Origin of the sequence: Streptomyces sp. NPDC006487 (genome assembly GCF_042870555.1) — a bacterium.
Classification (GTDB): domain Bacteria; phylum Actinomycetota; class Actinomycetes; order Streptomycetales; family Streptomycetaceae; genus Streptomyces.
Genome location: NZ_JBIAHN010000032.1, coordinates 1 through 52,274 on the forward strand (window position 1 = coordinate 1; position 52,274 = coordinate 52,274).

Below are 52,274 nucleotides of genomic sequence, written 5' to 3' on the forward strand. Positions count from 1 at the left end.
ATGCGGACCTCGGAGGCCGACAGCTTCTTGGCGTCGGCGGCGACGTTCTCCTTCGCGGGAGCGTCGTCCTTCTTCGCGTCGGAGCCGTAGCCGCAGGCGGTGAGCAGCAGGGGGAGCGCAGCAGTCAGGGCGATGGCACGCAGGGTGGTGAGCGGTCTTGCGGCAGACACGGAGGTGTCCTTTCACGGGTGGCGGTCGGGGAGGTACGGAGGGAAGTACGGAGACGGGACTCTGGGGACGAAGCGGTACGGAGACGTCGACGGGGAGCCGTCGGCACGCGTGGCGGTCGCACCCGGCCGGGCGGCGGGATCGCTGTCGCTCGAACATGCGGGTGGTGATGTCGGCCGAGGGGCCGAGCCTGCCGACGGTGAGGGGCTGCTCAGTGCCTCAGCGGTGCTCCGCCAGGGGTACCGGGCCCTGCGGCCGGTGTCAGGAAGGCTGACAGATGGCGCTGGACGTACGGACCAGGTCGATGTGCCGGCGGGAGGTCAGGGGCGGGATCCGGCCGGCGCGCTGCAGTGTCCGCACGGCTGCCTCACCCCCTGATTCCTAGTTTTCCCACCTGGTTGGTAGGCATATTGGCAGACAGGGAGACGCGCCCCAAGAGCATGACCATATGCTGGACGGTTGGATCTCGGGATGTGAGAAACCGCAGGTGGGGGAGGGGTGGTGGTTAGGAATTGGTCCAGGCGTCAGGGGCGCGGGACAGGGCTGAGACGTCGGGGGGCAGGTCGGACGACGCGACGTCCGCGAGCGTCACGCCGTCGAGGATCTCGCGCACGTTGGCCCGCAGGGCGATCCAGAGGGGGAGGAGAGCCTGGGCGGGGCCGGTGTACGCCAGGTCGGGGGGGCGGACCCCGCGCACCGAGACGAGCGGTCCGTCCACGACGCGGATCACATCCGCGATGCTGATGGACGCGGCGGGTTTGGCCAGCCAGTATCCGCCGTTGCCACCACGCTGGCTCAGCACGAGCCCGCCCCGGCGCATGTCGTTCAGAATGCCCTCGAGGAACTTGTGCGGGATGTCCTGGGCGTCGGCGATGGCCTCGGCCTTGAGTGGCCCATCATCTTGCGACGCGGCAAGCTGCAGTGCGGCACGTACCGCGTAGTCCGCCCTGGCTGAGATCCGCATGGAGCCATTATCCCGCATGCCCGGGTCCCGCGTCCGCCGCGGGTGCGCGGCCTGCCGCGGGGTGGGTACGGGCACCCGCCCCGCGGCCGGGGATCCGCACCCCGCAGGGGTGCCCCGTGTCAGTGGAAGGCCGCCGCCACCGCACGGTGGGAGCCGTTGAGGTAGTGCTCGCCGATGGAGCGCAGACGGTGCGCGGCAGGATGGTGGGCCGTCAGGACGCGGGCGTTGCGCCAGAAGCGGTCCAGGCCGGGGGCATCGGCGAGTTCCAGCACCCGCGCCGTGACGTGCAGGGCGGCCTTCGACGTCACCGTCTCGGCCGTGGCGACCAGAGCGGCGATGCCCGCGGGTTCCTCGTCACCGAGCTGCGCGCCCCGGTCCAGGGCCTGGGCCATCACCTCGGTCGCACGGTCGACCACGGCGGTGGCCGTCTGGGCGGCTGAGGCGAGTTCCCCGTACGTCAGGAAGAGGTCCGGATCCGCACCGGGCAGTCGTCGGTATGCGTGACCGCCCCTGCTGAGGTCGCGTGCTTCGGTGAGGGCGCCCTCGACGATGCCGAGGCCGACGTGGCACTGGGCCAGCCGGAGCGCCGGATCGGCGAGCGCGGTGAACGGAGCGGTCGGCTCCTCGTCGTACGGGCGGCGTCCCAGCACCTGGCCGGGCGTGACGGTGACCCGGTCGAAGGCCACCTCGCCGGCGCCGACCACGCGCTGCCCGAGGCGGTCGTGGGCGGGTTCGATGCTCATGCGCGGAACGCCGGATGGGATCCGCACGACCAGCACGTCACCGGTCACCGCGCAGACGGCGTCGACCACGATCTGGTCGGCGACGGACACCGCCGTATCCACGAAACGGCGCCCGCTGAGCACGTAGCCGGTGTTGCGGGGCTGCAACGTGAGGTCCGGCCCGCCGGTGTCTTCGTCGGGTGTCGCGGTGCGGATGGCGCCCGTCCACAGCCACTGCTCGCGAACCGACTGCTCTTCGAGGGCGGTCGCGTGGTCGAGGCTCGCGTAGAAGCGTCCGCTCCATGCGTGCACGTAGTGGCGGGCGAGTACGTCGCCGACGGAGCTGTCCGCCGTGGAGAGCTTCCGGATGACGGTGCATCCGGTGCGCCAGTCCGCTCCCCGGCCCGGCCCGGGCGGGGTGAGGCCGGCCGGGAGGCCGGCCTCGCGGAGCCGGGCCACCTCGTCGGTCGGCGGCCTGCCCGCCCGGTCGCGGAAGATGGCGTCCGCGGCGAGGTCGTCCGCCACGTCGTGGGCGGTGCGCAGGAATTGCGCCCGGCGCTGCTCGTCGGCGGACCGGCGGCCGAGGGTGCTCGGTGTCGTCGGCACGGGAGTCACCGACAGGCCCGGGCGTCGCCGCATGGCGCTGGGGCTGGGCGGACGTCGGTGCCATGGGGGGTGGCGGTGGTCATGTCGGATACTCCGGAACGTCGTTGGGGGTGTCGGCCGGTTGCTCGCTGGGTGGCGCGGGAGGCGCTCGTGCCGGGCTTCACCGAATCCCCACCTTTCCCATCGGATTGATAGGGATACTTGCCCGAAGTGGCCTTCCCGGCAAGTGCGTGACCGCATGGCGGACAGTCCCGTCTCTCCATGAGAGATGACATGGGGTCGGGAGACCCTCGGGAGGCCTGATTCCCTATAGGATCGGTAGGGAAGTGTTGACGCGGTCCCGTCGGGCACTCCACGATGTGTTCATGTCCCCGTCGCAGCCGTTGCTCGTACGCCGCAGGCACGTTGACTTCCATCTCGTCGCCAGCGCCGTCTGCCGACCCGTCTGAGGTTCTCCGACAGGGCATTTCCACGTCGCGCGGAGGTGTTCCGGCCGCCGCTTCTCTCCGCGTGCCTTCCTCTCCGACGGGCAGCGGTTCGTCTGGCGCCGGCCCCTCCGGGTCTCCCTGCCGAGTCGCTGCGGGTGCGCCGCGTGTACGGCATGCCCGCCCTCTCCGCCGGAACCGTCATGGATCCGCCATGGGCTCGCCGTGGATCCGCCAGGCCCGGTCGTGGCCGAACACCCGGCATCCGCACTTCACTCCGAGCAGCCGAAGGGGCTCATCGTGACCGCCGCACTTCCCGAACCCGCCACCCGTCGTTCCCCTGCACCCCGACTGCAGCTGGTCGGTGACCACCCTGCCGTCGTGCCCGCCCACGCAACGCACGGGGGCCGCGTCGGGTACCTCGTGTTCCTGCCGGCGAACGTGGACCCGGTGGCTCTGATGAGAGCGCACGGCGTGCGCCCGGAGGTCCATCCCTTCGAACTCGGGGCCTCGCATGCTCCCGATGTGAAACCGGCCCCCCAGCCCGGGCCCGTCCACTCCGACGACGCCATCCGGGTCGATCGGGAACGCCGACTGGTCGAGGTCGACGGGCGCGAACTGGATCTGACCTACCTGGAGTTCGACCTGCTCTCCCACTTCGTGGCCCACCCGCACACGGTTCACACCCGGGATGCGCTCATCTCGGGCATCTGGGGGTACGGGCACGTCGGCGACGGCCGCACCGTCGACGTCCATGTGGCCCGGCTGCGCCGCAAGCTCGGCCCCGCCTACCGGGGCCGCATCTCCACGGTGCGGCGCGTGGGCTACAAATACGTGCCCGACCACCAGTAGCCTCCGGAGCCGGTCCGTGAACCGGACCGGCGGACTCCGGGCGGCAAGGAAGCGGTGTCTAGGCTGAAAGAGACGGCCCTAGCCGGCCTTGAGGGTGCCGCCGTCGATGACGTGGTCGGCGCCGTGGATGTTGGCGGCGCGTTCGGACAGGAGGAAGGCGACCAGGTCGGCGACCTCTTCGGGTGTGGTGACGCGTCCCGATGCGAGGCCGAACTGCCCGGGAATGTTCGCGAGCAGGTCGCTGTGGCTGACTCCGTAGGCGTCGGCCACCTTGCCGCCGAAACCGTTCGGGTCGGTCCACAGCGGGCTCGAGACGAAGCCGGGGGAGACCGTGTTGACGCGCACGCCGCGTGACGCGAGTTCCTCGCTGAGCCGCTTGCTGAGCTGGTTCAGTGCCGCCTTGGCCTCGGCGTAGCCGACCGGTGAGCCGGCGGGTACACGGGCGTTGATCGACGAGATGTTGACGATCGCGCCCCGGCGCTCCAGGATGCTCGGCAGCGCCGCCCGGGTCGTCCAGACCGCGCTGAACAGGTTGAGGTCGAAGACGGCCTGCCATTGATCGTCGTCCACGTCGAGGAAGCCGCCCAGGGGCAGTGCGTCCGGATCGCCCGCGCCGACGTTGTTGACCAGGAAGTCGATCCCGCCGACCGCGTCGATGGCCTCCCCGACCACCCTCGTCGCCCCTTCGCGCGTGCTCAGGTCGACGGACACGGTGGCGGCGGCGGCCTTCTCCAGTTCGGGCGTGATGGTGCGTGCGGCGCCCACCACCCGCACGCCTTCTGCCGCCAGGGCCTGGCTGATGGCGAGGCCGATGCCTCGGCCCGCACCGGTGACGAGGGCGGTCTTCCCGCTGATTCCGAGGTCCATGACTCCACTTTCTTGTGGCTACAGGCTTTTGAGCCACAGGTCTTTTGAACTACAGGTTTTTTGAACTACAGGTCAAAAACTAGGGCGTAAAAAAGGCCCCGGCAGGGGCCTCGTGGGTCAGAGACCCGCCAGAGCCGTGTCGATGACCCCGTACAGGGTCGGTCGGTCGAAGGTCTTGGTCATGACGCGCAGCCCCATGATGGTGCTCAGGAGGAACTGCGCCTGCGTCCTGGCGTCGACTTCGGGGGCGACGTCACCGTCGCGGCGGCCCTGCTCGATGCGGTCGGTGAGGAGCTGGATGGTGCGCTGCCCCATGCGGTGGACCGCCTGGGTCGCCTCCTCGTCCCGCCCGCCGAGTTCCAGTGCGGTGTTGGTGCCGAAGCAGCCGCGCCTGACCGGCCCGTCCAGGTCCGTGTCCACGAGGAGGGTCAGGTAGTCGCGGATGCATTCCTTGGTCGTGCTCGGCCGGGCGAGGAACTCCTCGGTCATTTCCGAGCCGGCGCGACCGTAGAGCTCGAGGGCCTTGCCGAACAGCTCGCGCTTGGATCCGAAGGCGTGGTACAGGCTGCCCTTGGCCACCCCGGTGGCCTCGGCGAGGTCCGCGGGGGAGGTGCCGGCGTAGCCGTTGGTCCAGAACGCCTCCATCGCCTGTGCGATGACCGCGTCCGGTTCGAAGTTCTTCGGCCTGCCCATGACGCCACGCTATCGATTGTTGACCTCAAGGTCAACAATGCTGCCCGGCCTCGTGGTCCAGGCATACAATCCGAGCTTCCGGACCGAAGGAGTCACCTCCCGTGATCGTGATAGCCCACCTCAGCGACGTCCACCTCGACGGCGGGGAGCGGGCCGCCGAGCGGACCCGCGTCGTCATGGAGTACCTGGAGGGGCTCCCGTACGCGCTCGACGCGGTCCTGGTGAGCGGGGACATCGCCGATCACGCGCGCCCGGAGGAGTACGAGGAGGCGCGCAAGGCCCTCGGCTCCCGCCATCCGCTGGTCGTCTGTCCCGGGAACCACGACGACCGGGCCGCCTTCCGGCGCGGTCTGCTGGGGGAGGAACGCCCCTCCGGGGCTCCGGTCGACCAAGTATTGCGGGGCGACGGCTTCGTCCTCGCGGTGTGCGATTCGTCCGTCCCCGGTGAACACCGCGGGTACCTGGAGGAGTCGACGATCGGTTGGCTGGACGGGGTGCTCACCGACACTCCGCGCGAAGTGCCCGTACTGGTCGCCTTCCACCATCCGCCCGTTCCGCTGCACATCCCGTACGTGGACGGCCTCCGGCAGTTCGGCGAGGAGCGGCTGGCGGCGCTGGCCGAGCGGCACCCGCACCTGACGGCGTTCCTGTGCGGGCACGCCCACGCCGGCGCGGCGACCACTTTCGCGGGGCGGCCGCTGCTCGCGGCTCCCGGCGTGGTGTCCACGACCCGGCTCCCGTGGGAGGCGGCGTCCGGGGAGAGCGAGTACGTCCACACGGACGAGCCGCCGGCCGTCGCCTTCCACGTGATCGGCGAGGACGGGCGGCTGACGACCCACTACAGGGTGGTCGTGGCCCGCCGGTAGCCGGAGCCGTCGCGGGTGCGGGTGAGGTGCCCGGCGATGACCAGGTAGCGCCGCAGAGCCGCGCAGTCCTCGTGGACGGTGAGCAGCAGGTCGTTCACCTCCGGCTCCGTGTACGCGCGGTCGGCCGCGAAGAGGGTCTCGGTGAGGTGGGCGAGCAGTTGCTCACGGCGGGCCGCCTTGCGCGGGATGGCCGTGAGACGGCCGCCGGCGGTGAAGAGGTCGGCGACGCCGCGCCGGGTGCGCGTGCTGGTTTCTGCGGTGCTTTGGGACATGCCATGGAGCTTCACCCGGCCGGTCGCCCCGGGGCAACGGATTTTCCGCACGCGCGAAGTCATCACGCGCGAAGTCGCACGCGTGAAAAGTGACGGTCGTTCATCTTACTGAGTGGTAGCCCCTGCCAGTACCCTCCCCGTGACCGGTTCCTGCCCCCCACGGAGGAGCACGTATGCGACGTCCCACCACGCGCACGAGAGCTCGCACGAGAACTGCCGTCGCCACCGCACTGATCGCCCTCGGAGCGGCCCTGCTGACCCCGGCCGCCCCGGTCGCCTCGGCGGCCGACGCGCCGGTGCCACTCCCGATCGCCGACTACGCCGACTATTGCGGCGGGCAGTGCGCGGACATCCTGCCGCCCGGCCAGAGCGGCAACGCCACCCTCGCGCAGATCCTCGCCCACAAGGCGTTCGGCACGCTGCCCGCCCACACCTCCGACCAACTGGCGCGCTACGACTCCCTGGTGGCCGGCTATCCCGGTCTCACCGACGCCAAGGTCAACGAGTTCTTCAACGACGCCTCCTTCGGCGTCCCGGCCGACCAGGTCGAGTCCACGAGCAGCCCGCGCTCCGACGTCACCATCACCCGGGACAAGAAGAGCGGCGTCCCCCACATCAAGGGCACCACCCGCTACGGGACTTCCTTCGGCGCCGGCTACGCGGCCGCACAGGACCGGCTCTGGCAGATGGACCTCTTCCGGCACGTCGGCCGGGGCGATCTCACCCCCTTCGCGGGCGGAGCCCTCGCCAACCAGGGCCTGGAGCAGCAGTTCTGGCCGCAGGCCCCGTACACCGAATCGGATTTCCAGGCCCAGGTGGACCGGATCCGGACCGTGGAGGGCGAGCGCGGGCGACTCGCGATGGAGGACGCCCAGGCCTACGTCGACGGAATCAACGCCTATCGCGTGCAGTCCAAGAACGGCCGCTACTTCCCCGGCGAGTACGTGCTGACCGGGCACATCAATTCGATCACCAACGCCGGTGAGATCCAGCCCTTCAAGCTCACCGACCTGATCGCCCTCGCCTCCGTCGTGGGCGGACTGTTCGGCGGCGGGGGAGGCGGCGAAGTACAGGCCGCGCTCTCCCTGTTGTCCGCGCAGCAGAAGTACGGCCTGGAGGAGGGCACCCGGGTCTGGGAGTCCTTCCGTGAGCGCGAGGACCCGGAGGCCGTGCTCACCGTCCACGACGGGACGAGCTTCCCCTACGCCCAGAAGCCCGCCGACCCGCAGGGCGCGGCCCTGCCCGACGCCGGCTCGGTCACCGCCGAGCAGCTCGTCTACGACCGTACGGGCTCGGCCGCGACCGCCGCCGCGGCGAACCCGCCCAGGCCGGTGAAGCAGAGCATGTCCAACGCCCTGCTCGTCTCCGGAGCGAAGACCGCGAGCGGCCACCCGGTCGCCGTCTTCGGCCCGCAGACCGGCTACCTCGCGCCCCAACTCCTCATGCTCCAGGAGCTCCAGGGGCCGGGCATCAGCGCGCGCGGCGCCTCCTTCGCGGGCGTCAGCATGTACGTACAGCTCGGTCGGGGCCAGGACTACGCCTGGAGTGCCACCTCGGCCGGCCAGGACATCACCGACACCTTCGCCGTCGAACTGTGCGAGCCCGGCGGGGGCGCCCCCACCAGGGCGAGCGCCTCGTACGTCTACCGCGGGGCCTGCACGCCCATGGAGAAGCTGGAACACACCAACGCCTGGAAGTCCTCCGTCGCGGACTCCACCCCCAACGGTTCCTACCGGATGCAGGTGTGGCGCACCCATTACGGCATCGTCACGCACCGCGCGACCGTCGCGGGCAAGCCCGTGGCCTACACCGCGCTGCGCTCCACGTACCGCCACGAAGCCGATTCGATCATCGGCTTCCAGATGTTCAACGACCCCTCCTACGTGAAGGACGCCCGCACCTTCCAGGAGGCGGCCCAGCACATCGGCTACGCCTTCAACTGGTTCTACGCCGACTCGCGCGAAGCGGCCTACTACAACAGCGGGTCGAACCCGGTGCGTCCGGCGGGCGTCGACGCGGCGCTTCCCATCCAGGGCAAGCAGATCTACGAATGGCAGGACTTCGACCCGGCGGCCAACACCGCGGCCTACACTCCGCCGTCCGAGCATCCACAGTCCATCGGCCAGGACTACTACGTCAGTTGGAACAACAAGCAGGCCAAGGGGTACGCCGCGGCCGGATTCGGGATGGGCTCCGTGCACCGCGGCGACCTCCTCGACCAGCGCGTCAAACCACTCGTCGCGGCGGGTGGCGTGACCCGGGCCAAACTCACCCAGGCCATGGCAGACGCGGCCGTCACCGACCTGCGTGCCGAGAACCTGCTGCCCGAGCTGCTGGCCGTGCTGCGCGGCGCGCCCGTCACGGATCCGGCCGTCGCGGCCGCGATCGACAAGCTCACCGCGTGGCAGGCCGCGGGTGCCGAGCGCAAGGAGACCGCGCGCGGGTCGAAGACGTACGCGCACGCGGACGCCGTACGGATCATGGACGCCTGGTGGCCGCTCCTCGTCGAGGCCGAGTTCAAGCCCGGCCTCGGGGCGCCGCTCTACGATGCCCTGCGCGCCTCGCTGACCATCGACGAGGCGCCCAACGCGGGTCACGGGCCCACGGGTTCGCACGCCGGATCGGCCTTCCAGTACGGCTGGTGGAGCTACGTGGACAAGGACCTGCGTACGGTCCTCGGCCGCCCGGTGTCCGGACCGCTGGCCCGCGCCTACTGCGGGGGCGGCTCGCTCTCCGGGTGCCGGGACGCCGTGACGGCGACGCTCAAGCAGGCCGCCGCCGCCGCCCCCGCCGCCGTGTATCCGGCGGACGGGATCTGCGCCGCGGGCAACCAGTGGTGCGCGGACGCGATCGTGCAGCGTCCGGTGGGCGGCCTGGCCCACCCGCAGATCAACTGGCAGAACCGGCCCACCTATCAGCAGGTGGTGGAGTTCCCCGCCCACCGCTGAGGCCCCTTCGTGCGGGAAGTGCACGAAGGCCCGACGGTCCCGGAGTGATCCGGGACCGTCGGGCCTCCTCGCACTCGTCCCGGCGGTGGGGCCCGCCGACGAGTTGGCGCGGGGCGGTCGGGAGACCGGCGCGCGGGACGTACCGGCAGGTCACGCGCCGCGGGGCTGCTCGCGCCGCTTGACCGCACGCAGGACCACGAACTTCGGCTCGCTCGAAGCGACTTCGCTGTTGCCGAAGAGGCGGCGCAGGTGGGTGTGGTAACCCATGTGGCGGTTGGCCACCACCCACAGCTCACCGCCCGGCCGCAGCACCTTGCGCGACTGCGCGAACATCCGCAGTGCCGTCGCGTCGGTCGTTGCCTGGTGGGAGTGGAAGGGCGGATTGCAGAGCACCAGGTCCACCGAACCGGGCGGCAGCATCGAGACCCCGTCCCCGACGATGAACTCGGCGCGGTCCAGGCGTCCTTGGATATTGGCGCGGTACGTGGCCTCGGCCGAGGCCACCGCCTGGTACGACTCGTCCGTGAAGACGACCTCGGCCTCCGGGTCGGCGACGGCGACGGCAGTGCCGACGATGCCGTTGCCGCAGCCCAGGTCGACGACGCGGGCCCCGTCCGTGTTGGTCGGAATGCTCTGCAGGAAGAAGCGGGTGCCGACGTCGAGGCGGTCCGCGCAGAAGATCCCGGCGTGGTTGACCACGGTCAGGCCGGAGCCCGACCCGGCGTCCTGGTCGACGGTGTACGTCACCGGCCACGGACCGTCGGTCCGGGGATGCGCGGCTCCGGGGTTCCCCGGCGTGCAGAAGATCAGCCGGGCCTTCTTCTCGGCCAGCGAGGTCTTCGTCGGGCCGAGGATCTTCTCGAAGAGCCGCAGCGTGGAGGTGTGGATCTCCTTCACCATGCCGGTGCCGACGACCACGGTGCCCGCGTGCACGTGCGGGGCCAGGCGGTAGAGCATGTCCTCCAGCAGCGCCAGGCTCTTGGGCACCCGCACCAGGAGCACGTCGATCCGCTCCGGCGGCGCGTCCTGCGTCGTCAGGAGGGTCACGGTGCTCTTGGCGGTGCCGATGCCGTTGCGGTCCAGGTTGGCCGCGGTGGCGGAGCGGGTCAGGCTGGAGTCGGTGATCTGGGTGGGGTGGTGCGCGGCCAGCGCCGTCGTCAGCGCCCCCCAGCGGTCACCGATCACGGTGATCTGCCCGGCGCCGGCCAGATCCACCGGGCCGCGTTCACCCGTACCGGATTCGAGGTGGCGGAGCAGGTACTCGTCGGCGGCGTCCCATGCGAAGAGCCGGTCGCGCGGGTCCTCGGGGAAGCGGGCGAGCTCGTAGGAGCCGAAGGGCGTGGTCAGACGGTTCATATTGCCCCCAGGCTAACCGAGGGACCGCCCCGGTCCCGCACGGGCGGGGCCGGGAGAGTGGGCGGCGGGGCACGCGCCCCGCCGCAGGCCCACCCGCGACCCGGTTGCGGACCGGGTCCCGGACCGGGTCCGTACCCCCTCCGCGACCAGTCCTCCTCGTCCTCCCCGCTGCCGCTACTCCGGGAAGTCCCCGGCCATCGCGGCGGCGATCCGCAGGTACGCGGCCGCCTCGGCGGCCCGGCCCTGGCGCTCCAGGGTCCGCCCGAGCATCAGCTGTGCGTAGTCCTCCACGGGCCAGCGGTCCAGGACGGCACGGAGCTCGCGCTCGGCCTTGGAGAGCTGCGCGGAGTGGTAGTAGGCGCGGGCCAGCAGCAGCCGCGGAGCCAGCAGCTCGGGGGCCTCGGCCGCCACGCCGTGCAGGACGCGGGCGGCGTTCGCGTACTCCTTCGCCTCGAAGAAGAGCAGGCCGCGGTCCCAGCGCTCGGCGGCGGTCCCGTGCTCCAGGTAGCCCTGCTGCCCGTCGATCGCGCCCATGACGTCCATCGGATCCCTTCCGCCGTACAGGTGCCGTGCCCTGTTCTGCCCATCGCACTGTCCGGCTGCTCAACACGTGGATCCGTACGCACATTCCCATGACCTCGGGGGCGGCGCCGGGACTAAGTTGTGCGGTATGAGCAATCTCGATCGCCAGCCCGCTCTCTCCACCTGCGGCGGCCGCGGCTTCGTCGTCGCCGAGCCCGTACGCGAGCTCCTGAGCCCGCGCACCGTCAAACTCGGCGAGTCCACCGAGGTCCGCCGGCTTCTGCCGAACCTGGGCCGCCGCATGGTCGGCGCCTGGTGCTTCGTCGACCACTACGGCCCCGACGACATCGCCGACGAGCCCGGCATGGCGGTGGCACCGCACCCCCACTCGGGCCTCCAGACGGTCAGCTGGCTCCACGAGGGCGAGGTGCTGCACCGCGACAGCGTCGGCAGCCTGGCGACGATCCGCCCGCGCGAGCTCGGCCTGATGACCTCCGGCCGGGGCATCAGCCACTCCGAGGAGAGCCCGCGCCCGCACGCCCGCTTCCTGCACGGCGCGCAGCTGTGGGTGGCCCTCCCGGACGCGCACCGCGACGTGGACCCGCACTTCCAGCACCACGCGGACCTCCCGCAGGTCACCGCCCCGGGCCTGATGGCAACGGTCATCCTGGGCACCCTGGACTCGGCGACCTCGCCCGGAACCGCGTACAGCCCGATCGTCGGCGCGGACCTGACCCTGGCGGCGGGCACGGAGGCCAGGCTCCCGCTGAACCCGGACTTCGAGTACGCGGTCCTGTCGATGTCGGGCGAAGCCCACGTCGACGGCGTCCCGGTCCTCCCGGGCGCCATGCTCTACCTCGGCTGCGGCCGCACGGACCTCCCCCTGCGCGCGGTCTCGGACGCCGGCCTGATGCTGCTGGGCGGCGAGCCGTTCGAGGAGGAGATCGTGATGTTCTGGAACTGGATCGGACGGTCACACGATGATATCGCGCAGGCCCGTGAAGACTGGATGAACGGGTCCCGGTTTGGCGAAGTGAAGGGCTACGACGGCCCTCCGATTCCGTCTCCCGAACTCCCGCCGACGCACCTGAAAGCCAGGGGAAGAGTGCGTTGACCTGCTGGTCTGTGTGGGGCGAGGGTCGGGTGCTGTGCTCGATCCCGGCCCTCCGGTCTTGACTTCGCAGGGGAGGCCGCCGGACATGGTGCGAGAGCCTTCGGCGCCGACGGTCGAGTCTCATGTCTTGCAGGCTGTTACCGAGTTTGGTCGAACGAATGCTGACCTTTTGCTGACTCCAATGACGGGTAGTCAGATCTAGCCGCTGGCTGGTCGAGTCCTCTTGCCTCCGAAGGGCGGGGGTAGCCGCCGCTGCACCGTCGGCTCCTGCGATCGTGCCGTCGGACCCGGCCGGGGAGTTCGATCCGTGGATGAAGTGTGCGTGGCGGATCTTGTGCGCAAGTGACAACGTTCGCGCCCTGGTTGCCGTAGTGGGGAACTGCCATGAGAGTTGGCCCTGCTCAACTCGTCGCCGTACGAGCAGTACTCGACCCTCATGAACCACGACGGCCCCGGCAACCCGACGCTGAGGTGGAGCATTGTCATTCAGCGACGTCTCTCGGTCACTCACGGCAGCTGCAGCAGTTTGGGGTGAGGAGGTCTTTGGGCGTCGGCGGGACGCCGGGGCCTGGTGATTGTCGCAAGCCCCTCGTCGTTACTGCGATGAGCTGCACGGGTGCCGCTCTCCGATCCTCATCCCTCGAAGAGCATCTCTTCCACTGCGGTCGGCGCCGTTGCCTCCTGCTGTGCGCGCTCGAACTCGAGCTGCCATGCTCGCGCCTCGGCGTAAGCGACGTGGACCATGCTGCCTGGACACAGCACCAGTGCCCGGGGTTCGATCTTGTGGTCCTTGATGGATCCGTACCCGATCCGTTTGGTAGGCAGCAAGGCGTGCGGAACGGAGCAAGAGGGGCATGGGGCCTTCGGAAGGGTCGCCATGCCACCAGGATGGCCTAATGAGCCCCGGCGCGGCAGGGAGCGCGCGAGTGCGCACTGTGGCACGTCGGCAAGTTGGCATCCACTACGGGGCGAGCTACGGCTTTCCTCGTCGGCGTTGCTGCGCCCGTGCCTGGTGCTCGGCCTGGCGGTCCCGCTCGGTACGCGCTTCTGCCAAACGAGGTCGGAGGTCGGGTTATGCAGGACGAGGAGCTCGAGACCGGCCACGCCGCAGTGTTCCCGGGCTTCCTCTAGGAGCGGCCCGGGGATGACGTCAATTGCCGGCATGACGTGCACGTTGGCCTTTAGGCGGCGGCTGAGTTCGATGTCACGCCTGATTTGGCCTTCGTTTGCGAACTCGGTGGCGCTGACTTTCGCCTCGCCCTGCAAGGGCCTTCCCCCGCGGCGGACTGAGCACCAAAATCCACCTCGCCTGAGACGGGCAAGGTCGGCCGCTCGCCTTCACGATCACCGGCGGGAATGTGAACGACTGCACCCAGTTCGAGCCGGTCATGGCCCGCATCCGCATCCGCATCTTCGTGGTAGCTCGTCCTACCAGCTGCCATGCTCACCCCTTGACCGGACATGGCCGCTCTATGCGTAGGCATCTGCTGCCAAGGGCACCCAAGGCATCTATCCGGCACTCACGAGCCGTCACCACCGCAGCGTGGCCGTCCGCGGGGCTACCCAGAGGCTTGGGTTGCGGCAGGTGTAACGGGCCTCGCCACTCGGACACCGCCGTGAAGCCACCCGGCACCACTGCGGTCCTGACGCAGGAATTAGGGGCCCCCGTGGGATCACTCACCCCTGGCCCGGGGTGCGAAGCAGCAGGCCCGGGGAGGACGCTGGAAGGGCAGGGGGCGCTGCCGGAGGAGGAGATCCATCATGGCGCTGCAGCTCGAGTCGGCACGTTTCAGAGGGGATCCGGTCCTGGAGAGGATTCGCGCGGCGGACACGACCGCATACCTCAAATATGGCCAGTCGGGTGAGCACATCAAAGCCGTCCAGTTCGCGCTCATCGACCTGGGCAATCCGAGCTACGCGCTCCCGAGCGGGGCCACCGGTTTTTTCGGCACGGAGACCTCCAATGCCGTCAAGAAGTTCAAGCAGGATGAGGCACTCACGCCCGCCGACCCGGTAGTGGGCGTCGGGACCATCGCCAGGCTCGACGGGAAGTGGGCCCTGCCGAACGCGGACCGGGATGAGTGGCTCTCCTGGAGCACCCGCCCGATCCCCGAGTTCAACTTCTCACCAACAGCGTGTTCATCGGCGAGCCCCTCCGGCTGGTCTGGCACAGCTTCGAGGCGCCGATATGGCGCCCCGTCAGCATGTACAACACGGACCTGCGGCGCCACTGGCTGAACAACCTGTTCCTCACCCCCAGCACCCCGCTGGCCCACCCGACGTTCGTCCCGACACCCACCAGCTACGGGCAGCATTACTTCGAGCTCTTCGAGCCGCACTTCCTTGTGGACCAGAACCGCGTGATCACCCTCTTCGGGCCGACCATGCTAGAGACCTCGGCCCTGGTCAATCTCGAAATGAAGCGCGTCTGGGACGCCTGGCCCCCAGACCCCGTGAAGCTGACGTTGGGAGCCGCCCGCGCCTGACCGCGCCTCTGGGTATGCGGCGAAGAGGCCGTCGCACGCTGCATTCTTCGGCTATCACCTCTGGTCCGCGAACCGACCGGATGATCATCTATCGGACAGTCCTTGGTCGGGCAGGCGCGAGGCGAGGATCATTCCGCTCGCGTACTGGAGCAAGGCGCAGGCGATCCGGGAGTCCTCCAGCAGCCGTTCAGGGTCGCGCCCGTCAAGGGGCACGCGGGTCTTGCCCTTGCCCCAGTACGGGTTCATGTCGTCGATCAGCAGCTGTCCGCGGGGCCTCAGTACGGTGATGACGCCGTCGAACAGGGAGGCCTTCAACCCACCGGGGACGTCCAGGAAGATCAGGTCGAACTCGCCCAGGGAGGGGACGACCTCCTTGGCGTCGCCGACCACCAGCGTCACCCAGTCGGGCCAGCCCGCGCCTGCGGCGAGGCCGGACTTCTGCGGGTCGATCTCGACGCTGGCGACCTCGACGTCGGTGCGGGAGCGCAGCCCGTGCACGATCCACGCGAGGCCGACGCCGACTCCCGTGCCGAGTTCGAGGATCCGCCCGCCGGTGGGGACCGCCGCTGCCAGGACAGACATTAGCGCGCCCACCTCGGGGCAGCAGGATTTATTGAACCCGATCTGCCGGGCCCGCGCGTAGCCGGCGCCGACCGCAGGCGGCACCTGCAGGGCGGTTCGCGCGCCCAGGCTCCGCTTCATGTCCTCGACCTCGGCAGCCGATATCTCGTGGTCGAACGTCAGGCTGACCCAGGACCGCGTGTCCGAAGTCCCCCTGTTGGCCGTCAGCTCCATGGCATGCCTCCTCGGTCGGGATGCCCGCCCCCGATCCGGACGCCCACTGCGTGTTTGGCAAGTGCCCGCTCCGCCGCGCGCCCTTCGGCGCGCACGCCCGTTCAGGTGGCTTTCCGGCGCACCAAGTGGTAGCGGCGAGAAGTGCGGGCATAAATGATGCTCGCACGGCAGGTTTTGTCCCGCAATTTCATCCCGTATTCGAACACCGGAGTCGGTCGCTCCTACCCCTCCGGAGAAGGGCGCCGAGCCATGGGAAATCCCAGCAATCCCGGGAACCGCAAGTCGGAATCCCGCGTGATCCTCGAATTCGACCGCGAGGTGACCGACAAGGAAGTCGAGGAGATGCAGGCCAAGCACAATGCGACCTCCGCGTTCCTCGAGGCCGCGGGCGGCCACCACCACCACGACGACGATGACGACACTCCCGATGTCGTGGACGCCGGGGAGGTCGACGAGCCCGAGTAGTGCACCCGCTCGTGCCGCCCCGAGGAACGGTGCGGCACGAGCAGCCGCGGCGAACCATCACCGAGCGACACGAGAACGGCGCGTAGGTGCGCCAGGACGGCACAGACGGAGAGGCGAGAGATGGACTTGAACGCATTCGACACGGCACTGTCCCGCAAGCCGTTTGGGGACAGCCCATATGTGCGGGAGCAGATGCACCTCGCGTTCAAACGCCGACTCGAGGGCCTCGGCGCGTCGACTCCGGCCGCCCGCCACCTGCTGACCGCACTGCAACGGGCTCGGCCCCAAACCGAATACCGCGCCCTGGGTGATCCGCTCCTGCGCCAGGCCGTCCAACAGCTGCTGGCTCAAGAGGTCGCCGGTCCCGGGCGGAACTCGCTGTCCCCGGAGCTGTGCGCCCAGGTGATCGAGGCCGTCGCGCAGCACGTGGAAACAGGCGCCGCCCACGGACCGCTGCAGGGCGATTCCGCCGGCGCGCAGTGGCTCGGCGATCCGACCGACACGCCCTGGATCTATTCCCCCGGCCCGGATGGCGGCTTGCTCGGGCAGACATTCGACCGCTTCGTCGAGCAGCAGTTCGCCGCCGGGCTGCACCGACCCGATGAGAGCGACCTCGAACGGCTGCGCCAGGGTTACCGGCTCCTCGGCGAACTCCTGCCGCTGACCTCCCGCAGTGCCCTGAGCCACACTCACCTGATCGGGATCACCTCCGGGACGGACGCGTGGAAGGGCAAGGCGTCGAGCTCGCAGTTCACCATGGTCGGCATCGTCTTCCTGAACCGAAAGCTCCTCCAGAACCCCTGGTGGGTGGCCGAGCACCTGTTCCACGAGGCCCTTCACCAGAAGCTGTACGATTTCCGTCACGCCCACTCCATGCTGGTCCGCGACCTCGACGACTCCCCGCACGCGCCCACCGAGGTCCGCCGCGTCGTGTCGCTGTGGAACGTACCGGGCCTCGACGGGAGCAACCGCTGGAACGCCCACCGCACCATGGCGGCCTTCCACGTCTACGTCCACTTGGCTCTGTTGTGCTCCCTCGCGGAGCAGCACGCTCCTCGGCTACGGGACGTCTACGGTCCGCTGGACGCGCCGAGTCCCATGACCCCGAGCCGGAAGGCCTTCGAACGGGCCCGTTACCTGGCCGAGAGTCTGCGGGCGGAGTGCTGGGACGAACTCGGACTCGCTGGCCAGCGCATGGTCGACTGGCTCAACGCTGTCCTGGACGCCATGGACCAGGCTCCTCCCCCGCCCGGCTCGTTCCTCCACCTCATCCTCGACCGATACCTCAAGGAAGCCCGCCGGCTTCGCAAGGCACCGGTCTCCGACGATCTGGCGACCACTTTGGCGGCTCTCGGACGGTCCGAAGCCGAGACCTTCCGCGAGGTCCTGTCCGCCGTCGGTGCCGAGGACCACCTCCACACCGTCACGACTGAACCGGCGCCACGCCCTGCCCAGGAGCACGAGACCGGCAACCACGCGGCCTTCGCACACCAGCGCCACCACATCGCCGACACCCTCCTGCGGCTCGCCCCGAACGGCTACAGCCTCGACTCCCTGTGCCGGACCCCCGGACCGTCCGCGGACGAGATGGTGCGCGTCATGGTGGAGGCCTCCAGCCGGGAGCTGGCAGCCACCTCCACCCGACCTGACCACCAGGCACCCCGCGCCGTTGATCCAGGGCGTGTCTGAAATTTCCCGCCGGGCGCACGCGCTCCGGAGCGTGGGGCATCTGTGCCGGTGCAGACCTCAAGCCTGCGGAACGTGCTCACCCAGGCATGCCCAGGTGAGCTGGGCGACGACACCTGTCACGGGGAACGGTCCCGAGCTGGGCAGGGCCGCTTCGCCGCTCTGAAAGGCCTTCACGGCGGTGAGGGTGGCCGAGTCGAAGGTTCCCGGGGTGAAGGTGCCAGGGGCCAGGAGATCCAGGCGCGCGGGATTGAACATCCTCTGTACGACGGCGACATCGGGGTCGTTGGGCCCGTCCCCGAACTGTCGCTTGGGGCGGTTGCCGGGGATGGGAAGGAAGAGCACTGCCGGATCGCTGGCCGGGGGCTCCTCGGAAACGGCCGCATTCCGGAAAAGGCCGCGGTCGACCGCGTTGCGCTTGTCCAGGCCCGAGCCGGTCATGTTGCACTCCCGCGCGGCGTTGAGCCACTTCCTGGCGCCGATGGCCGCACGGAGCTTCTGGAACTTGGGCGGGCGCAGGGCGTTCGGGCCGAGGCCCCAGGCCATGCTGAGGATGGCGAGCTGGGCGTCGGCCGGCCAGTCGTCGAATCCCGGGAAGATGGTGAGCAGAACGGTCTCGTTCTGCTTCAGTCGCTTCGTCACGAGGGCGTCGATCGAGGGCTCGCTGAGATGCAGCGTCGTGGCCGTACTGCCGCCCTTGACCTTGGTCCACTCGGCGGTGATCTCGGCGTCGCTCGCCTTCGTGTTGTTGCTGTCGCGGAGCAACGGCGCACCGAGGGAAGCGAGATCCAGGGCATCCGCCACGGGGTCGATCTTGTTGCCGATGGCGATGGTCACGTTGCCGAGACTGTCCAGATACATGTGCTTGACCCGCCCCTCCAGCCGCGTGGAGAAAGCGGGGAAGTTGTCGCGCACCGAGGTATGCATGATGCTCAGTCCTTCGTCCTGTGCGTATCGGAATCCCCTGGTCACCGATCATCGGGCTCCCCACTGTCGGATGTGCCCATCGGATTCCTCACCAGTCGACCGGAGAGCATGCGGCAGCTTCGCGACTGACCTCTCCTTCTCCGCGTCCGTCAGCCGAAATCCGAGCGGATCACGCTGATCAGCCCCTAGGCGGAGGTCCGCTCGGCAGCCGGATCGCGGGGAGCTTCGAGGGACTCGCGGGCAACTCCTCGCGCCGGTCGGTGGGCTCTCGCCGCTACGGGGCGGTGGTGTACAGGAACTCCGGTCCGTACCTCTTGCCGCTGCCATCGGGTAGGGGCTTGGCCATGAGCTTCCACGCCGGGCCTTTCAGGGTGAACATCTGACCCACGGCATCCATCAGCAGCTCCGCCGCCTCGGCCGCTACGGCCGATTTCCAGGCCCGCTCCAGGAGGCGGAGCAGTTCGCTGTAGTTGCGATTGAACGTGGCGAGGCGTGCCTTGGTATCGGGATCGGGTTCGGACGCGCTGCCCGCTGCCCAGCCGCCCGGGGGCACTGTGCCCATGGGGAGGACCTGCGGCATCGGGATTACGTCGCCCGTGAATTCCCATCGGTCGGGATAGTCGGGGTTCCGCTTCAGCTTGCGCTCGTGGAAGAGCTCCCGGAAGACGTAGAAGTGTGCCAGCTCGCCGAGTTCTCCGGGGTGAGGATTCTCCGGTGATGCGGACGTACCCTCTCCCTGTTCCTTGATGACCTCGATGGCCGACTTGACGTCCGCGAACGAGTTGAGGGCATAGATGCTGTTGCCTGCCCCATGGTCCTTCATGTCCATGACCAGTTGCCGGGCGCCGGTGATCAGCCCCTTGTGCTTCCTGAACGCGTCCAGGATCGCGGTGTAGAAGGCCCCGATGGAGGTGTGAGTCCTGGCCGCCGAGAGTGTGACGGGGTGGTCGGGTTCCTCGATCCGGGAGTACATGTCCAGGCTCTGTTTCGTCAGCCCGCTCAGCGAGACGGTCAGCTCGGGCCGTACACCGCCCGGCAACGGACCGGGATACTTCGGCACGATCGCCGCGTCGGCCAGCCGGGGGACTCCGCCGATGGTGGTGAGCAGATTGCAGGCGAGGCCCAGGTGGGACATTTCGTCGAAGACGATCTCACGTATCGCGCGGGACACGGGCTCGTCCGGATCGGGGTTCTTGATCGACCACAGACCGCACAAGTAGGGCGGAAGCGTGGCGAGCTCCAGCATGATGGCCTGCTGCAAGGCCTCCTTCAACCACTCGGCGTCATGGTGTTCCGAAGGTTCGTCCATCAATTCGACGATCCTGTTGCTTCGGTAGTCGGCAAGCGTGGTCACGGAAATCCCCTTTCCGTATCCCTTCAATCCGGTGGCGCGCCGGACTGCTCATCCGGTGTCCGGAGGACCGGCATCCGGCTCCTCGGCATCGGGCACCCTCATGCGGCGCAGCAGTTCGGCGACTTCCGTCTCCTTCTCCGCCTCCGTCAGTCGGGGGTCGCTGCGAATCATGTCGATCTTGCTTTGTCGGAAGGCCCGCTCGGCGGCGGGATCCCGAGGGGCTTTGCGGGATTCGCGGGCGAACTCCTCGCGCCGGTCCGCGGTCGGTCCCGGAGGCTGCTGTGCGTCCGGTGGGACGCGGGGTTCGGGGCCGGACATCGGGGGTCAGCTCTTGACTGCGAAGTTGTAGTTCGGGTCGAGGAATTCGACGTGGAAGCCGATGTTGTCGGTGCGGACGTAGCTCTGGTAGAAGGCGAGCAGTCCCCAAGGACCCCAGTTGCCCGCACTGTCGCGCGTGCAGGTGGAGGTGGCGAGGGCGCCCAGAGGTTTGGTGCCGGAGTAGCTGGGCTGGAACGTCTCCACGATGGGCGCCCACGTTCCGTTGAAGACGGGGGCTATCTGCTGGGCCAGCGTGGCGGCGTAGTCGAACTGGTAGATGAGGTCGTAGCGGCCGCGGACGGCGTTGTACAGGTACACCTCGTTGCGCCACGTCCCGGGAGTGACCTGCACCGTGGTGTTCGTGACACCCAGGACCTGACGTGTCTGACCGTGCGAGGAGACGTTTCTGAGGTATTCCGTCATGTGAGACCACGGCAGGTCGGTCTGCCACGGGTTGGCGGGCCTGGCCCAGTCGTACACCTTGAAGCGCGGAGCCGTTTGCGCGTAGTAGTGGACATACGCTTCGAGGCCCAGGACCGCACGGTTCATGGCCGTCACGTAGAGGAAGTTGTTGACGTTTCCCCCGGGAGTGTTCGGGCAGATGATGTCCCAGCCCAGCGAGGTGCCCGTACTGAACGCACGCTTGAACGCGTCGTAGTAGTAGAAGCCGTAGCCCACGCCGCCCGGCACCGGCTGCTGCTCGGCGAGGGCGTCGAGGCCGAGCTGCTCCGCCATGGCGGAGACCGTGGCCCCACGTTCGTCGAGGTCGAGGGTCGGGTGGGTCCTCACCATGTGGAGCTTGCTCAGCAGGAACGCCTGCCGGGCGGCTTCGACATCCTCGTCCGGGTATTCCCTGGTGATGCGGGCGAACTGCTCGCGCTCGTCCGCCGGCTCGCCGGGCATGTCCATTCCGATGGCGCGGAACGGCGCGGAGACGTCAAGAATGGTGGTGGTCATGACAGCATTCACCTGCTCCGGAATTCATGGTGGTGGAGAGCGACGGAGTGGAGGGGGCGGGGCCTCCCGGCATGGTTTTCGGGTGATCGCGTCCCGCCAAGAGCGGGGATTGCGTCCCGCCAAAAGGGAGCCTACGGGGATCCTGTCACCCCACCGTCATTGCGCTGCCATTCCATCGGGCCATCGACGGCGTACATCGTCCCCACCGCGGTCGGCGGAATCATCCGGGCGAACCGGCGCGAGGGCTCGACGCCGAGCTCCTCGCGCAGCAGCTGCTGGAAAGCGCGGTAGTGCCGTACCGCTTCGTTCAAATTGCCTTCCGCCAGATGTGCGGAGACGACCGCCCGATGAGCGCTCTCGCGCAAGGGATCGATCCGTACGCTCGTCAGGGCGGTCTCCAGGGCGAGCGCGTGCAGTCCCTCTCGTGACAGGTTCTCGGCGAGCGCGTCGAGTGCGTGCAAACGGAGTTGCCGCAGCCGTTCCCGCTCGAACAGCACCCAGTCTTCGTCCCAGCCGGGCAGCAGGTCTCCTCCGTTGAGCAGGACCATCGGCACAGGTCCGCCGCCCCAGGCCTTTGAGGCGTGCACGATGCGCAACGCGGTCTCGGCGAGTGCGTGCGCATCCACGCTCACGGAATCGGCGATCGAAATCGAGTCCTTGCAGCAGCTCACGAGCGCGTGCCCGCGAGGCAGCTTGCACAGGGTGCTACGAAGGCTTCCCCGGGCGTGTTCCTCGGTCACATCCGGCCATAGGGAGCCCGCGAGGACGGTCCGGCTGACGCACTTGTGCAGGCCGACGAAGGCCAGTATTCGTTGCGCGTTCAAACACATGGGAACCGGCTCGGCGCTGTACTCCAGTCGGAACTGGCCGAGCAGTCGCAGATGTGCAGGCGGGACTGATTCCGAGGTGTACATCTGCCCTCTCACAGGGGTGTACGAGAGCGCTACCGAACCGGAGCAGATGTCTCCACGGTAGGCGAATGGGCGGTGGCCCGCTCGCCGTGCGGGGCCCGCTCGCCGTGCCGCTCATCCGGAACGGCCCCGCCGCACCGGTCCACGCGTAGGTCGCGCGGTAATGACGTCGGGGTGACGGCGCTTTCCTAGGGTGAGAAGCGTCCCAGGCCTACGTGCCGGAACGCCGCATGCCGCGTATGCCGGCTGTCGTGACGGGAGCGGGCGATGACCAGTCAGGAATACGGTGGCCCTGAGTTCTCCGAGGCCGGCGCCCCCCTGGATCCGGGGGACCACTACACGCCCCCCGACGACGGCCCCGGCGTCCAGGGCGGCGGGGTCGGGCTGGCGGCATCCGACTTCGAGACGGTCGAGGAGCTGGACCTGGACGCCGGTGTCGACGTGGACATGACCGAAAGGTCCGTGGTGCTGCTGCGGCGCGACGACATGCTGATCCTCCAGTTCGGCTTCTCGGGCATCACCCGAACCGGATTGGGAGCGGACCAGAAACTGGTGACCACCAGCCCGACCGCACCGGGCTTCCTCCACGTCCGGATGCCGCCCCAGGCGATCCTCGAAGAGGCCACCGGGCTCGGAGGCGCCTCGACCGGGCTGAAGCGGGCCTGGCTGGCCAACCCGAGTCAGGTCACCCTGCAGGTGCCGCCCGGGAGGTCGATCCCGCTCACGGCTGCCGGACTGCTGGACTGGGTCGGACTGGCGACCGCCTCGGCGCGGCTGGAGTGCGTGTGGGGGCTGTCCTTCACTCCCGTGTCCCTGGGCGGGGTGACCTGGCTGCACGCCAGGATGCCGGTGACGGGCCCGACGGGGGCCACCGGGATCTGGCACACGCGCCTCGCCCTTCCGCCGAGTGCGTCCGACCAGCTCCGGACTCCGTCACGGTTGCCGGTGCCCGTCAAGTCCGCCGGAGTCTCCGCGTCCAGCGCGAGCCAGAACTTCACGAGTTCCCTGTCGGCGGTGCAGCGGAGCCAGATCAGCGCGGCGATGGACCGCAGGCCCGTGCTGGCCAAGGACACGTCCCTCAGCGCCCTGGGCGCGACGGTCGACCTCATGGGCGCCTGGCTCCCCAATGCCGGCGTGACCGCTTACCGTCACCAGGCGGTCGGAGGTCGTGACACCGTCGTCAAGGTGCTGCAGCGAGGCTATCTGCTGCCCTTCGGCTTCCCCGTGCAGATCGCGACCCAGACGGAACGCAAGCTCGACCAGGGTCTGGTCCAGACGAGCTTCCTGACCGTTCTGCTGCCGGAGATCACCTACGGCGGAGTCGCGGCGCTGCCGAACCAGGGACGCGCCTTCCCCTTCGAGCGGGTCCGGATCAACGGCCCCCTCGTCGTCGACGTCAGCGACGTCGGCGAACCGCTCTCGACCGTCGGGTTCTGGGTGCGCGGTCCCGGTGCGGCCGACGGGCGCCTGCGGTTCAGCCTCACCGCCGAGGACAAACGGGGGCACCCGATCGCCTTCACCGCACCGCTCGTATTCATCCACGGCGACCGGGCCCACGGAGGACTGGACCAGGCCCTGGTGGAATACAACGCGAAGGCCCAGAAGATGTCCCTGCCCGCCACCGGACGCCTGGAGATGGCACCCGCCACCGGCACCGCCGCGGAGTCCACGACCGTGGACGTGGCGGCCCTGTACATCGACGCCGAAGTGTCGACCGTCTCGCAGGCATCCCTCGACGAGGCCGGCAGGCTCGCCGCACACCCCCGACTCGCCGCCGTGGAGGCGCGCATTCCCGCACTGGACGCCTTCCCCGCGCGCGGCGCGATCGCACGGGTCGACGGAATCAGATCGACACCCCGGAAACTGCTGCTCGACCCCCAGTACGTTCAGAGGGGCCTCGCGGCCACCAAGCAGGTCTACGCACGGCTGGAGACCCCGGTCCCGCTCGCCCCGCCCGTGACGGACTCCGGCGGCGTCGCGAAACTCGACCTGCCCGTCTCCGGCCTGTCGAGTACGGCGGGCCTGGTCGGCGGAAGCCTGGACAAGTTCAAGGGCGGGGAGTTCGACCCGCGCTCCTACTTCACCGCTCCGCCCGTCGCCGGTGCCGTCCCGACGAAGCTGCTGGGGTTCATCGACCTGACCGACCCCCGACTGCTGCCGCCCTCCACCGTGAGTGCGGGCGACGGCGAGGACGTACCGCGCATGATCACCGAGGTGCTACGTCCCCAGGGGAAGCCGCCGGAAGGCGTGAAGACCACCCTGACCTGGCGCCCCAAACTGACGCCCGGCACGATCGGCCCGCTCCGGACGACCAGCGCGACGAAGCTCTCCATGAGCAGCACCACCCTGGTGCGCTTCGACGGCACCGACCCGCGGACGGAAGTACGCGGCGAACTCTCCGCCTTCACCTTGTCGTTCGCCGGCGCGCTGGAAGTGGGCTTCCGCGGGCTCGCCTTCACCAGCAAGCCCGGAAGCTCGCCGGCACTCGACGTCAAGATCGGCGAGGTGAAGTTCGCCGGCCCGCTGGAGTTCCTCGACCGGTTGCGCCAGTATCTCCCGTCAGCGGCGAACGGACCACGCATCAGGGTCGACACCACCGGTGTCGAGGTCGGCTACACGCTGGCCGTGCCCACCGTCGGTCTCGGTGTCTTCATGCTGCAGAACCTCGCGCTCTCGGCATCGGTCACCCTGCCCTTCACCGGCGACCCGGTGCGCGCCACTTTCGCGGTGTCCTCGCGCGAACACCCCTTCCTCCTCACGGTGTCCCTCTTCGGCGGGGGCGGCTTCCTCTCCCTCACGGTCGAGACCGGGAGGGTCGTCGTACTCGAAGCCCAGGTGGAATTCGGTGCGGCCGTCGCGCTCAACCTCGGCGTGGCCAGTGGATCCGTGTGTGTGACCGCGGGCGTCTACTTCCGGCTCGAGAACGGCCAATCCGCCCTCAGGGGCTTCTTCCGGGCCGTGGGCGAACTCGACATCCTCGGGATCGTCAACATCTCCGTCGAGTTCTACCTGGCACTCGAATTCCGCTCGCCCAAGACGCTGCACGGCTGGGCCTCGGTGACCGTACGGGTACGCGTCGCCTTCTTCTCCGAGTCCGTTTCGATGAAGCTGGAGCGCACCTTCGGGGGCGGCAACGACCCCACGTTCGCCCAGGCATTCCCGACGCCACAGCCATGGCGGGACAGGTGCGCCGCTTTCGCCACGATGGAGGACACATGATCCAGGAGACAGTGGTCTGGACGCTGCTGCCCGACCCCGCGGCGCCGCAGACCGGCGATGGGCACGCACATCTATCGCTCGTGTTCGGCATCCAGCTCTCGACCGACGAAGCGGGTGCGGCGGGCCCCGGGGCCCTGCCGCTTCTTCGCTACGACAACGTGAAGACGTGGCCGGCCTTCCAGTTCGGTCTGCACGTCCGCTTCCGGTGGCTGGGCGGCGATACGACGACACTGCCCGCGACCGTGGAAGCGGTTCCGGACGCGGCGCTGTGGAAGGTGTTGCTTCCCCCCTCCACGGTGGTCAAGTCGTACGCCTTCGACCACAGCGTGTCGAAGGAACCGCTCCAGTCCTACCCCAGCCACCTCGTGGCACGATCGCTGCGCGAGGAGTACAGCAGGCTGTTCTCGGCCGTCGACGGAACGTACCCGGCCGATCCGTCGCCCGTGGCCCCCGGCGCGGAAACCGTATCCCCGCAGGAGTGGGAGGCCGCCGATCGCCTCGTGCGTCTCGTCGGCGCGGACGCAGGGCCCCGGGCGGCAGACGCGTTCACGGCCGTCCTCGAAGAAGGGGTGCTGCCCGACGAGTTCGCGCAGGACCCGCAGGGCTGGATGCGGCTCGCCGACTTCCATCAGCCGTTCGCCGCCGAGACCGCCGAGGGGGAAGAGGCCGACGCGCGCCCGCTGCAACAGCCGGAGAAGGACTTCCACGGCATCCTCGCGGCGCTCGCCGACCACCCGGCGCTGATGGTCAGGATCGGGCTGGTGCGGCGGGTGAAGGTTGCGCTGCCCGCGGCCCCGAACGGTCCCGTCGCCATCCAGGCCGTTCCGAACCACAAGAAGCGGCTCCGCAACGACCTGCCCTTCACGCAGTGCACCCTCAAGGACGGGCGGCTGTTCCTGGGGCGTCGCAACGGCTCGGCGGCCGCGCTGCACCTTCCCCTCCACGACACCGGCAAGTACACCGCCGTCGATGTCGACGTGGACTCCGGAGGCCTTGCACTCCAGTCCTACGCCGCCATGCTGGCCGGGCTTCCCCGCACCGAGAAGCCACCGCGACTGGCGGCACCGGCCCTGCGCGGCGACGGCATCTTCGTGGCCGAGACGAACCGCCAGGTCGGCTTCCGAGAGAACCTGCTCGAAGCCGCCCACATGGACGTGGACTTGCAGACCACGGCAGAGCCCGGCGTCGTCATCACGATGCACGCCGACAACGTGCACCAGGGCTACCGGGTGGACGTCCTCGACGAGAAGTCCGGCCGCTGGTACCCGCTGTGCCGCCGAGCGGGCTCGTACACCATCACCGGACTGAGCGCTCCCCTGGCCATCAACGACGAGGGGACGGTGGCCGACGCCATCATGCGAGGCAAGGACCAGCAAGAGCGCCCCTACGTGCGGCTGCACCAGTCGCTGTTCCGGTGGACCGGCTGGAGCATGGTCTCCGAGCCCCCCGGCAAGATGCTCGACGTCGCGGAACATCTCCAGAACCCGGGTCCCGTGACGGACGGCACGCTGCCGTTCTCCTTCACCGTGCGCCCGGTCGACGGGACGCTGCCGTCGCTGCGCTACGGGCGCTCCTACCGCTTCCGGGCACGCCTGGTCGACCTCGCGGGCAGCAGCCTGCCCTTCACCTCCCAGCCGGCCGCCGGCGAGCCCGCGACACCGCCCCTGCGCTACTCGCGCTACGAACCGGTGCCCGCCCCCGTCCTGGTGCCGCGGCGTCCCGTCACGCCGGGGGAGTCGGCCACCGTACTGGTCGTGCGGACCAACAATGCGAACCCTGCCTCGCCGGTCCTCGGCGCCACTTGTGAACGTCACCTGCTGGCACCCAAGGCATCCGTCCAGATGCTGGAGCGCCACGGAGTCCTCGACGTGGCCGCCCAGCACCGGCTCGACCCCGCCGTCCACGCCCTGCTCAGCAGGCTGGACGGTGGTGCGGTGCCGCAGGACACGCGTGACCCCGGGGCGGGGGGTACCCCGTTCGTCAACGCCGACCGGATGGACCTGCCCTGGCTGCGCGACCCCCTCTCCCAGGGAGTCGCGCTCCACGGAGTGCCGGGGGCGTCCGAACTCCTGGCCGAGTGGCCCCGTGGCAGCGGCTGGCACGAGCGGTTCCCCATGCGGCTCGTCCTGACGCCGGGGCCGAACAGCGCCGCGCAGCCGCCGGTCATCGATCCGGTGGGCCGGCTGATCCGGGTGACGCTCGCCCCCGGCGTGTCCGTCACGACACGGCTGAGCACCCTGCTGAGTCCGGGGGACGAGGAACTCCTCGGCCTGTGGCGCTGGTTCGCCGAAACCGACGGCCGGTCGGTCGCCGCGATCGAGGAGGCGCGGTCCCATGCGGTGGCCGGACGCGTCGCGCAGCTCACGCCGGCCACGGAGCTGCTCATGATCCACGCGGTCCGCTGCCCGGTCGACCCTCCGGCGTTCTCAGGGCCGACCGTGGAGCGCGCGCCGGGCGAGACCGCCTACGTCCTGGACGACCGGGCGGTGGCCGTCCACGAACTCTCGACGCTGTCCGTCCACGTCGAGGCCACCTGGACCGAGAAGGTCGACGACCTGACGCAGAACAAGCCGAGTGAATCGGCGGGACGGGCCGTCCTGCACGAGGGCGAGGAGGGATTCCGCTCGGCGGCGCCCGACGCAACCGCCGCGGCCACCACACCGTTCCGCGCCCGCCACGACATGGGCGACACCCGGCACCGCAACGTCCGCTTCACCCCCGTCGCCACCTCGCGGTTCGTGTCGTACTTCACCGAGCGGCGCAAGGTCAGGCTCACCGGGACCGATCTCGTGACGGTGGCGCGCACGGCGGGCAAGTTCGTCCCGGGAACGGTCGTCGTCGGCGCGGGCGCCGATCCCCTGACGGCCGCGGGCACGCCCGCGGATCCGGGCCCGACCTACTCGCCTGGCCGGGACTTCACCGTCAACGACGCCACGGGCCAGATCGCGCGCGTGCCCGGTGGAGCGATCGCCGACGGAGCCACCGTCGAGGTCTCCTTCGTCGTACCGCCGGTGACGCGCGACGGATCGCCCGTCACGCTGCACGTGCCGGCGACCGTCCGGCCTCCCGCGCCGGCGGTCCATTCGGTGGTACCCGCCTTCAAGTGGAAGGACGAGTCCACCGCCACGGCGATGATCAGCGTGCGGCAGGGCGGAATCGTACGCGTCTACCTGCAACGGCCCTGGTACGCCTCGGGGGAGGGAGAGCTGCTGGCCGTCCGAGTCCTGGGGGAGAACGCGCAGCCCGACTCGGGCTCCGAGAAGTGGGCCACCACGTGGGGGCGCGACCCCATCCGGGAGCAGGGCGCCGCGCCGGTGATCGGCTACCTCCGGCCCTCCGACCTGCTCGGGGCGGTCGACGTACCGGTGGCCTCCGGCCATGCCATGGGGTACGCCGTCCAATACGACGAGGAGCGGCAACTGTGGTACGCCGACGTACAGTTCCAGGGCCAGCGCGTCTACCAGCCGTTCGTACGGCTCAGGGTCACCCGACTGCAGCCGGATGCCCTGCGCGCTCCCGATGACCTGCGGCTGTCTCCCGGAGTGGATGCCGGGTTCGTTCAGATTCCGGCTCACCGGCGGGCATCGGTGACGGTGTCCGGTGCGACCGCCACGGTGACGGTCACCGGCCCCCTGCCGCCTGTGGCCAAGCCCAACATCACGACGAAGATGCTCGTCAGCGCACAGGTCCGCGGCAATTCGTCGATCGACGACCCCGCTCAGTGGGCGACGGTGGGTGCGTTCCCCGCCGGGACCGTTCTGGCCCTCGGGGAGGTCGTCGGCCCCCTCGCCACGTGGACGGGAACCGTCCAGCTGCCGGCGGCTCGACCCAGGCGGCTGCTGATCCAGGAAGTGGACGAGATCAGCGGCCCGGACGCGGAGCCGATCCGCCGCATCTCGTACCTCGACACCATCACGATTGCCTAGACAGCTTCGACCATGGGTGAACCTCCCACATCATCGATGATGTGGGAGGTTCACCCATGGTCGAAATGCTCCGTCTCGCTCCTTCTAGCAGGGATTGCCCGTCGCGTCCCATGTGGTTGACACGGGGTCGGAGTAATACGAGCTGCGGCAGGATTCTTTGAAGTATTCGCGTCCGTCGTCGCACATCGTGTATCTGTCGCAACATGACACGAAGAGGCAGTCGTTCATGCATTCTTCGTACGCATTCGCAAGGCAGTGCGGCTTGTGGTAGGAGCTGCTGCCCTTGCACCTTCTCTCGGCATCTTCCTCGCACTCCCGCGGGCAGTAGGCCTCGGCAGTCCCGGTCGGGTACGCGGTCGCGCAGTCCGGCCAGGAGGCCCGTCGCCTTTGTATGCCGAGCCGGTATCCCGAGGGATGGCGGGTCGGTGCTCGTGTGGTGAATCCCGGAACGCTCATGACCGTTTTCCTCTCCGGGGACGAGGTGTCAATGGTGGTCGTAGTACGGCGATAGCCCATGCAGCCGGAACGGGTACATGTCCGTGACGTCGACGGGTACGAAGAACTTCTCCGTGACGTCCGTGCGCCGGTCGGAGTAGGCCAGCACCACGTTCATGACCCGTCGCGGTCCGCCGATGTTGGACGGGAGGACCTCGATCGACTTCAGCGAGGAGTCGTTCATGAACGCCTCGAAGGTCTTCGTGTACACGTCCGAGGAGCGAACGAGGAGGTACGTCAGGGCGCGGTGCTCGTCCGACGCACCCACATTGTCGGCAACCCGCATGACCGTCCTCAGCAGGTCCTCCGCCGCCGTGTCGAACTGCTCGGTCGCCATGCTGTCGGGCTTGTCGATGGCCGCTACGAGATCGCCGGTGTCGAAGGAGTAGAGCTGATCGACGGCCACCTCGGGCAGCGCAAGTGCGCTGCAACGGCCGGAGGGCGGGACCGGACCGCGCACTCCGACCACCACGTCGAGGGCCGTGACCCGATGGTCCGGGCGCACCGCCTCTGCCAGCAGTTCGATGTCGAAGGCGTCGCGCGGTACGAGGGCGTAGGTGTCCATCCCCTGGACGGTGAAGACGTAGCAGAGTTGCCGGGCCAGGTAGCGGTTCTCCCGCCGGTTGATGACCTCGCTCACCGCCTGGCGATCAGTGAGGTGCGCGGTATCGGTCCGGCTGATGACCTGCGCGAGCTCCCTCTCCACCCCCATGTTCGGCAGGCGGAAGTCGACCTGCCCGAGTGCGTAGACATAGGAGGGCGGGCGGGGAGCGTGCGACGAGCCCGGCGTATCGGATCTCGACCCGCACTTTCGGCACCCCGCGTCGGATGCGGACGATTCCCCCCGGAGGTCGGTGGGTTGGTCGAATGGCACAGGATCCGATGTGTCATCCCTGTTGCGTTCGACGTTCATGGCTAGCTCCTGACCTCCAGTGCGTACGGCAGGCGGGCTGCCGGAGGGCGCTGCCCCCGTGGCCTCAGTCGGCGCCGCCGTGCCGCCTCGAGAAAGTGAGCCATTCGTTCATCCTTCGGGCACGCTCCTCGCAGTCGCCGCAGGGTCTGATGCCGAGCGATCGCGTGGCGCGCTTGACGAATTCGCCGAGACCGATGTCGTCTTCCTTCACGAAGCCGGGAAGACGCACCCGATGAGCCGGTGGTCGGTCCGTTCTCGACGGACGGGCCCGGTGTTCTTCATTCACGGCTCACCATCCATTTCCCACCGGGGGTCGGGAGCCCGTACGCGAGTGCCGACACATCTTGCTCCACCTTCCATGGTCCTCCTGTGCGGGCCGGGTCGCATGTCCGGCCGAGGCGTTGTCACGGTTAAGTGGCAGCGTCTAGTGCACCGTTCAACGGGGTGAGGACCGAGCAGCGCAGGATCCGTCTGCTGTCGACCTGCCGAGGTCTGCTCCCAGTGGATCGGATTCCCTGTCGGTGATGTACCGCCGGCCCCGCCTGTGCGCGGGGCCGACGATGCTGGGAGGCGCCCGGCCGGACCTCGTGCCAGCATGGGAGGAGCCGACGGATGTTCGGCCAGGGGGCGTGACCGATGTTCCACCCAGGGGGCATCATGACGGCCCAAGGCACCCCGGAAGCAGAGAGCGGTCCCCTCGCGGCCGACCCGCTCGCGTTCGTCAACGGACTGCACACGCATTGGGGTCGCCCCGGCGTGTCCGACACCGGACCGGGCGTCCACGTGGACTTGGTGCGGCCCCGCGACCTGGTCGCCCTGTCGGTGTTCGCGGCCGGCTGCCGACTGGTGACCGGGGGCGCAGGCGGCGGCCCGCCGAGACTGGAACCAATCCCTGGCCACCAAGGCAAACTCGTCGTCCGCTTCTGCTTCCAGCACCTCGGGGAGCGGGCCGTCTACGAAGGCCGCAGCACGCCCACCGCCCCGCCCCTCTACGTTCCCGACGCGGCCGGACAGTACACCGTCGCACCGCCCGCGGGGCCGGGCGAGGGCCCCCAGGCGCTCGTCACCCCGCCGGTCGCGGTCTGCCCCGCGCGCGCCAGCCGACTCGTGTTCGACATCCCGCCGGGTGATTCGATCGAGTTCTCGAGTGCAGGCATCCTGGCCGCGATGAGCCGGCTGCGGATGCGTGTCCCGCCCCTCGCCCTTCCCGGAGACGCACCGGCCGGTGGCGGCGCCCGTTCCGGGGCGCTCGAGCGGCCATCCGGCCCGGTCCTCTTCCTGCGCGACGGAGTCGTCGCCGACCTCACCCCGATGGGCGCCGTGGTGCGCGCAGCCTCGGGAGACGCGCCCACACAGGCACCAGAGCCGGCGAGCCTGGCCGACGTCGTCGCGCGGGCCCGTGAACTGCGCGCAGCCCGGTCCGAGTTCGCGCTGCGCACCCCGTCCAACCCGGATGACCTGCCGCTCCCCGACATCGTGACCCGGCCGACCTCCGTGACCATCGAGGGTGTGAGCGTGGAGATCCCGCCCCTCGTCGGCCGGCAGATCGCTGGCATTTCGCCGTCGCTGACTCACCTGAGCCGCTGCCCGGCAGCCGACGAAACGGCCGTCGAGGCACCGTTCCGGCTCGTCCTCTCGCCCAGCGACGAGGCGTCATGGGCCCACGCCGTTCACCCCGTCGCAGCCCTCGATGCGCCCGGCCACACCGAGCTCTGGCACAGCAGACTGGCCGTCCGCGCGGCGGGGCCCGACGGATCCGTCGTACCCGACGAGCACGACCTCCGGCGCCGGATCGTCCGCGCCGTGTGGGCACGGGACCGGGACTGGATGGCCAACGAGTGGAAGCGGCAGTCGTACCTGCCGGGGCACCCCACGAACGATCCGTTCCGCATGTCGCTCGACCGTGCGGACCGCCACATGCTGGTCCGTCAGAGCGCCGAGAGCTGGTTGCTCAGGAACGCGGCCACCGGGGCGTTGGCTGTGGTCGGCCCGCAGCCGGTGGCCGCGGACGCCCTGTGGCTGTCAGGGCTCGGAGCCTGGCTCGACCTGCACGGAGAGTGGGATGTACGTCCGTACAGCGCGGCCGGTGTCGAGGCGATCCTGGCCTGGGACCACGAAGCCCCTCTGGGCCGAGATCAGTACGTACGCGTGGTCTACCCCGGCTATCTGTACCCGTTCGGCCACCGGGCGGCGCTGGTCAAGGTCACCGAACGGCGCATGAAGTTCGGGCCGACCTCTGTCGCAGGGCTCTACCAGCGCAAGTTCCTGGTGATCGGTGAGCGCGTGCGCACCTATGCCGACAGGCACGACTTCCCCTTCCGGCGGGTGGAGATCCGTCCTTCGGTCACACCGCCCCTGGACGAGCCCAGCGGTTCGCCCCGCGACTCGCAGGACACGCTCTTCTGGCCCTCCGCCGCCGGTGAGCGTTTCCGGTTCGTTGTCGACGCGCTGGACCAGGACAGTCGGCCGGTCCGGCTGCACATGCCGCTGATGTGGGTGGCGGGGCACCACCGCCGCTACCCGGACATCGACGACGCGTACGACAACGACCCCCTCAGCGGGCGCCGGGTCGCGGCTCTCGGGCAGCAGATCGCCTACGGCCCCGTACGCTCCGGCGGTGACACGGCGCTGCCGACAGCGGCGGTGTGGCTGCGCGGCAGGGCCGCGCCGTGCGACTCGACCCCCCACCTGAGCGCGGCCGAGGTGTCCCTGCCCGCCGTCACCCATCTGTCGCCGCTGAGCGGACCGGTGCCCATCGCGTATCACGACCGGTACCGCGCCGTTGGGTTCACCGCGGCCGACACCGCCGAACTGTGGGCCCGAGTCCTGATCCAGGGAGAAGCACCCGGCGAACACTCCACCGACCCCGTGGCTCCGGCCGTTCCGGTGCTCCGCTTCCTGCCGGCCGGCTCCGCGCCGGCGAGCCCAGCCGGCGGGGGGCCGCCCGGAACGGGAGGGGCCGGAGGCATCGTCAACCCGGAACTCCCCATCCGCGGGCTCTCGCGCCGCACCGGCGCGGTGGGTGAGACGCAGACTCTGACCACGGCCGACGCCCCGCCCAAGGACTTCCTCAACGGTGCGGACCCCACGCTCCTCGGCCTCGTCAAGCTGTCCGACCTGGTCAAGGCCCTGGCTCCGGGCGCGGCCGGGGTTCCGGCTCTCGTCTCGCGCACGATGGACCGGGTCGAGGCGTTCCTGGCCGATCTGGACCGGCTGAGGGAGGCCGTCGGCCAGGCCGCGGCCGAGGCGCAGAAGCTCGTCGAGCGGGCGGCGGGTGGAACGCCTGAGGTCCTGGCAGCGGCTCAGCAGACCCTGGCGGAAGCCAAGACCGCGCAGAGCACCGTCGCCGCGAAACTGGCCAAGGTTCCCACGCTCATCGCGTCCCTCAAGAACAAGAAGCCCGAAGAGATCGCCCGCAAGATGGTCGAGCTGGGCCTCAAGGACGAGATCACGAAGCTCCGGACCCTCGCTCCCAAGCTGCCGCCGTTCATCCGGAAGATCCTCGAGGCCCTCGCCGACCTGCTGACGGACCTGGGTGACTTCATGGACCTCGCCGAGGACATCGGACGGTTCGCCGAGGGGTTCGCGCAGAGCAGCGCGGAGGTCCGGTTCCGCTACTCGTGGTCTCCGGTGCTGAACAAGGAGTGGCCCGCCACGGACCCCGTACTGCGGCTCGCTCCGGACAGCCTCCAGTTCGCGGTCGAGGGTCGGGCGAGCGGCAAGGGCCGCATGGGGATCCGGGCGCTGGCCGAGCTCCGCGACTTCAGCCTCGAACTGCCCCCCGGCGGGCCTCTGGTCCGGGCAGGGTTCGACCATGCCTGCTTCGCCGCCGGAAGCGGCGGCAAGGCGGAGATCGACGTGGTCTTCGGCAAGGTCGAGTTCCTCGGAGCTCTCTCCTTCGTCGAGGACGTCACGAGCATGATCCCGCTGGACGGTTTCGCCGACCCGCCGACCCTGGACGTGACGGCCGAAGGGCTGTCCGCCGGATACACCCTCGCCCTGCCGAACCTCGCACTTGGCGTCTTCACCCTGAGCAACGTGTCCCTGGGCGCCGACCTCCAGGTCCCGTTCTTCGGCAAGAGCGTCACGTACGGCTTCAACTTCTGCACCAGGGAGCACCCCTTCACGCTCGCCGTCGCCTTCATAGGCGGAGGCGGCTGGCTCGGGCTGCGGCTGTCCCCCGAAGGCCTGGACGTTCTCGAGCTCGGCCTGGAGGCGGGCGCGGTGCTCGCGGTCGACCTCGGTGTGGCCTCCGGGTCGGTCTCGGCCATGCTCGGCATCTACCTGCGTCTCGAAGGCGACACCGGTTCACTGACCGGCTACTTCCGCCTGCGTGGCGAGCTGGACGTCCTCGGACTGGTCTCGGCATCGGTCGAGCTGTACCTGGCGCTCACCTACAACTTCACCACCGGCAAGATGACGGGCGAGGCCATGGTCTCGGTCGAGGTGGACGTCGCCCTCTACACCGGCCGGGTCCGGATCAGGACCCGCCGCGAATTCTCCGGCCACCGCAAGGACCCCTCGTTCGCGGACATGATGGCCGTCACCGGCGGAACCTCCCCCGCGTGGGCGGAGTACTGCGGCGCCTACCGGAAGGAATGAGCGATGATCTCCGAGCACTGGATCTCCTTCGCTCTGCCGTACTCGGCAGCCGCCACCAGCCCGTTCCACGTCTCGCTCTTCATCACCCCGCGCCTCGAACCGGGCCATGAGGGCGCGGTCCTCTCGGAGTTCGCCGTCTTTCCCGACTGGGCGCAGACGGCCAGGACCACTCTGGACATCCAGCTCGAGGACCAGAACGGCCCGCTCGCCTGCACCCCGCTCCGCGCCCCCGTCGATCCGGCGGCCTGGCGAGCACTCTTCCCGCCCGACACCCCCGTACGGCAGCCCATGCAGCCCGGCTGGGCCGGGCGGCGGTGGCGGAGCTTCGACGCCCGGTATGTCCACGACGCCGCCAAGAGCCTCCACCTGGCCGCCATGCTCGCCTCCCCCACGGACCCGCCGCCCCCTGCCGGACACCCGGCGACGGCCGAAATCATGCGCCTGGCACGGGAATTCGAGGCGCTCGGCTCGGGAGAGGACGGCGACGCCCGCAGGAAGTACGACGAACGGCTCGTGACGGCCGCGCTCGACGAGGACACCGAGCGCCAACGGGATCTGAAGACACTCGAAGAGCACGTCGCACGGCTGGACGAGTGGCACCGCCTCGCGGCCGAACTCCACCGCTGCCGCCGCTACTACGAGCGCCCGGAGGGCCAGTACCCCTACCGCCGCCGGCCGGACCCGAATGCCCACACCCCGGAGATCGACACACCGCTGCCGGAGTTCCACGAACGCTGCGCCATGGTCGGCGACCACCCTGCGTTGCTGCGCGCGCTCGGCCTCGTCATCGACCTCGAGGTCGCCGAAGCCGAGCTGCCCCGGCTCCGCCAGGCGAAGTACCTGACGGCCCTGGTCGAGTCCACCAGGGGCACCAGGCACTGCCGTCCGACCCGGGTGAACTGCGCCCTCGGCGACCACGACGCCCTGCTCACCGTCCCTCAGCCCGGCGCATCCGACTGGCTCGCCGGCGGCCTGCGCGTGGGGAACCCGCAACTGTTCTCCGTACTGGACGTCGACGCCGACGGCAGTGCGCTCAAGACGGACCGCTTCCTGTGGACGCTGCCCCGGCTGCTGCGGATCGAGGGGGAGGCGGGCACGGTGAACGCGGCGCCGCCCGCGCTCAGAGCGGGAGGATTCACGGTCGTGCGGACCGGGTGGGCCCGCAACACGCAGGCACGGCTGAAGCGCCAACGCATCATCGAACAGTCGATCTACTGGTCAACTCCCACGCTGTACACCGAGGATGTGGCCCGGGGCCTGCGGGTCGAGGTGTGGGACGACACGGCCCGTCAGTGGACCTCGCTGCACCGCAGGGTCGTCGATGCGGAGGTGCCGGGGCACGGGTCCCTCCTCACCGGCTGGGAGGAGACGGCGTTCATCCAGGGGACCGCCGCCGACGAGACCCCGGGTGTGACCGATTCGCCGATCCACGTGCACGAGGCGGTGTTCGGCTGGGAGGGGTGGAGTCTGTCCGCTCCCAGACCCGGCCGGCTACTGGTCCGCGAAAACGGGCAGGAGGTGATCCGGGACCCGGACCCCCACCCTCCGGCCGCGGACCTCACCCACCCGCTGCTGATCACCACCAAGGTCGCGCCGGGCACCCTGCCTCGGCTGCGCTACGGCCGGAGCTATGCCTTCCGCGCCTGGGCCGTCGACCTCGCCGGGAACTCCCGGCCACCGCGGCCGGCCAGGAAACTCGCCAGCGGGCAGAGTGGCGGGCCGTCCCGGGAGGATCTGGTGCGCGCCCTCGACCGGTTTCTGGCCGGACCCGCCGGACCCGCCGGACCCGCCGGACCCGCCGGACCTGCCGGACCCGAAGGCTCCGACGACGAGGAGCGCGAGGACATGGCCGAGTTTCTCCGGGAGGCGACGTTGCGGGCACTGGCCGGCCGGGGAGCCGGCGAGCCCGAGTCCGGCCCCACACAGGTGGTCGTCCCCGAGGACGGCTTCCCGGAGTCCGGCTTCCCGGAGGCCGGGCCGGCCGAGGCAGGAACGGCGGACGCGGCACTGGCGGAACCGGGCCTCACCGAGGCCCTCCTCGCCCGACTCCGCGAGCGCCGTCCCCTCGGCGACCCGCCCGCCCCCGCGACCCGTACCGCACGTCACTCGGTGATCGAGGAAGCGATCGCTGTGGCGCTACGGGACGGCGGCCAGCCCTTCCTGGCCGCCGCCGGCTCCCGCTCCGCCGCCCAGCTGGCCGACATGGCGGGCGACATGCCGGCGGCCGAGCCGGGCATGCGGCCCGGCGAAGACCGGGCCACGGCGGCCGAGGAGGCGGCATGGACCGCCTACGAGACCATCACCGCCCTGTACCCGTTCCTGCGGTGGGACCCCGTGGCCGCCCCCGCCCCCGTCCCGCGCGATCGCTACACCGAGGGCGAGTCGCTGCGCGTGCTCGTCGTGCGCTCCGGCGTGAGCCAGGACCCCGACACGCTCGCAATCACCGTCACCGGCCCCGCCGCGTACGCCTCGTCCGTAGAGGCCACCCATCCCGCGCTGAACCTGCGCTACCACGGCACCTCCGAGCGGCACCTCGCCCCGCCCAAGACCAGCCAGACGCAGGCCGAACTGCACGGGATGTTCGACCGGGCGATCGGGTCCACCGACCCCGCCGACCTCCGCGCGATGCTGGGCCAGGCCCTGCGCGAGAACGGCTCCTTCCTCGACCTCGACGTCGCCGACCTCGACCACCCCTCGCAGCGCCTGCCGCAGCCCGCCGTCCGGCTGGAGCACCAGCGGGGCACCCCCGACGGGAACGCCGCGTTGCCGTTGGCCGCCCCCGGCGACCCGCTGCCGTCCGGGCACTACGTGGTGCACGACGTCGACGACCTGGTCCTGCCGTACCTGCCCGATCCGCTGGCCCGCGGCATCGCGGTCGTCTTCCCCGACGCGGGCACGGACACCGGGATCGGCTTCCCGTTCCGGAGCGAGGGATTCACCGCCGCCTACGGCGGTACGTGGCCCGCCCTCCAGCCCTTCCGGCTGGTCCTCGGCGGCGGAGCCGAGCTCGCCGCCTCGGTCACCGGCCGGGTACTGGACTTCCGGCTGCCCGCCGGCGACGTACAGCGCTTCCGGCTGTCCAGCTCGGTCGCGGCCGACCGGCTGGAACTGCTAGGGCCCTGGAGCGGCCTGCCGGACGCCGTCCGCAACAACCCGGCCGTCGCCGAGGCGGCGGCCGACGGCTGTCTCTGGGCCCTGACCCCGTTCGAGGACGTCCTCCTCGTCCATGCCGTACCGCGGCCCCTCGAAGTACCGCGGCCCACCATCGTGCGGCCCGCCCGCCGCGTCGGGGAGACCTCGGTCACGCTCGTCGGCGGCGTGGACGTCCACGGGCCGAGCACCGACAGCCTGACCGCGGAGGCTTACTGGACCGACCCGACGGACGACCTGTCGATGCCGCAGGGCGAAGAGCGGCAGGCCACGGCGGTGGCGTTCACGACCCACATCGCCCCCGACGAGGACCTCGCCCTGCTGGCCGCCGGCGACGGACCCGCCAATCCCTCTCCGCCACCCCCGCTTCGCCCGCACCGGGCCGTCCACGAGTTCGGCGACACCCGTCACCGCGATGTCACCTACCGGTTCCGTGCCACGACCCGGTTCCGTGAGTACTTCCACGAGGAGCTGCTCGCCGCGGACCCCGAGCTCCCGCCTGTCGACAGCACCCGTGCCCACGACGACGGGCGCAGCGTCGTCGGACCGTCGGTCGTGGTGTCCGTACCCTCCAGTGCGCCGCCTGCCGCCCCGATGGTGCACTCGGTCATCCCGCTGTTCCGCTGGTCGGACGGGACGGACACCGAACAGCCCATGGCCCGGCGCCACGGCCGCCGGGCCGGGGTGCGCGTCTATCTGGAGCGCCCCTGGTGGAGCAGTGGTGAAGGAGAGCTGCTGGGAGTGCTCCTGTCCGGCGCGAGCGCGGAGGACGAGTTCTCCTTCGTTTCGCGCTGGGGCGCGGATCCGGCCTGGACGGGTGGCACGATCGCCCGCCGCGCCCTCGAACCGCTGCGCCTCGACAACCTCGCGCGGTACTTCGGCCTCGACGACCGCAGCCGGCCCGGCCGCCCCGTCACCGCTCCGAAGCTGCTGCCGCTCCCCGACTCCTCCTCTCGCCCTCCGTCCGTGGTCGTCGTGGGCTACCGGCCGCAGTACAACGCCGAGCGGCAGCTCTGGTACGTCGACGTGGCCCTCGATCCCGGCTCCGTCTCCTGGGCGTTCGTACGCCTGGCCGTGGCCCGGTACCAGCCGGACAGCGTCACAGGCTGCCACTTGTCGCCGCCGGTGCTCTGCGACTTCGTCCAACTGCCTCCCGAGCGCACCCTGCGGGTCGGGCGGACGGACGACCGGCACGTCCGGGTCGTGGTCAGCGGCCCGGTGGGCACCCGAGAACCGCTCGACGGCGAGGCGACCCCGGAGAGCCAGGCAGAGGCGATCGCGAAGAACCGCACCCTGATCGCCCGGCTCCAGCGCAAGGTGGCAGGGATCGACTCCGACCTCGGATGGGCCACGGTGACCATCAAGGCCCTGACCGGCCGTGGCTTCGGCGTCGACCCGTTCGAGTACGTCTGGCTCGCCGAACTCGACGCCGGCACCACGGTCCCGCTGCGCCGCCCCGAGGAACCCTCCGACTGGCGCCTGACGGTCGAGGAATGGGAACTGCTCCCCGGAGACCCCCCAGCCCCCGCCGACCCGTCCGGCCCGGCTTCCCGGAACCGGCCGGTCTGGGAGGAACGCCTGGTCTACGCGGACGAGATCGCGCTCTGAACCACATGCCGTCGTGGAGTAGGTTCCGGTCCAGGTAGCGATTATCTTGCTGACTTCCTGGGATTCGTAACGCCCTGACCTGTGGAAATGCTCCGAGAGTCAATGGTTCTGGAACTGGATCGGCCGGTCCCAAGGAAGGGTGCGCTGAACTGGGCTGATGGCGTCTAGGGTACGCCTCGTGTGATGGCTGTCATTGTGCTCAGACCCAGGTCCTTGTTTCCTGTTGACAACCCGATGCACCAAACCTCCCGTGTCGGACCGCCGCGCCCGTGCTGCGGCAGCAGGTGCTGGCCCTCTACAAGCACGAGTTCTTCTTCGAGCGGATCGTCGACGCGGGAGCGGAGCCGCGGGAGGCGTGCTCCCGGTAGGCGAGGCACTCCCTCCTCGTGCGGGCGGCGGCACCGAGGAGGGACAGGGCAGGGCAGGGTCAGGCTCCGGCCTTGCGCTTGTTGTAGACGTCGAAGCCGACGGCCGCCAGCAGTACCAGGCCCTTGATCACCTGCTGGTAGTCGGTACCCACGCCGACCAGCGACATGCCGTTGTTCAGTACGCCCAGCACCAGACCGCCCGTGAGCGCGCCGATGACGGTTCCCACACCGCCGCTCGCGGAGGCGCCGCCGATGAAGGCGGCGGCGATCGCCTCCAGCTCGAAGTTGATGCCTGCCTGCGGCGTACCCGCGTTGAGTCGCGCGGCGAAGACCATCCCGGCCAGGGCCGCGAGGACGCCCATGTTCACGAAGGCCAGGAAGACGACCCGCTTGCTCTTCACCCCGGACAGCCTCGCCGCCGCCTCGTTTCCGCCGATGGCGTAGGTGTGGCGGCCGAGGATCGAGTTGCGCATCACGTATCCGAAGCCGACCAGCAGGACGCCGAGGATCAGCAGGACGATCGGCACCCCGTGGTAGCTGGCCAGCAGCAGCGTGAAGGCCACCACGGCCACGGTGATCGCGCCGAGCTTCACCAGGAACAGCCCGGCCGGGAGTGGTTCCAGCCCGTACGAGGCGGCCCGCCGCCGTCCGCGTACCTCCTGCAGGATCGCGACGGCCAGCACCACGAGGCCCAGCAGCAGGGTGAGGTTGTGGTAGTTGGTGTGGGGGCCGACCGCGGGAAGGAAGCCGCTGCTGATGTTCTGGAAGCCCTTGGGGAACGGCGCCACCGACTGGCCCTGCAGGAGGATCTGGGTCCCACCGCGGAACAGCAGCATGCCGGCCAGCGTGACGATGAACGAGGGGATCCCGAGATAGGCGATCCAGAAGCCCTGCCAGGCTCCGGCGAGAGCCCCGATCAGGAGCGCGGCCACCAGCGCCACGGGCCACGGTGCGTGGTGTTTGACCATCATCACCGCGGCGGCCGCCCCGACGAAGGCGGCGAGCGACCCGACCGACAGGTCGATGTGCCCGGCGATGATGACGATCATCATGCCGATGGCCAGGATGAGGATGTAGCCGTTCTGCTGGATCAGGTTGGTGATGTTGAGCGGCTGGAGCAGGATGCCGTCCGTCCAGAACTGGAACAGCAGCACGATCAGCGCCAGCGCGAGCAGCATCCCGTACTGGCGCAGGTTGCCGCGCAGCGCTCGGGCCAGTACGGCACCGGCTGACGGTTGTTGGCCGCTCTGCGGTGCGCGGGGCGTGGTGTCTGGGGTGGTCTTGGTCTGGGCCATGCCTCACACCTGCTTGTCGAGGTATGCCGCGCTCATGGTCATGAGCCGCATGAGGGATTCCTGGGTGGCGTGCGCGCGGTCCACCTCACCGGTGATCCGGCCTTCGGCCATGGTGTAGATCCGGTCGCACAGGCCCAGGAGTTCGGGGAGTTCGGAGGAGATGACGAGTACAGTCTTGCCCTGGGCGGCGAGTTCGGCGATGACGGTGTAGATCTCCGCCTTGGCGCCGATGTCGATGCCCCGGGTGGGCTCGTCGAGGATCAGGACTTCCGGCTCGGCGAAGATCCATTTGCTGAGGACGACCTTCTGCTGGTTGCCGCCGCTGAGCTTGCCGGTCTCCGCGAACACCGAGGGGGCCTTGATGTTCATGGTCCGCCGGAACGATTCGGCGATCCGGGCCTCCTCGTGCCGGTCGACCCAGCCCCGCCGGGCGACCTTGCCGAGGGCGCTCAGCGAGATGTTCCGGCTGATGTCGTCGTTGAGGTTGAGGCCCAGCTGCTTGCGGTCCTCGGTCACGTACGCGATGCCGTGCCCGATCGCCTCCGGCACCGTCCGGGTTCGGATCTCCCGGCCGTCCAGCCGCACCCGGCCGCCGGTCCACCGCCCGTACGAGCGGCCGAAGACGCTCATGGCCAGTTCGGTGCGGCCGGCGCCCATGAGGCCGGCGATGCCGACGATCTCGCCTCGACGGACGTTGAGCGAGACGCCGTCGACCACCTTGCGCCGGTGGTCGATCGGGTGCTGGACGCTCCAGTCCTCGATCTCGAAGGCGACCTCGCCGATCTCGGGGGCGCGCTCGGGGTAGCGGTGTTCCAGGTCGCGGCCGACCATGCCGCGGATGATCCGCTCCTCGGAGATGCCCTCGGGGCCGATCGCGATGGTCTCGATGGTCCGTCCGTCGCGCAGGATGGTGACGGCATCGGCGACCCGGGCGATCTCGTTCAGTTTGTGCGAGATGAGGACGCAGGAGATGCCCTGTGCCTTGAGTTCGAGGATCAGGTCGAGCAGCTTGCGGCTGTCCTCGTCGTTCAGGGCTGCCGTCGGCTCGTCCAGGATGAGCAGCTTCACCTTCTTGGCGAGCGCCTTGGCGATCTCGACCAACTGCTGTTTGCCCACGCCGAGATCGGCGATCCTGGTGTGCGGGCTCTCGTCGAGTCCGACCTGCCGGATCAGTGCGGCGGCGTGGGTCAGCGTCTTGTGCCAGCTGATGACGCCCCGGGTGGCGTGCTCGTTGCCGAGGAAGATGTTCTCGGCGATGGACAGGTAGGGCACCAGCGCGAGTTCCTGGTGGATGATCACGATGCCGCGCTGCTCGCTGGCCCGGATGTCCCGGAACCGGCAGGGCTCGCCCTCGAAGTAGATCTCGCCCTCGTAGCCACCGTGGGGGTAGACCCCGCTGAGCACCTTCATCAGCGTGGACTTGCCGGCGCCGTTCTCGCCGCAGATGGCGTGCACCTCACCGGCGGCGACGGTCAGGTTGACCTCGGAGAGGGCCTTGACACCGGGAAAGGTCTTGCTGATCGACCGCATCTCGAGAACGGGTCGGGCCATGGTTGTGCATCCGTATCGTCGGGGCGGTGCGACGCGGGGCGGTCTCCCCGGCGTCGCACCGCCAATTCGTCGTCGCCGGACCCGTCGGTCGGGCTCCGCGGGCTACTTCAGCTGGTCCGCGGTGTACTGGCCGCTGTCCACCAGGACCTTCTGGTAGTTCTCCTTGTCGACGCTGACCGGCTGGAGCAGCTGCGCCGGCACGACTTTGACGCCGTTGTTGTACTGGCTGGTGTCGTTGACCTCGGGCTTGCCGCCGGTCAGGAGCGCGTCGCCCATCTGGACGGCGGCCTTGGCCAGTTGACGGGTGTCCTTGTAGACGGTCTGGGTCTGCTCGCCCGCGATGATCGACTTCACCGAGGCCAGCTCGCCGTCCTGGCCCGTGACGACGGGCAGCGGCTGGCCGGCGCCGTAGCCGACGCCCTTGAGGGAGGAGATGATGCCGATCGAGATGCCGTCGTACGGCGAGAGCACGGCGTCGACGCGGGCGGCGGTGTACGACTTGCTCAGCAGGTTGTCCATCCGGGACTGGGCGAGACCGCCGTCCCAGCGCAGTGTGGCGATCTGGTTGAAGGAGGTCTGGCCGCTCTGCACGACCAGCTTCTTGTCGTCGACGTACGGCTTGAGGACGCTCATCGCACCGTTGAAGAAGAACGTGGCGTTGTTGTCGTCCGGCGAGCCGGCGAAAAGCTCGAGGTTGAAGGGCCCCTTGCCGTCCTTGAGGCCGAGCTTGTCGACGATGTAACTGCCCTGGAGGACGCCGACCTTGTAGTTGTCGAAGGTCGCGTAGTAGTCGACGTTCTTCGTGCCGCGGATCAGCCGGTCGTAGGAGATGACGGGGACGTGGGCGTCGGCGGCCTTCTGTAGCACGTTGGTGAGCGAGGAACCGTCGATGGCGGCGATCACCAGCAGCTTGGCGCCCTTTGTGATCATGTTCTCCACCTGGGAGACCTGGTTCTCCACGACGTTGTCGCCGTACTGGAGATCGGTCTTGTAACCCTTGGCCTGGAACTCCTTGACCATGTTGGTGCCGTCGTTGATCCAGCGCTCCGACGACTTGGTCGGCATCGCGATGCCGACGAGGCCGCCTTTGGCCTCCCCGCCACCCCCACCCTCGCCTGCTCCGTTGGCGCTCTGGCCGCAGGCTGCCAGCGACAGCGTCAGGCCCAGGGTGGCAAGGCCGGCTGAAAGCTTCCGCACAGTTCCTCCAGTGATGTTCCGCGACCGGCACGGTGCGACCCGGTTGGGAGAAGCCGGAAGCGGTCGAGCGGGGCCGGCCGGGAGCCGTTTCCTCGCACTGTGTGAAGTCCGGGCTCGCGGCGGCTCCGGCCTGGCGATACCTGAGTGTTAACGCTCACAAGTGGTCCGTCAAGGGTCTGTTCGGATCGCTGTCGGGGCATTCGTCCGGCGTGCGGGAGCGGATGCGCGCGGAAGTTCCGGGAGCTGGACCACCGGCCCGACCCCGCTGCCCGTGTTCTGGTCACCCGCAGCCCGCACACCCTCGGCGATGTCGGCCTCGACTCGACCCCGCCGTTCGACCAGGGCCTGGAAGGCGTCGACGTGATCGCGTACCGGATCTCCGCCGTCAGTGCGGCGGCCCGGCGCGCCAGTTCTGTGCCCCACGCCGCGGTCGGTTCCAGCAGTCGGCCGAGGGGTCCCGTGGCGTCGCGACTCGGTCGCTTGTGAGACGACGTCGGCTGCGGGAACGGTGTAACGACGAGCCGGCGGAGCAAATCGTGCCCGAGCTGTCCCGCCGCGTCATGCGCGAGGAGACGGATTCTTGCTGACCGCCTACCGGACCCCGGCCGCGATCCGCCGCATGGGTGTCAGGCGGCTGGAGGCACGGCTCCGTAACCGTGAGGTCGGCGGGGCGGCGGCGCTCGCAGCCCGGGCCGTGGAAGCTGTCCAGAGCCAGATGACCGCCCTGCGAGGCGAAGGGCTGGGTACCGAGCTCGTCGTCCGCTCGGCAGCCGCCCGCAGCGACGAAGTGGCCGAACTCGACGGCCGACTCGAAACCCGGTTCCGCCGGCGCCAGGGCGCCGAGGTCGTCCTCGCGACGCCCGGCATGGGACGCACTCTTGGAGCGGAGTTCGTCGCCGCGACCGGCGGTGAATGCACCGTCTTCGCCGGCCCCGACCGCCTGACCGCGTTCGCCCGCCTGGCACCCGCCCCCGGGACTCCGGGACGGTCAGCGGGAACCTGCGCGGACGCCGCCGCTACCACCGCGGCCTCGAGCGGGACCTCTACCTCTCCGCGCAGGTCAGCGTATTCCTCTGCCCGGTCTCCCAGGCGTAATGCGACCGGAAGGGGAAGGAAGGCAAAGGACACGGCGAGCAGTTCTCACCCTCGCTCGGCGCCGCGGCAATGTCCTCCGGGTCATGATCCGCGACCACGCGCCCTTCCAGGCCGCCGCAGTCCGAGGCAGAGCCGTTTGGCTTCAGGTGGGCAGTGCGGTCCCGTTACGGGTCGAGGTCGATCTGCTGGGGCTCGACTTCATCAGCTCCCCTTGCGGTTGACCGTCCTGATGTTGTTTCAGTGCTCCGACGGATTCTTGCAGAAGATCTTGACAGTCGCCCAGGCCCCTGGTCTCCTGCCTCCAGCGCCCATGTGTGAGCTGCGAATTGTTAGCGCTAACAATTCTCCGGCGTCCCCCATCACCCTCAGAGGCCACACCTTGTCGCCGCTCCGCCGCTCCGCCGCTGCGACGCGCCGTGCGGCGGGATCCGCAGGTGCCGAGGGCGGGTCGCCCCCGCCCAAACCGTGTGACAGCTCATCCGGTTACAAAGGAGATCTCAAATGCGCAGACGCAGTTCCAGCAGCCGCCGTCTGTCCGCGGTGCTCGCCGCCGCGGTCGCGGCCCTGGCCGCGTTGGCGGCACTGCTCGTCGCCGGCCCGGCTCAGGCGGCCACCACCAGCGACTTGCGCGGTGTTGCTTCCGGCCGCTGTCTCGATGTGTCGGGCTTCAGCCAGTCCGACGGCGCAAACGTGCACATCTGGGACTGTCACGGTGGAGTCAACCAGCAGTGGACGTTGACGGACAGCAGCCAGCTGACCGTGTACGGCAACAAGTGCCTGGATGTCCGGGGCGGCGCCACCACGTCCGGGACCCCGGTGCAGATCTGGACGTGCAACGGCAGTGAGAACCAGCAGTGGCGGGTGAACTCCGACGGCACGATCGTCGGCGTTCGGTCCGGGCTGTGTCTGGAGGTCTCGGGCTGGGGCACGGCCAACGGCACGGGGGTGCAGACCTGGTCGTGCCACGGTGGCAGCAACCAGAAGTGGACCGGCCTGTCCGGGGTGAGCAACGCGTGTGCTCTTCCGTCGGCCTACCGGTGGACCTCGACGGGTCCGCTGGCGCAGCCGGCGAACGGGCAGCTGGCGCTGAAGGACTTCTCCACCACCACGTACAACGGCAAGCACCTGGTCTACGCGACCACCTCCAACGGAACGGCGTGGGGCTCGACGGCGTTCAGCCCCTTCACGAACTGGTCGGACATGGGGGCGGCCACCCAGACCCGGATGAACGAACCCGCGGTGGCTCCCGAACTGTTCTACTTCGCGCCCAAGGACGTCTGGGTGATGGTGTCCCAGTGGAGTCAGTGGCCGCTCTACTACCGCACCTCCAGCGACCCCACCAACCCCAACGGCTGGTCGGCCGCGCAGCCGCTGTTCACCGGCAGCCTGCCCGCGGGACCCGGGGACCGGAGGGACGCCCCGATCGACCCGACCATGATCGCCGATGACCGGAACATGTACCTGTTCTTCGCCGCCGACAACGGCAAGATCTACCGGGCGAGCATGCCGATCGGGAACTTCCCGGGCAACTTCGGCTCCTCGTACACGACGGTCATGAGCGACGCGACGGACCTTCTGTTCGAGGCGCCGGAGGTCTACAAGGTTCAGGGCCGGAACCAGTACCTCATGATCGTTGAGGCGCAGGGTTCGAACCGCTACTTCCGCTCGTTCACCGCCTCCAGCCTGAACGGTCCGTGGACCGTCCAGGCCGGCAGCGAGAGCAGCCCCTTCGCGGGTCAGGCCAACAGCGGTTCCACCTGGGCCAGGGGCGTCAGCCACGGTGACCTGGTCCGCAACAACCCCGACCAGACCATGACCATCGATCCCTGCAACCTGCAGTTCCTCTATCAGGGCCTCCCCACCACCACACCGGAGAACACCGACTACCTGAAGCTGCCCTACCGGCCGGGACTGCTCACCCTGCAGCGCTGACCCGCCTGAACCACAGCGCTCGCGATGTGGTGCGCTCCGCCGACGTGCAGCCGAGAGGTTCATGGTGTGGGCAGTTCCACCTGCTGACCCGTGCTCACCGCACCGAGGAACCCCGGTCGCGCATCGGCTGGGGTTCCTCACCCTGTACCGGCGGCCAAGGCGCCCCGGAGCCGGGCCGTGGAACGCCACGGCCCGGCTCCGGGGCGCTGCGGCTCAGCGGGCGCCGAGGAGGTGTTCGAGGGCGAGCTGGTCCAGCTGCTCGAAGGCCATGCCGCGGCGGGCGGCGGCGTCGACGTCGAACTCGCCGAAGGCGGACGGGTCGGCCAGCAGACCGGCCAGGCCGTCCGCGGCGGTCGGCAGGGCCAGTTCGGGCAGCCGGGAGGCGGCGAGCGCGGCCCCGACCTCCGGATCGGACCGGAAGGCGCGGGCGCGCTCCGCCAGGATCAGGTAGTTGCGCATGCAGCCGGCCGCCGAAGCCCAGACGCCGGCGGAGTCCTCGGTGCGCGGCGGCTTGAAGTCGAAGTGACGGGGGCCGTCGTAGCCGGCCGACTCCAGCAGGTCGACCAGCCAGAAGGCCTGGCGCAGGTCGCCCGCACCGAAGCGCAGATCCTGGTCGTACTTGATGCCCGTCTGGCCGTTGAGGTCGATGTGGAACAACTTGTTGTGCCACAGGGCCTGGGCGATGCCGTGCGGGAAGTTCAGCCCGGCCATCTGCTCGTGGCCGACCTCCGGGTTGAGGCCGACCCGCTCGGGCCGCTCCAGCTCGTTGATGAACGCCAGGGCGTGGCCGATGGTGGGCAGCAGGATGTCGCCGCGCGGCTCGTTGGGCTTGGGTTCGATCGCGAAGCGCAGGTCGTATCCCTGGTTCTCGACGTACTCGCCCAGCAGGTCGAAGGCCTCCTTCAGCCGGTCGAGGGCGGAGCGCACGTCCTTGGCCGCGCCCGACTCGGCGCCTTCGCGGCCGCCCCAGGCGACGTAGACCGAGGCGCCGAGTTCCACGGCCAGGTCGATGTTGCGGATCGTCTTGCGGAGCGCGTACCGGCGCACGTCCCGGTCGTTCGCGGTGAAGGCGCCGTCCTTGAACACCGGGTGGGTGAAGAGGTTGGTGGTGGCCATCGGAACCTTCAGCCCGGCCGTGTCGAGTGCGGTGCGGAAGCGCTTGACCGCCTGCTCGCGGGCGGCCTCGCCGGCGCCGAAGGGGATCAAGTCGTCGTCGTGGAACGTGACGCCGTAGGCGCCGAGCCCGGCCAGCCGCTCCACGCTCTCGACGGGGTCGAGGGCGGGTCGGGTGGCGTCGCCGAAGGGGTCCCGGCCCTGCCAGCCGACGGTCCACAGGCCGAAGGTGAACCTGTGCGCGGGGGTGGGGACGAGCGGGTCGCTGGTCATGAGGCGCTCCGGATCTGGGCCGAGGGCTATTTGTAATGGCGAAAAACAAATTAGTATGCGGACACGCCAGAAGGAACCCCACCGGAGGAACGCATGTCTGCTCAGCGTGTCGTGATCGGTGTCGACAGCTCGACCCAGGCCACCAAGGCCCTCGCCGTCGACCTGGACACCGGTGCCGTCCTGGGCGAGGGCCGCGCCGCTCACGCCGTCAGCGCGGGCGCCGGACGCGAGAGCGACCCCGAACAGTGGTGGCGGGCGCTCGGCGAGGCCGTGGCGGGCACCGGCTGGGCGGATCGCGCCGCCGCCTGCTCGATCGCCGGCCAGCAGCACGGCCTGGTCACCCTCGACGCGGCCGGACGGCCGGTGCGCCCGGCGCTGCTCTGGAACGACGTCCGCTCCGCCCCGCAGGCCGCCGAACTCGCAGCCGCGTTCGGGGCGGCAGAGCTCGCCCGCCGCACCGGAAGCGTCCCCACGGCCGCCTTCACGGCCGCCAAGTGGGCCTGGCTGCACACGAACGAGCGCGCCGCCGCTGACCGCGTCGCGGCCGTCCGGCTTCCCCACGACTTCCTGACGGAGCGGCTGACCGGTGAAGCGGTGACGGACCGCGGAGACGCGTCGGGGACCGGCTGGTGGGGGCCGGACGGCTACGACCAGGACGTCCTCGGCAGGATCGGCCTCGACCCCGGGCTGCTGCCGCAGGTCCTGGCGCCGGGAGCCCGGGCGGGAGTCGTCCGGGCCGGGATGCCGCTGCGCGAGGGCGCCCTGGTGGCGACCGGGACCGGTGACAACATGGCCGCCGCCCTCGGGCTGGGCCTGCGCCCCGGGCGTCCGGTGCTGAGCCTCGGTACCTCCGGCACCGTCTACGCAGTAGGCCGGACCCGCCCCGCCGACCCGGGCGGAACCGTCGCCGGCTTCGCCGATGCCCTCGGCGGCTGGCTGCCGCTCGCCTGCACGCTCAACTGCACCCTCGCCGTCGACCGCTTCGCCGCTCTCGTAGGCCGCGACCGCGAGGACGTCGAGGGAGGCGGCACGGCGGTGGTGCTTCCCTACCTGGACGGCGAGCGCACTCCGGACCTCCCGCAGGCTTCCGGCCTGGTCCACGGCCTGCGCCACGACACGACGCCGGGCCAGCTGCTCCAGGCCGCCTACGACGGCGCCGCCCACGCCCTGCTCGCGGCCCTCGACGACGTGCTGCGCGCCGGAGGCGAGAACCCCGCCCCCGGCGAACCACTCCTGCTGATCGGCGGCGGAGCCCGCGGCAGGGCCTGGCAGAGGACCGTCCTGCGACTGTCCGGACGAGCGGTCCAGGTGCCCGAGGCCCGGGAACTGGTCGCGCTCGGGGCCGCCGCCCAGGCCGCCGCCCTGCTCACCGGTGAGCCTGCCGATGCCGTCGCCCGGCGCTGGCGGACCACCGAGGGCCGGGTACTGGAGCCCGTACCCCGTGACGACGACGCGCTCGAACGGATCACCAGTACGCTGCGGCGGGCGCGGGCCTTGCAGGAGGTCCCGCCGGGAGAGCGATAGGAGGGTCGGGCCGATGACGGGGACCGGCAGGGGGAGTGGGGGCGCGGAGGCCGCGCCCGCCTCGCAGCAGGGGATGCGCCGGCGGAACCTCGCGGTGGTGATCGGCGTGGTCGCCGCGCACGGACCGCTCTCCCGGGCGGACGTGGCCGGGCACACGGGCCTGACCAGGCCGGCCGTCTCCTCCATGGCCGACGAGCTCATCGGTCGAGGAGCGCTGACCGAGACGGAGACCGCGCCCAGCGGACGGGTCGGCCGCCCCGGACGGGCGCTGGCCCTGAACGATCGGGGTCCCGCGGGCCTCGGCCTGGAGATCGGCGTCACCCATCTCGCCGCGTGCGTCGTGGACCTGCGCGGTGAACCCCGGGTCTGGCGTCGCGTGGAGCGGGCCAACGCGGGCCGACCGGCCGGAGAGGTGCTGGCGGAGGCCGCCGCGCTGGGCGCCGAGGCGGAGTCCGAGGCCGCGGCCCTCGGCCTGCGCGTCGAGGGCCGCGTCCTGGCCGTGCCGGGGGTGGTGCCGAACGAGCCGGGCGGACTGGTCGCGAACGCTCCCAACCTCGGCTGGCAAGCCGTCCGCCCCGCCGACCACTGGCCCGACCCCGACACCGCGCCCGAGCCGGAGAACGAAGCCAACCTCGGGGCGCTGGCCGAGCAGTGGCACCGGGGCAACCCCGCCGAGACGTTCGTACACGTCTCCGCCGAGGCCGGAATCGGTGCCGCACTGATCATCGGCGGGCAGCTGTTCCGGGGCGCCCGCGGCTTCGCGGGCGAACTCGGCCACCTGCCCGTCCACCCGGAGGGCGCCCCTTGCGCCTGCGGGGCACGCGGCTGCCTGGAGCAGTACGCGGGTGAAGCGGCCGTGCTGCGCGAGGCCGGGCTGGGCCCCGTCGGCGACCCGGTGGCCCTGCTCGCCGAGCGGGCGGCCGCCGGGGACGCCACGACCCTGCGCGCCCTGGACCGCGCAGGACGGGCCATGGGCCTCGCCCTGACCTCGACGGTGAACCTGATCGACCCGGACGGTCTCGTTCTGGGCGGCGCCTACGCCGAACTCGCCGACTGGCTCCTCCCGTCGGTCCGCGCCGAACTGGCCGCCCGGGTTACCGTCCGGCCCTGGAACCCGGAGGCGGTGCGCCCCTCCGTTCTGGGGCGCCGCGGACCGGTGCTGGGCGCAGCGTGGTCGACCGTCCGGCAGATCATCGCCGATCCCGCCCGCCTGCCCATCCGCTGACCGGTGCTGTGACCGGGAAGGCTCACCGCGCCAGGGCGCAGAACCCGTTCACCGCGGATCGGTGCGCGGTCGTGGGCTACGCGCCGCCAGGAGCGTGCAGCTCTCCCGTCCGGGCAACACGGGCGTACCAGTGCGCGCTCGATTTGGGTGTGCGCTTCAAGGTGTCGTAGTCGACGTGGATGGCGCCGAACCGTTTGGCGTAGCCGTAGGCCCACTCGAAGTTGTCGAGCAGCGACCAGAGGAAGTAGCCGCGGACGTCCACCCCGTCGGTGATCGCCCGGTGCACGGCGTCGAGGTGGGCGTGGATGTAGGCGGCGCGCTGCGGATCGTGCACCGTGCCGTCCGGACCGACCTCGTCCTCGTACGCCGCTCCGTTCTCGCTGATGACGAGCGGCAGTCCGGGGTACCGGGCGGCGGTGCGGGTCAGCAGGTCGTACAGGGCGCTCGGGTCCACCGGCCAGCCCATCGCCGTACGTTCGCCCGGCGCCTGGTGGAAGGCGACCTCGTCCGCGCC

36 protein-coding genes and 3 pseudogenes are annotated in these 52,274 nt (G+C 70.0%); 17 read left to right on the forward strand and 22 right to left on the reverse strand.

Annotated features, from left to right (window positions below):
• Positions 1-429 precede the first annotated feature (429 nt).
• The 3 genes from ACFYM0_RS36620 to ACFYM0_RS36630 all read right to left on the reverse strand — a co-directional run bounded on the left by ACFYM0_RS36620 (position 430) and on the right by ACFYM0_RS36630 (position 2,460).
• Positions 430-528: a putative leader peptide gene (locus ACFYM0_RS36620; protein ID WP_388509671.1), complete on the reverse strand. Its 99-nt coding sequence runs from the start codon at positions 526-528 to the stop codon at positions 430-432.
• A 145-nt stretch (positions 529-673) separates the two neighbouring features.
• On the reverse strand, positions 674-1,132 hold the full coding sequence (locus ACFYM0_RS36625) for an Rrf2 family transcriptional regulator (protein ID WP_327256492.1): 459 nt from the start codon (positions 1,130-1,132) through the stop codon (positions 674-676).
• A gap of 119 nt (positions 1,133-1,251) precedes the next feature.
• Positions 1,252-2,460: an acyl-CoA dehydrogenase gene (locus tag ACFYM0_RS36630; protein WP_388509674.1), complete on the reverse strand. Its 1,209-nt coding sequence runs from the start codon at positions 2,458-2,460 to the stop codon at positions 1,252-1,254.
• An 806-nt stretch (positions 2,461-3,266) separates the two neighbouring features.
• Here ACFYM0_RS36630 and ACFYM0_RS36635 point away from each other — a divergent pair.
• Positions 3,267-3,737: a winged helix-turn-helix domain-containing protein gene (locus ACFYM0_RS36635; RefSeq protein ID WP_388509677.1), complete on the forward strand. Its 471-nt coding sequence runs from the start codon at positions 3,267-3,269 to the stop codon at positions 3,735-3,737.
• A gap of 78 nt (positions 3,738-3,815) precedes the next feature.
• Here the strand turns inward: ACFYM0_RS36635 and ACFYM0_RS36640 are convergent, their stop codons facing one another.
• Together ACFYM0_RS36640 and ACFYM0_RS36645 are read right to left on the reverse strand one after the other, a co-directional pair.
• Positions 3,816-4,604 (reverse strand): SDR family oxidoreductase, encoded by a 789-nt coding sequence (locus tag ACFYM0_RS36640; protein ID WP_388509679.1) that lies wholly within the window; start codon positions 4,602-4,604, stop codon positions 3,816-3,818.
• A 117-nt stretch (positions 4,605-4,721) separates the two neighbouring features.
• Positions 4,722-5,297: a TetR/AcrR family transcriptional regulator gene (locus tag ACFYM0_RS36645; RefSeq protein ID WP_388509682.1), complete on the reverse strand. Its 576-nt coding sequence runs from the start codon at positions 5,295-5,297 to the stop codon at positions 4,722-4,724.
• A gap of 101 nt (positions 5,298-5,398) precedes the next feature.
• Here ACFYM0_RS36645 and ACFYM0_RS36650 point away from each other — a divergent pair, with 101 nt between their 5' ends.
• Complete coding sequence (locus ACFYM0_RS36650; protein ID WP_388509685.1) at positions 5,399-6,163, forward strand: metallophosphoesterase; 765 nt, start codon at positions 5,399-5,401, stop codon at positions 6,161-6,163.
• Here the strand turns inward: ACFYM0_RS36650 and ACFYM0_RS36655 are convergent.
• Positions 6,136-6,435 carry a DUF2087 domain-containing protein gene (locus ACFYM0_RS36655; RefSeq protein ID WP_388509687.1) on the reverse strand — a complete coding sequence of 100 codons (300 nt, stop codon included), beginning with the start codon at positions 6,433-6,435 and terminating at the stop codon, positions 6,136-6,138. The genes ACFYM0_RS36650 and ACFYM0_RS36655 overlap by 28 nt on opposite strands.
• A gap of 173 nt (positions 6,436-6,608) precedes the next feature.
• On the opposite strand from ACFYM0_RS36655, the gene ACFYM0_RS36660 reads away from it, so the two are divergent.
• Positions 6,609-9,383, forward strand: coding sequence for a penicillin acylase family protein (locus ACFYM0_RS36660; protein WP_388509690.1), 2,775 nt, complete (start codon positions 6,609-6,611; stop codon positions 9,381-9,383).
• Between the two features lie 150 nt (positions 9,384-9,533).
• Here the strand turns inward: ACFYM0_RS36660 and ACFYM0_RS36665 are convergent, their stop codons facing one another.
• A complete protein-coding gene (locus ACFYM0_RS36665; protein ID WP_388509692.1) occupies positions 9,534-10,739 on the reverse strand; it encodes a methyltransferase in 1,206 nt (401 codons plus the stop codon).
• Between the two features lie 174 nt (positions 10,740-10,913).
• On the reverse strand, positions 10,914-11,282 hold the full coding sequence (locus ACFYM0_RS36670; RefSeq protein WP_388509695.1) for a tetratricopeptide repeat protein: 369 nt from the start codon (positions 11,280-11,282) through the stop codon (positions 10,914-10,916).
• Positions 11,283-11,409: 127 nt separating this feature from the next.
• Between ACFYM0_RS36670 and ACFYM0_RS36675 the strand changes: the two genes are divergently transcribed.
• Entirely contained in the window at positions 11,410-12,375 is a 966-nt protein-coding gene (locus ACFYM0_RS36675; RefSeq protein ID WP_388509698.1) for a pirin family protein, read from the forward strand.
• A gap of 373 nt (positions 12,376-12,748) precedes the next feature.
• Here the strand turns inward: ACFYM0_RS36675 and ACFYM0_RS36680 are convergent.
• A pseudogene (locus ACFYM0_RS36680) lies at positions 12,749-12,865 on the reverse strand (NUDIX hydrolase); the annotation flags it as partial.
• A 143-nt stretch (positions 12,866-13,008) separates the two neighbouring features.
• Positions 13,009-13,203, reverse strand: coding sequence for a hypothetical protein (locus tag ACFYM0_RS36685; RefSeq protein ID WP_388509701.1), 195 nt, complete (start codon positions 13,201-13,203; stop codon positions 13,009-13,011).
• 443 nt (positions 13,204-13,646) lie between these two features.
• Here ACFYM0_RS36685 and ACFYM0_RS36690 point away from each other — a divergent pair.
• The 3 genes and pseudogenes from ACFYM0_RS36690 to ACFYM0_RS36700 all read left to right on the forward strand — a co-directional run.
• Positions 13,647-13,785, forward strand: a pseudogene (locus ACFYM0_RS36690) (transposase); the annotation flags it as partial.
• Positions 13,786-14,136: 351 nt separating this feature from the next.
• Positions 14,137-14,613, forward strand: coding sequence for a peptidoglycan-binding protein (locus ACFYM0_RS36695; RefSeq protein ID WP_388509704.1), 477 nt, complete (start codon positions 14,137-14,139; stop codon positions 14,611-14,613).
• Positions 14,580-14,861: a hypothetical protein gene (locus tag ACFYM0_RS36700; RefSeq protein ID WP_388509706.1), complete on the forward strand. Its 282-nt coding sequence runs from the start codon at positions 14,580-14,582 to the stop codon at positions 14,859-14,861. Before ACFYM0_RS36695 ends, ACFYM0_RS36700 begins: the two co-directional genes overlap by 34 nt.
• Before the next feature lie 84 nt (positions 14,862-14,945).
• On the opposite strand, the gene ACFYM0_RS36705 is transcribed toward ACFYM0_RS36700, so the two are convergent.
• Positions 14,946-15,656, reverse strand: a complete 711-nt coding sequence (locus tag ACFYM0_RS36705; RefSeq protein WP_388509709.1) for an O-methyltransferase — start codon at positions 15,654-15,656, stop codon at positions 14,946-14,948.
• 249 nt (positions 15,657-15,905) lie between these two features.
• Between ACFYM0_RS36705 and ACFYM0_RS36710 the strand changes: the two genes are divergently transcribed.
• Together ACFYM0_RS36710 and ACFYM0_RS36715 are read left to right on the forward strand one after the other, a co-directional pair.
• Positions 15,906-16,121: a hypothetical protein gene (locus ACFYM0_RS36710; RefSeq protein ID WP_385578938.1), complete on the forward strand. Its 216-nt coding sequence runs from the start codon at positions 15,906-15,908 to the stop codon at positions 16,119-16,121.
• A 120-nt stretch (positions 16,122-16,241) separates the two neighbouring features.
• Positions 16,242-17,810, forward strand: coding sequence for a hypothetical protein (locus ACFYM0_RS36715; protein WP_388509712.1), 1,569 nt, complete (start codon positions 16,242-16,244; stop codon positions 17,808-17,810).
• 57 nt (positions 17,811-17,867) lie between these two features.
• Here the strand turns inward: ACFYM0_RS36715 and ACFYM0_RS36720 are convergent, their stop codons facing one another.
• The 5 genes from ACFYM0_RS36720 to ACFYM0_RS36740 form a co-directional block, all read right to left on the reverse strand.
• Positions 17,868-18,734, reverse strand: a complete 867-nt coding sequence (locus tag ACFYM0_RS36720) for a hypothetical protein (RefSeq protein ID WP_388509715.1) — start codon at positions 18,732-18,734, stop codon at positions 17,868-17,870.
• 274 nt (positions 18,735-19,008) lie between these two features.
• Positions 19,009-20,088, reverse strand: a complete 1,080-nt coding sequence (locus tag ACFYM0_RS36725) for a ferritin-like protein (protein WP_388509718.1) — start codon at positions 20,086-20,088, stop codon at positions 19,009-19,011.
• 48 nt (positions 20,089-20,136) lie between these two features.
• Positions 20,137-20,259, reverse strand: a complete 123-nt coding sequence (locus tag ACFYM0_RS36730; RefSeq protein WP_385578950.1) for a hypothetical protein — start codon at positions 20,257-20,259, stop codon at positions 20,137-20,139.
• 153 nt (positions 20,260-20,412) lie between these two features.
• The gene (locus tag ACFYM0_RS36735; protein ID WP_385578953.1) at positions 20,413-21,363 is read right to left on the reverse strand and encodes a hypothetical protein; all 951 of its coding nucleotides are present in this window, start codon (positions 21,361-21,363) and stop codon (positions 20,413-20,415) included.
• Positions 21,364-21,494: 131 nt separating this feature from the next.
• Positions 21,495-22,277: a BTAD domain-containing putative transcriptional regulator gene (locus tag ACFYM0_RS36740; protein WP_388509722.1), complete on the reverse strand. Its 783-nt coding sequence runs from the start codon at positions 22,275-22,277 to the stop codon at positions 21,495-21,497.
• Between the two features lie 264 nt (positions 22,278-22,541).
• Between ACFYM0_RS36740 and ACFYM0_RS36745 the strand changes: the two genes are divergently transcribed.
• Positions 22,542-25,493, forward strand: coding sequence for a hypothetical protein (locus ACFYM0_RS36745; protein ID WP_388509725.1), 2,952 nt, complete (start codon positions 22,542-22,544; stop codon positions 25,491-25,493).
• Positions 25,490-29,419 (forward strand): hypothetical protein, encoded by a 3,930-nt coding sequence (locus ACFYM0_RS36750; protein WP_388509728.1) that lies wholly within the window; start codon positions 25,490-25,492, stop codon positions 29,417-29,419. The genes ACFYM0_RS36745 and ACFYM0_RS36750 overlap by 4 nt, the downstream gene beginning before the upstream one ends.
• A gap of 484 nt (positions 29,420-29,903) precedes the next feature.
• Here the strand turns inward: ACFYM0_RS36750 and ACFYM0_RS36755 are convergent, their stop codons facing one another.
• Positions 29,904-30,827, reverse strand: a complete 924-nt coding sequence (locus tag ACFYM0_RS36755) for a hypothetical protein (protein WP_385578966.1) — start codon at positions 30,825-30,827, stop codon at positions 29,904-29,906.
• A 657-nt stretch (positions 30,828-31,484) separates the two neighbouring features.
• Between ACFYM0_RS36755 and ACFYM0_RS36760 the strand changes: the two genes are divergently transcribed.
• On the forward strand, positions 31,485-35,429 hold the full coding sequence (locus tag ACFYM0_RS36760) for a hypothetical protein (protein WP_388509731.1): 3,945 nt from the start codon (positions 31,485-31,487) through the stop codon (positions 35,427-35,429).
• A 3-nt stretch (positions 35,430-35,432) separates the two neighbouring features.
• Positions 35,433-40,187: a hypothetical protein gene (locus ACFYM0_RS36765; RefSeq protein ID WP_388509734.1), complete on the forward strand. Its 4,755-nt coding sequence runs from the start codon at positions 35,433-35,435 to the stop codon at positions 40,185-40,187.
• A gap of 427 nt (positions 40,188-40,614) precedes the next feature.
• On the opposite strand, the gene mmsB is transcribed toward ACFYM0_RS36765, so the two are convergent.
• The 3 genes from mmsB to chvE all read right to left on the reverse strand — a co-directional run bounded on the left by mmsB (position 40,615) and on the right by chvE (position 44,598).
• Positions 40,615-41,850, reverse strand: a complete 1,236-nt coding sequence (gene mmsB / locus ACFYM0_RS36770; protein ID WP_388509735.1) for a multiple monosaccharide ABC transporter permease — start codon at positions 41,848-41,850, stop codon at positions 40,615-40,617.
• Between the two features lie 3 nt (positions 41,851-41,853).
• Positions 41,854-43,401 (reverse strand): multiple monosaccharide ABC transporter ATP-binding protein, encoded by a 1,548-nt coding sequence (gene mmsA, locus ACFYM0_RS36775; protein ID WP_388509738.1) that lies wholly within the window; start codon positions 43,399-43,401, stop codon positions 41,854-41,856.
• A 102-nt stretch (positions 43,402-43,503) separates the two neighbouring features.
• Positions 43,504-44,598, reverse strand: a complete 1,095-nt coding sequence (chvE, locus tag ACFYM0_RS36780; RefSeq protein WP_388509741.1) for a multiple monosaccharide ABC transporter substrate-binding protein — start codon at positions 44,596-44,598, stop codon at positions 43,504-43,506.
• Between the two features lie 715 nt (positions 44,599-45,313).
• Here chvE and ACFYM0_RS36785 point away from each other — a divergent pair.
• Positions 45,314-45,580: pseudogene (locus tag ACFYM0_RS36785) on the forward strand (transposase); the annotation flags it as partial.
• Between the two features lie 614 nt (positions 45,581-46,194).
• Positions 46,195-47,625, forward strand: a complete 1,431-nt coding sequence (locus ACFYM0_RS36790) for a non-reducing end alpha-L-arabinofuranosidase family hydrolase (RefSeq protein WP_388509744.1) — start codon at positions 46,195-46,197, stop codon at positions 47,623-47,625.
• Between the two features lie 213 nt (positions 47,626-47,838).
• Here ACFYM0_RS36790 and xylA read toward each other — a convergent pair whose 3' ends face one another.
• The gene (gene xylA / locus ACFYM0_RS36795; protein ID WP_388509747.1) at positions 47,839-49,011 is read right to left on the reverse strand and encodes a xylose isomerase; all 1,173 of its coding nucleotides are present in this window, start codon (positions 49,009-49,011) and stop codon (positions 47,839-47,841) included.
• A 93-nt stretch (positions 49,012-49,104) separates the two neighbouring features.
• Between xylA and xylB the strand changes: the two genes are divergently transcribed.
• Positions 49,105-50,535, forward strand: a complete 1,431-nt coding sequence (gene xylB, locus ACFYM0_RS36800; protein WP_388509750.1) for a xylulokinase — start codon at positions 49,105-49,107, stop codon at positions 50,533-50,535.
• A gap of 13 nt (positions 50,536-50,548) precedes the next feature.
• The gene (locus ACFYM0_RS36805) at positions 50,549-51,760 is read left to right on the forward strand and encodes an ROK family protein (RefSeq protein WP_388509753.1); all 1,212 of its coding nucleotides are present in this window, start codon (positions 50,549-50,551) and stop codon (positions 51,758-51,760) included.
• A gap of 76 nt (positions 51,761-51,836) precedes the next feature.
• Here ACFYM0_RS36805 and ACFYM0_RS36810 read toward each other — a convergent pair.
• On the reverse strand, positions 51,837-52,274 hold a 438-nt coding region (locus ACFYM0_RS36810), incomplete at its 5' end, for a family 1 glycosylhydrolase (protein ID WP_388509756.1).

What these genes read in the sequence shown, in the direction of transcription:
- ACFYM0_RS36625 (WP_327256492.1), bottom strand. Translation starts at nt 1,132, where the DNA reads ATGCGGATCTCAGCCAGGGCGGACTACGCGGTACGTGCCGCACTGCAG.
- ACFYM0_RS36640 (WP_388509679.1), bottom strand. Translation starts at nt 4,604, where the DNA reads ATGGACCTCGGAATCAGCGGGAAGACCGCCCTCGTCACCGGTGCGGGC.
- ACFYM0_RS36645 (WP_388509682.1), bottom strand. Translation starts at nt 5,297, where the DNA reads ATGGGCAGGCCGAAGAACTTCGAACCGGACGCGGTCATCGCACAGGCG.
- ACFYM0_RS36655 (WP_388509687.1), bottom strand. Translation starts at nt 6,435, where the DNA reads ATGTCCCAAAGCACCGCAGAAACCAGCACGCGCACCCGGCGCGGCGTC.
- ACFYM0_RS36660 (WP_388509690.1), top strand. Translation starts at nt 6,609, where the DNA reads ATGCGACGTCCCACCACGCGCACGAGAGCTCGCACGAGAACTGCCGTC.
- ACFYM0_RS36665 (WP_388509692.1), bottom strand. Translation starts at nt 10,739, where the DNA reads ATGAACCGTCTGACCACGCCCTTCGGCTCCTACGAGCTCGCCCGCTTC.
- ACFYM0_RS36670 (WP_388509695.1), bottom strand. Translation starts at nt 11,282, where the DNA reads ATGGACGTCATGGGCGCGATCGACGGGCAGCAGGGCTACCTGGAGCAC.
- ACFYM0_RS36675 (WP_388509698.1), top strand. Translation starts at nt 11,410, where the DNA reads ATGAGCAATCTCGATCGCCAGCCCGCTCTCTCCACCTGCGGCGGCCGC.
- ACFYM0_RS36695 (WP_388509704.1), top strand. Translation starts at nt 14,137, where the DNA reads ATGGCGCTGCAGCTCGAGTCGGCACGTTTCAGAGGGGATCCGGTCCTG.
- ACFYM0_RS36700 (WP_388509706.1), top strand. Translation starts at nt 14,580, where the DNA reads ATGTACAACACGGACCTGCGGCGCCACTGGCTGAACAACCTGTTCCTC.
- ACFYM0_RS36705 (WP_388509709.1), bottom strand. Translation starts at nt 15,656, where the DNA reads ATGGAGCTGACGGCCAACAGGGGGACTTCGGACACGCGGTCCTGGGTC.
- ACFYM0_RS36710 (WP_385578938.1), top strand. Translation starts at nt 15,906, where the DNA reads ATGGGAAATCCCAGCAATCCCGGGAACCGCAAGTCGGAATCCCGCGTG.
- ACFYM0_RS36715 (WP_388509712.1), top strand. Translation starts at nt 16,242, where the DNA reads ATGGACTTGAACGCATTCGACACGGCACTGTCCCGCAAGCCGTTTGGG.
- ACFYM0_RS36720 (WP_388509715.1), bottom strand. Translation starts at nt 18,734, where the DNA reads ATGCATACCTCGGTGCGCGACAACTTCCCCGCTTTCTCCACGCGGCTG.
- ACFYM0_RS36730 (WP_385578950.1), bottom strand. Translation starts at nt 20,259, where the DNA reads ATGATTCGCAGCGACCCCCGACTGACGGAGGCGGAGAAGGAGACGGAA.
- ACFYM0_RS36735 (WP_385578953.1), bottom strand. Translation starts at nt 21,363, where the DNA reads ATGACCACCACCATTCTTGACGTCTCCGCGCCGTTCCGCGCCATCGGA.
- ACFYM0_RS36740 (WP_388509722.1), bottom strand. Translation starts at nt 22,277, where the DNA reads ATGTACACCTCGGAATCAGTCCCGCCTGCACATCTGCGACTGCTCGGC.
- ACFYM0_RS36745 (WP_388509725.1), top strand. Translation starts at nt 22,542, where the DNA reads ATGACCAGTCAGGAATACGGTGGCCCTGAGTTCTCCGAGGCCGGCGCC.
- ACFYM0_RS36750 (WP_388509728.1), top strand. Translation starts at nt 25,490, where the DNA reads ATGATCCAGGAGACAGTGGTCTGGACGCTGCTGCCCGACCCCGCGGCG.
- ACFYM0_RS36755 (WP_385578966.1), bottom strand. Translation starts at nt 30,827, where the DNA reads ATGAACGTCGAACGCAACAGGGATGACACATCGGATCCTGTGCCATTC.
- ACFYM0_RS36760 (WP_388509731.1), top strand. Translation starts at nt 31,485, where the DNA reads ATGACGGCCCAAGGCACCCCGGAAGCAGAGAGCGGTCCCCTCGCGGCC.
- ACFYM0_RS36765 (WP_388509734.1), top strand. Translation starts at nt 35,433, where the DNA reads ATGATCTCCGAGCACTGGATCTCCTTCGCTCTGCCGTACTCGGCAGCC.
- mmsB (WP_388509735.1), bottom strand. Translation starts at nt 41,850, where the DNA reads ATGGCCCAGACCAAGACCACCCCAGACACCACGCCCCGCGCACCGCAG.
- mmsA (WP_388509738.1), bottom strand. Translation starts at nt 43,401, where the DNA reads ATGGCCCGACCCGTTCTCGAGATGCGGTCGATCAGCAAGACCTTTCCC.
- ACFYM0_RS36790 (WP_388509744.1), top strand. Translation starts at nt 46,195, where the DNA reads ATGCGCAGACGCAGTTCCAGCAGCCGCCGTCTGTCCGCGGTGCTCGCC.
- xylA (WP_388509747.1), bottom strand. Translation starts at nt 49,011, where the DNA reads ATGACCAGCGACCCGCTCGTCCCCACCCCCGCGCACAGGTTCACCTTC.
- xylB (WP_388509750.1), top strand. Translation starts at nt 49,105, where the DNA reads ATGTCTGCTCAGCGTGTCGTGATCGGTGTCGACAGCTCGACCCAGGCC.
- ACFYM0_RS36805 (WP_388509753.1), top strand. Translation starts at nt 50,549, where the DNA reads ATGACGGGGACCGGCAGGGGGAGTGGGGGCGCGGAGGCCGCGCCCGCC.